The sequence below is a fragment of the Chloroflexus sp. genome (assembly GCF_034435895.1).
Taxonomy (GTDB): domain Bacteria; phylum Chloroflexota; class Chloroflexia; order Chloroflexales; family Chloroflexaceae; genus Chloroflexus.
In genome coordinates this window covers 1-55014 of sequence record NZ_DAOTWH010000236.1, presented here as the reverse complement: position 1 = coordinate 55014, position 55014 = coordinate 1, and the positions used below count along the sequence as shown (strand labels likewise).

Annotated in this window: 44 protein-coding genes and 1 tRNA gene; 15 read left to right on the top strand and 30 right to left on the bottom strand. The window is 60.4% G+C overall.

The genetic code is table 11. The annotated features are described in order from the left end of the window. Together U9R81_RS13840 and bchL are read left to right on the top strand one after the other, a co-directional pair. The coding region (locus tag U9R81_RS13840; RefSeq protein ID WP_322496023.1) for a Coenzyme F420 hydrogenase/dehydrogenase, beta subunit C-terminal domain at window positions 1-1018 on the top strand (1018 nt) is incomplete at its 5' end. A 165-nt stretch (window positions 1019-1183) separates the two neighbouring features. Further along, a complete protein-coding gene (gene bchL / locus U9R81_RS13835) occupies window positions 1184-2002 on the top strand; it encodes a ferredoxin:protochlorophyllide reductase (ATP-dependent) iron-sulfur ATP-binding protein (protein WP_066789072.1) in 819 nt (272 codons plus the stop codon). Window positions 2003-2091: 89 nt separating this feature from the next. On the opposite strand, the gene pgl is transcribed toward bchL, so the two are convergent. From pgl to U9R81_RS13800, 7 genes are all read right to left on the bottom strand, one after another. Continuing rightward, entirely contained in the window at window positions 2092-2832 is a 741-nt protein-coding gene (pgl, locus tag U9R81_RS13830; protein WP_322496022.1) for a 6-phosphogluconolactonase, read from the bottom strand. A 471-nt stretch (window positions 2833-3303) separates the two neighbouring features. Then, complete coding sequence (locus tag U9R81_RS13825; protein ID WP_322496021.1) at window positions 3304-4293, bottom strand: aminoglycoside phosphotransferase family protein; 990 nt, start codon at window positions 4291-4293, stop codon at window positions 3304-3306. Next, entirely contained in the window at window positions 4290-7661 is a 3372-nt protein-coding gene (locus tag U9R81_RS13820) for a flippase activity-associated protein Agl23 (RefSeq protein ID WP_322496020.1), read from the bottom strand. The genes U9R81_RS13825 and U9R81_RS13820 overlap by 4 nt, the downstream gene beginning before the upstream one ends. A 133-nt stretch (window positions 7662-7794) precedes the next feature. Then, window positions 7795-10239, bottom strand: a complete 2445-nt coding sequence (locus U9R81_RS13815; protein ID WP_322496019.1) for a flippase activity-associated protein Agl23 — start codon at window positions 10237-10239, stop codon at window positions 7795-7797. 286 nt (window positions 10240-10525) lie between these two features. Beyond that, a complete protein-coding gene (locus U9R81_RS13810; protein WP_322496018.1) occupies window positions 10526-10813 on the bottom strand; it encodes a hypothetical protein in 288 nt (95 codons plus the stop codon). Between the two features lie 153 nt (window positions 10814-10966). Further along, the gene (locus U9R81_RS13805; protein WP_322496017.1) at window positions 10967-12205 is read right to left on the bottom strand and encodes an MFS transporter; all 1239 of its coding nucleotides are present in this window, start codon (window positions 12203-12205) and stop codon (window positions 10967-10969) included. A 91-nt stretch (window positions 12206-12296) separates the two neighbouring features. After that, a tRNA-Val gene (locus U9R81_RS13800) sits at window positions 12297-12373 on the bottom strand. A 202-nt stretch (window positions 12374-12575) separates the two neighbouring features. Between U9R81_RS13800 and ppk1 the strand changes: the two genes are divergently transcribed. Continuing rightward, window positions 12576-14678, top strand: a complete 2103-nt coding sequence (ppk1, locus tag U9R81_RS13795; protein ID WP_322496016.1) for a polyphosphate kinase 1 — start codon at window positions 12576-12578, stop codon at window positions 14676-14678. Window positions 14679-14688: 10 nt separating this feature from the next. Here ppk1 and U9R81_RS13790 read toward each other — a convergent pair whose 3' ends face one another. Continuing rightward, the gene (locus tag U9R81_RS13790) at window positions 14689-15855 is read right to left on the bottom strand and encodes a DUF3095 domain-containing protein (protein WP_322496015.1); all 1167 of its coding nucleotides are present in this window, start codon (window positions 15853-15855) and stop codon (window positions 14689-14691) included. A gap of 153 nt (window positions 15856-16008) precedes the next feature. Between U9R81_RS13790 and U9R81_RS13785 the strand changes: the two genes are divergently transcribed. Next, on the top strand, window positions 16009-17391 hold the full coding sequence (locus U9R81_RS13785; protein WP_322496014.1) for a peptidase MA family metallohydrolase: 1383 nt from the start codon (window positions 16009-16011) through the stop codon (window positions 17389-17391). Window positions 17392-17429: 38 nt separating this feature from the next. Here U9R81_RS13785 and glyA read toward each other — a convergent pair whose 3' ends face one another. Together glyA and U9R81_RS13775 are read right to left on the bottom strand one after the other, a co-directional pair. Continuing rightward, window positions 17430-18686, bottom strand: a complete 1257-nt coding sequence (gene glyA, locus U9R81_RS13780; RefSeq protein ID WP_322496013.1) for a serine hydroxymethyltransferase — start codon at window positions 18684-18686, stop codon at window positions 17430-17432. Window positions 18687-18788: 102 nt separating this feature from the next. Then, a complete protein-coding gene (locus U9R81_RS13775) occupies window positions 18789-19520 on the bottom strand; it encodes a metal-dependent hydrolase (protein WP_322496012.1) in 732 nt (243 codons plus the stop codon). Window positions 19521-19573: 53 nt separating this feature from the next. Here U9R81_RS13775 and trxA point away from each other — a divergent pair, with 53 nt between their 5' ends. After that, entirely contained in the window at window positions 19574-20074 is a 501-nt protein-coding gene (trxA, locus tag U9R81_RS13770) for a thioredoxin (RefSeq protein WP_416180966.1), read from the top strand. 41 nt (window positions 20075-20115) lie between these two features. Further along, window positions 20116-20394: a metal-sensitive transcriptional regulator gene (locus U9R81_RS13765; protein ID WP_066788655.1), complete on the top strand. Its 279-nt coding sequence runs from the start codon at window positions 20116-20118 to the stop codon at window positions 20392-20394. Window positions 20395-20440: 46 nt separating this feature from the next. Here the strand turns inward: U9R81_RS13765 and U9R81_RS13760 are convergent, their stop codons facing one another. From U9R81_RS13760 to U9R81_RS13745, 4 genes are all read right to left on the bottom strand, one after another. Continuing rightward, complete coding sequence (locus U9R81_RS13760) at window positions 20441-20758, bottom strand: winged helix-turn-helix domain-containing protein (protein WP_322496011.1); 318 nt, start codon at window positions 20756-20758, stop codon at window positions 20441-20443. A 107-nt stretch (window positions 20759-20865) separates the two neighbouring features. Beyond that, window positions 20866-22173: a DUF5010 domain-containing protein gene (locus U9R81_RS13755; RefSeq protein WP_322496010.1), complete on the bottom strand. Its 1308-nt coding sequence runs from the start codon at window positions 22171-22173 to the stop codon at window positions 20866-20868. A gap of 102 nt (window positions 22174-22275) precedes the next feature. Continuing rightward, window positions 22276-24435: a sodium:solute symporter family protein gene (locus U9R81_RS13750; protein ID WP_322496009.1), complete on the bottom strand. Its 2160-nt coding sequence runs from the start codon at window positions 24433-24435 to the stop codon at window positions 22276-22278. A gap of 39 nt (window positions 24436-24474) precedes the next feature. After that, a complete protein-coding gene (locus U9R81_RS13745; RefSeq protein WP_322496008.1) occupies window positions 24475-24756 on the bottom strand; it encodes a DUF4212 domain-containing protein in 282 nt (93 codons plus the stop codon). 461 nt (window positions 24757-25217) lie between these two features. Here U9R81_RS13745 and U9R81_RS13740 point away from each other — a divergent pair, with 461 nt between their 5' ends. The 4 genes from U9R81_RS13740 (at window position 25218) to U9R81_RS13725 (ending at window position 29571) form a co-directional block, all read left to right on the top strand. After that, the gene (locus U9R81_RS13740) at window positions 25218-26195 is read left to right on the top strand and encodes a deoxyhypusine synthase family protein (RefSeq protein WP_322496007.1); all 978 of its coding nucleotides are present in this window, start codon (window positions 25218-25220) and stop codon (window positions 26193-26195) included. A gap of 132 nt (window positions 26196-26327) precedes the next feature. Then, on the top strand, window positions 26328-27134 hold the full coding sequence (locus U9R81_RS13735; RefSeq protein ID WP_322496006.1) for an alpha/beta hydrolase: 807 nt from the start codon (window positions 26328-26330) through the stop codon (window positions 27132-27134). A 12-nt stretch (window positions 27135-27146) separates the two neighbouring features. Continuing rightward, window positions 27147-27962: a hydroxypyruvate isomerase family protein gene (locus U9R81_RS13730; RefSeq protein WP_322496005.1), complete on the top strand. Its 816-nt coding sequence runs from the start codon at window positions 27147-27149 to the stop codon at window positions 27960-27962. Window positions 27963-28041: 79 nt separating this feature from the next. After that, window positions 28042-29571 (top strand): potassium/proton antiporter, encoded by a 1530-nt coding sequence (locus tag U9R81_RS13725; protein WP_322496004.1) that lies wholly within the window; start codon window positions 28042-28044, stop codon window positions 29569-29571. Between the two features lie 42 nt (window positions 29572-29613). On the opposite strand, the gene phoU is transcribed toward U9R81_RS13725, so the two are convergent. After that, window positions 29614-30264 (bottom strand): phosphate signaling complex protein PhoU, encoded by a 651-nt coding sequence (phoU, locus tag U9R81_RS13720; RefSeq protein WP_322496003.1) that lies wholly within the window; start codon window positions 30262-30264, stop codon window positions 29614-29616. Between the two features lie 239 nt (window positions 30265-30503). Here phoU and eno point away from each other — a divergent pair, with 239 nt between their 5' ends. Further along, window positions 30504-31784: a phosphopyruvate hydratase gene (gene eno, locus U9R81_RS13715; protein WP_322496002.1), complete on the top strand. Its 1281-nt coding sequence runs from the start codon at window positions 30504-30506 to the stop codon at window positions 31782-31784. 45 nt (window positions 31785-31829) lie between these two features. On the opposite strand, the gene U9R81_RS13710 is transcribed toward eno, so the two are convergent. The 13 genes from U9R81_RS13710 to U9R81_RS13650 form a co-directional block, all read right to left on the bottom strand. Continuing rightward, window positions 31830-33116: a citrate synthase gene (locus U9R81_RS13710; RefSeq protein ID WP_322496001.1), complete on the bottom strand. Its 1287-nt coding sequence runs from the start codon at window positions 33114-33116 to the stop codon at window positions 31830-31832. Between the two features lie 189 nt (window positions 33117-33305). Then, on the bottom strand, window positions 33306-34478 hold the full coding sequence (locus U9R81_RS13705) for a hypothetical protein (RefSeq protein ID WP_322496000.1): 1173 nt from the start codon (window positions 34476-34478) through the stop codon (window positions 33306-33308). Between the two features lie 9 nt (window positions 34479-34487). Next, a complete protein-coding gene (locus U9R81_RS13700) occupies window positions 34488-34961 on the bottom strand; it encodes a hypothetical protein (protein ID WP_322495999.1) in 474 nt (157 codons plus the stop codon). Beyond that, the gene (locus U9R81_RS13695) at window positions 34962-35966 is read right to left on the bottom strand and encodes a hypothetical protein (protein WP_322495998.1); all 1005 of its coding nucleotides are present in this window, start codon (window positions 35964-35966) and stop codon (window positions 34962-34964) included. It abuts the gene before it with no gap. Window positions 35967-36107: 141 nt separating this feature from the next. Beyond that, a complete protein-coding gene (locus U9R81_RS13690) occupies window positions 36108-36275 on the bottom strand; it encodes a hypothetical protein (RefSeq protein ID WP_322495997.1) in 168 nt (55 codons plus the stop codon). A 101-nt stretch (window positions 36276-36376) separates the two neighbouring features. Next, window positions 36377-37561 carry an MFS transporter gene (locus tag U9R81_RS13685; RefSeq protein ID WP_322495996.1) on the bottom strand — a complete coding sequence of 395 codons (1185 nt, stop codon included), beginning with the start codon at window positions 37559-37561 and terminating at the stop codon, window positions 36377-36379. A gap of 10 nt (window positions 37562-37571) precedes the next feature. Then, window positions 37572-38525: a formimidoylglutamase gene (locus U9R81_RS13680; RefSeq protein ID WP_322495995.1), complete on the bottom strand. Its 954-nt coding sequence runs from the start codon at window positions 38523-38525 to the stop codon at window positions 37572-37574. Next, window positions 38522-38767 (bottom strand): hypothetical protein, encoded by a 246-nt coding sequence (locus U9R81_RS13675; protein ID WP_322495994.1) that lies wholly within the window; start codon window positions 38765-38767, stop codon window positions 38522-38524. Before U9R81_RS13675 ends, U9R81_RS13680 begins: the two co-directional genes overlap by 4 nt. A gap of 28 nt (window positions 38768-38795) precedes the next feature. Further along, a complete protein-coding gene (locus U9R81_RS13670) occupies window positions 38796-39317 on the bottom strand; it encodes an FHA domain-containing protein (protein WP_322495993.1) in 522 nt (173 codons plus the stop codon). 17 nt (window positions 39318-39334) lie between these two features. Continuing rightward, window positions 39335-40591, bottom strand: a complete 1257-nt coding sequence (locus U9R81_RS13665; RefSeq protein WP_322495992.1) for a VWA domain-containing protein — start codon at window positions 40589-40591, stop codon at window positions 39335-39337. Beyond that, on the bottom strand, window positions 40588-41544 hold the full coding sequence (locus U9R81_RS13660; protein ID WP_322495991.1) for a PP2C family serine/threonine-protein phosphatase: 957 nt from the start codon (window positions 41542-41544) through the stop codon (window positions 40588-40590). The genes U9R81_RS13665 and U9R81_RS13660 overlap by 4 nt, the downstream gene beginning before the upstream one ends. 27 nt (window positions 41545-41571) lie before the next feature. After that, on the bottom strand, window positions 41572-43638 hold the full coding sequence (locus tag U9R81_RS13655) for a PQQ-binding-like beta-propeller repeat protein (protein WP_322495990.1): 2067 nt from the start codon (window positions 43636-43638) through the stop codon (window positions 41572-41574). Window positions 43639-43889: 251 nt separating this feature from the next. After that, window positions 43890-45377 (bottom strand): FGGY family carbohydrate kinase, encoded by a 1488-nt coding sequence (locus U9R81_RS13650; RefSeq protein WP_322495989.1) that lies wholly within the window; start codon window positions 45375-45377, stop codon window positions 43890-43892. Window positions 45378-45656: 279 nt separating this feature from the next. Between U9R81_RS13650 and tgt the strand changes: the two genes are divergently transcribed. Next, a complete protein-coding gene (gene tgt, locus U9R81_RS13645; RefSeq protein WP_322495988.1) occupies window positions 45657-46868 on the top strand; it encodes a tRNA guanosine(34) transglycosylase Tgt in 1212 nt (403 codons plus the stop codon). Window positions 46869-46894: 26 nt separating this feature from the next. Here the strand turns inward: tgt and U9R81_RS13640 are convergent, their stop codons facing one another. Next, window positions 46895-47503: a CvpA family protein gene (locus U9R81_RS13640; RefSeq protein ID WP_322495987.1), complete on the bottom strand. Its 609-nt coding sequence runs from the start codon at window positions 47501-47503 to the stop codon at window positions 46895-46897. 303 nt (window positions 47504-47806) lie between these two features. On the opposite strand from U9R81_RS13640, the gene gap reads away from it, so the two are divergent. Continuing rightward, window positions 47807-48832, top strand: a complete 1026-nt coding sequence (gene gap / locus U9R81_RS13635) for a type I glyceraldehyde-3-phosphate dehydrogenase (protein ID WP_322495986.1) — start codon at window positions 47807-47809, stop codon at window positions 48830-48832. A gap of 69 nt (window positions 48833-48901) precedes the next feature. On the opposite strand, the gene U9R81_RS13630 is transcribed toward gap, so the two are convergent. Beyond that, window positions 48902-52507, bottom strand: a complete 3606-nt coding sequence (locus U9R81_RS13630; RefSeq protein WP_322495985.1) for an SCO7613 C-terminal domain-containing membrane protein — start codon at window positions 52505-52507, stop codon at window positions 48902-48904. 581 nt (window positions 52508-53088) lie between these two features. On the opposite strand from U9R81_RS13630, the gene U9R81_RS13625 reads away from it, so the two are divergent. Both U9R81_RS13625 and U9R81_RS13620 read left to right on the top strand, forming a co-directional pair. Then, window positions 53089-53235, top strand: coding sequence for a hypothetical protein (locus U9R81_RS13625; RefSeq protein WP_322495984.1), 147 nt, complete (start codon window positions 53089-53091; stop codon window positions 53233-53235). Window positions 53236-53437: 202 nt separating this feature from the next. Beyond that, window positions 53438-55014: thiamine pyrophosphate-dependent enzyme (locus U9R81_RS13620; RefSeq protein WP_322495983.1), on the top strand; the 1577-nt coding region annotated here is incomplete at its 3' end.

The window sequence follows — 55014 nt, the reverse complement described above, 5'->3', positions numbered from 1 at the left end:
CGTCTTTCGTATGAACCCGCCAATACCCGATGCTCAGTGGAGCGGCGCGGTCACCAGTCTCGGCGCGTTGCTGCTCGAACGCGGGTTGGTCGAGGGGGTGATCACCACCGCCGCCGCTCCCGGCACCCGCTTCGCGCCGCTGCCCATTCTGGCCCGCACCCCCGACGAGGTGCGCGCAAGCCGTGGCAATAAGCCGTGTCTCGCGCCGACCCTCGATATCCTGACCCAAGTGCGGCAATCCGGCCTGCGCCGGATCGCCTACATCGGCACCGGCTGCCAAGTCCATGCCCTGCGCGCCATTGAAGATCAGCTCGGTCTCGAACGGCTCTACGTGATCGGAATTCCCTGCACCGACAACACGACCTATCCCGACTTGCAACGCTTTTTGCAAGTCGTTTCGCGCTCGCCGGAAACGGTCGTTCACCACGAGTTTATGCAGGATTTCCGCATCTGGCTCAAGCACGAAGACGGCTCGATCGAGAAGGTCAACTTTGTCGATCTCGATGTCAGCAAGCTCGGTGGCGAGCTTGGCGTCTTCCCGCCGGCCTGCCTGAGCTGTTTCGACTACCAGAACGGCTTGTCAGACCTGACCATCGGGTACATGGGGGCGCCGCTGCCGCCGACCGAACGCTGGCAGTGGACGCTCATCCGCACCGAGCGCGGGGCCGAGATCTACGAGTTGCTGCGGCCTTACGTCGAAGAGCGCGAGCCGATCAGCGGCGGCGATCGCACTCGCGGTATGCCGGCCTATATCCAAATGCTGCGCAAACCGCCGCGACGCGCGCCGTGGCCGATCCGCCAGTTGGTCGCCTTTATCCAGCGCCGTAGCGGGCCGAAAGGCCTCGAATTCGCCCGTTCGGTGATCGAGATGAAACTGCTGCGCAATCTGCAATTCGTGCGCGAACGGCATGGCCGGCTCGAACGCCGCATTGTGCCCGGTTATGTCTACCGCGCGCTGGCTCGCTACGCCGATGTCTACCGGCGTGAGTTTGGCCGTGAGTTAGCGCCACCTGCGTAGGCGCTAAGTTGGTAAATGGAACCTCGCATAGGCGCGTAAGGACAGCACTGGCAGAAAAATTGGAATGAAGCAGCCGTCTGCTGTGCATGCACGCCGCTGCGAATGAGATGAAACGGTTTTCGGTATGAGATGCCGGCATCGCCGGCCTACGAGAAGGAGTTGTCCATGTCCCTCATCCTCGCGATCTACGGCAAGGGTGGGATCGGCAAGTCGACCACCTCGGCCAACCTGTCGGCGGCAATGGCGCTCAAAGGCGCCAAAGTGCTTCAGATCGGCTGCGATCCCAAGCACGACAGCACCTTTCCGCTCACCGGCCACCTCCAGCCGACGGTGATCGATGTGCTGGACAGCGTGAACTTCCATCTTGAAGATGTCAGCAAAGAGGATGTGATTCACACCGGGTTTGCGGGCGTTGATACGCTCGAGTCGGGCGGCCCTCCCGCCGGCAGCGGCTGCGGTGGCTATGTCGTCGGCGAAACGGTGAAGCTGCTGAAGGAGTTTGGTCTTTACGACAAGTACGATGTGATTGTCTTCGACGTGCTCGGCGACGTGGTCTGCGGCGGCTTTTCGGCCCCGCTCAACTATGCCGACTATGGCCTGATCATTGCTTGCAACGACTTCGACAGCATCTTTGCCGCCAACCGGCTCTGCCTCGCCATCGCGCAGAAGTCGCAGCGCCACAAGGTCAAGCTGGCCGGCATCGTCGCTAACCGGGTCGATTACGAGTTCGGTGGCACTACCTTGCTCGATCAGTTCGCCGAAAAAGTCGGCACCAAGGTGATTGGGCGCGTGCCCTACCACGACCTCATTCGCCGCTCGCGTCTTGCCGGCAAGACCCTGTTTGAGATGGAGGGGCCGGGCAAAGAGGAATGCACTCGCCCCTTCGAGGAGATGGCTGAGTATCTGCTCGCCCAACCCGAAGCCACTATTCCTAACCCCTACCACGACCGCGCCATCTTCGAGGCGATCGGCGGCTGGCGGTGATGAGCAAAGCTACGGTGAACGCATCAACGCATACGTTTTATGTGCTGATGCGTTCACCGCTTGCTCGTGAGCCGCACTACCGTGCGGCTTTACCCCTGCGGATTGGCCGCTCGATCAAGTAGCCAATAAATCTTTCCCCCCACCGGCTGGATCAAGCGGGTTGGTTGGTCGAGCCGATCACCCGTTTCCGCCAACGCTGCCGCCACTGCCGCCGCTTTGTCGGCCCCGCTGACCACGAAGATCACGGCGCGCGCTGCATTCAGCGCAGCCGGCGTCAGGCTCAGGCGCAGCGACGGCGGTTTAGGGGCATCACGCACCACCACCACCAGCCGATCCGCCGGTGCGGTTAAGGCTGGGTGGCGCGGGAAGAGCGAGGCGGTGTGGCCGTCCGGCCCTATGCCGAGCAGCACCACATCGAATGCGCCTCCATGCACAGCTAAGAGCGCCGCTGCCTGCTGCTGGTAAATCGCCGCTGCCTGTTCGGGATCGCGGTAGTAGGTTGGCGCCGGAAAGACTTGATCGGCCTGCACCGGCACATGATCGAGCAGTGTTTGGCGGGTAGCGCGGTAGGTGTTCTCGGCATCGTCAAACGGCACGTACCGCTCGTCGGCAAACAGCACACTCAACCCACCCCAGTCAATCTGGTCGCGCCACGGCGGATTCGCTAACAGCGGGTACAAGCGCGTGGTCAAGCTCCCTCCCGACAGCGCCACGAGCGCCCTCCCCCGCTCGTGGATCGCTGCCGCCAACTGTGTGGCCACCAGCGCCGCTGCTGCCCGATACAGATCATCGGCGCTGTCGTAGACCTCAATGGTGCGCTGTGGCGTCATAGGGTCACTCCTTCGCTGCAGCCTTGCGGGGTTGATGGCTTGGAGATGAGCCATTTTACCCTCACCCCCAGCCCCTCTCCCGCGCTAGCGCGGGAGAGGGGCGCTGCTACATTCCGTACCAGTCGTGCCGGATCCTCCCATCGCGCAGATCCCGCTCGCCCGCCGATCTTGAGGAGCGGACAGAACGTTTGCTCGAGCACAACTGTCGATCATTGTGCGATGCCGTAAAACCCCGTGCGGCGCTCCCCATCACCCCTCCCCCAACGGGAGAGGGGCAAGGGGTGGGGGCATCAGCCCGCGCAGCGGGCTTCGTACCCGTAGTCCGACCCTTCAGGGCCGGGTTCCAGACAGATGTTCTGTCCGCCCTTGAACCCACCATCAGGCGGGAACGAGAGCGCTACGCGGATCCTTTCTTATGGAGTGCGGCAGTCAAACTGCCGCACTCCATAAACTGTTTGTGGCTTTTCGTGGCTATGATCCCACTACCACTAGCTCAGCCAGCATCTGCCGCGCCGCTTCTGCGTCAGCCTCGTGCGGCAACCCGCGCACGTACCGGTCGCAGGCGCTCCACGCGCAGGCGAGCAGGCGCAACATCTGCAACCGCTCGCTCTCAGCTTGGCTCAAGGCGCCGGCGCCGCAATAGCCCTCGTACAAGCCCTCACGCCATGCCGCCGGCAGGTGCGCCCGCAAGCCAAACGCCAGATCGAAAAGACCGTCGCCGCTGATGAACCAACCCGGCTCTTCCAACGCCTCTAAGTGGACGTGCTGGCCTCCTACCGTGCAACGCACCGCCTGCGGGCCGAAGTTACCGTGGATCAATACTGGCGTTGGGCAAGCGAGCCGCGGATCAGCGAGCGCCGTCTGCAATGCCTGCGCTTCTGCCTCGCTAAAGACCAACTGCGGCGCCGGCGGGCTGGCCAGCCGCTGACCAATCGCTTTCAAGACGTGTTGCCAGTTTTGCCGCGGCCACCTCCCGCTAATGGTTGGCCGGCCCGCTCCCGGCATGCGCTGCCGGTGGAGCCGCCGCAAGGCTCGCCCCGCTTGGCGAGCAATGCTGTGGAGCAGGTGTTCATCAGTCAGTTCAGCCGCCGTCTGGCCGGCAATAAAACTCTCGACCGTATACGCAAACGGCACGAAGGTTTTGCTCAAGTCGCGATGAATGATACGCGCTCCCGGCACGCCTTCCAGCGCCACTCCCCGCACGAACGCCACATGCGCCGCCAGATCATCTTCTGGCGCGACCCGCAAGATGACGTGCTCGGTGGGCAAGGTTAGGCGCACCAGAATATGTCGCTTGGTCTGCCGGTAAAGCGTTGCGGCTTGCGGGCGCAGGTTTAACGCCCGCACCACCATGCCGGTATAGTCACCCAACCGGCTCAGACTGCGCTGCCACGCTTCACTCAGCTCGGTCGCCGCCGGCGAGATGAAGTGATTGAGATGGCGAAAGTCAGTGACGATCATGGCGTTGCCGGCGCTAAGGCCGGTAAGCTAAAGCGAGCCGCTCGCCCGCCGATCCGATCCACCATCCAGACGCTGCCGTCTGTCGCTACCGCCAACCCGCTAGGGCTGGCAATCGGCACGCCATCCTTGCCCACCCCCGTCCAGCGCAACAGCGCCTCGCCGCTAACGCTCGCCGTCAGCACGTGCTGGCGCGAGGGCACCGCCACATAGACCGTCCCGTCAGGGCTTACCGCCAGCATGGGGTCGTCGTAGGTATTGGCTTGCCAACCAGCCACCGGCCACGTCGCTAGCGGGATGGGATCGATCCGGCCATCGGCGGCGCGAGTAAAGACCTGCACCCGCCCGTTCCACGTATCGGCCACGTAGAGATTGCCGGCCGTATCGAACGCAAGGCTGGTCGGTTCGTTGAATTGGCCGGGGGCGCTGCCTGCGCCGCCGAATTGGTACAGGAAGTTGCCGTTGCTGTCGGTGACGACGATCCGTTTGTTGCCGGTATCAGCGATATAGACAGTACCCTCAGCGTCAACCGCCACCCCGCGCGGCCCGAAGAAGCCGAGCGGCACGGCAGCGTTGCGGGCCGGATCGCCTTCGGTAATCGTCGCTCGCCGCCCGTCGCCAAGATCGAGATCGCCGCTGCCCCAGCTCGCCACCGGACGCAACCCGGCGTCGTATTTCACAATCCGCGCATTCCACGTATCAGCAACGTAGAGGTTGCCTTGCGCGTCGCAAGCCAACCCACGCGGTTCGTAGAACTGATCGATCCCGCTGCCTTGCGTACCAAAATTGCGCAACAACCTGCCATCCGGCCCGAAGACCTCGATCCGGTGGTTGAGCGTATCAGCCACGTAGATATTGCCTTGCCGGTCGAGCGCAATCCCGGTCGCACCGCCGTTGCCGCTCGACAACCTGATCTCGTTGAGCGCGGCGAGCCGCAACATAGGCGCGGCGGTCACAGTTGTGGTCGGCTGCCCCACCCCGCCAGCCAGATCGCGCCGCAGCCACACCTCCACTTCGCGCGCACCGGGTACCAGCGGCTCCGGCAATTGGCGGAAGAGCAGGTAACGGCCCAGCGCTGGCCAGTTCTCGCGCCGGAACGGCCACAACAGCGCATCAAACGGCCCGTTCAATTCGCTGCTGAGATCGCGTCCGCAATCCTCTTGCGCCGCTGCCGCCGACCACGTGCTGTAGTAAAACCGCTTATAACCGGGGCTGCGCGGCGCGCATTTGCTGCCTTCGGGGAACCACCAATTGAACACACCCGCTTTACCGTAGGGTTGCACATACGACTCGCGCAACAGGTCGCGCAGCCGGTCGGTGACATACGGACGGTAGAGCATGACCATCGGCGCCAGATCACGGTTGCCGTCCGGCATCGTCACCGTGAGTTGTTCGACCGACGGCACGCGCCCTAGTTCACTGCCGTTGACCCAAACGATATTTTTGAAATCGCGCAAATACCACTGCAGCGGCCATGCCAGCGATCCCTCGGCGGTGCGGTCGCCGCCATCAAGAATGAGCGGCATCGTCAAACCGCCGGTCGTGTCTTGCGAGCTGCGGTTGCCGCGGGTCAGATTGATCGCCACCTCGCGGATGTCGGCAGCGTACCGCGGCACATCGGGCGCGGTCTGCGTGTAGATCAACGGCTCAATCGGCACGTCGGGGTGGTCATAGACCACCAACCACGAAGCGCGGATCATATACGCCGACAGTAAGGTTGCGACCGTCAGCCCTAACGCTGCTAGTACCGGCTTGACCCCCAACCGCCCAATCAAGGTGAGCAGCGCATAGATTAAGCCAGATACGATCAGCAGCGGAATAATCACTTGCAGAAATGCGTTTTGCCCGCCGCTGCCCAACCGCCAGAAGGTCACACCGATCGCTGCCGCCAACAAGATCACAATCAGCGGGATGAGCCAGATGTGCATCGGCGACCGTTCGCGCCGGATCAGATCGATCATCTGCCCAATCACCCATGCCGCCAGCAGATTCCCCGGCAACGCCATATGAACGACCAGCCACGGCATCTTTTCGCCGGCCCACGAAAAGATGATGATCGCGGTAAAGAACCAAAACACCACCAGCAAGGGGTAGAGCGGCCACGGCGCGAAGGCGACGAGGCGCGCGGTTTCATCAACATCCGCCGCCTCCTGCTCGGCCTCCTTCACCGCCGGTCGCGCCGCGCGCCGGCCCGCTAACCACCGCCGGACAACCGCCACGATCATAGCGACCACCACGCCGATCCCGCTCAGCACTGCCAGCGGTTCGTACAGCGGCAGCAACATCAGGTAGTAATACCACGGCTGATCGCCGCGGGCATACTCTTGCTGGCTGCCCAGCCAGTAGATTAAACCGGCGGTGATGCCATCAATGGCGCCGGGCAGATAGGTGAAGAAACTGGTGTAGAGGACGAGATAGATGCCGGCCCAAATCGCCAGCGCCTTCCACAGCGCCGGACGATCCTTTTGCCAAAGCAGACGGAGGCGCGTGGTCAAGATCGGTTCCGGCGGCCACAGGAGCTGGCAGAGCCATGCCAAGACCAAGGCCGAAGCGACCAGAAAGGCCTTTTCACCAATATACAACCCGCGCCCGAACGGCAGCGGCGGGTTGATAAGCATCAGCACCACACAGAGGCCGATCACCGCCAGCAGCACAATGTTGAGATAACGGGCAAACCGGCTTTCGGCCAGCAACCGCATCAGCACAAAGATGCCAAAAATAAACAGCAAGATATAGTACAGCTCGTGGGTGGCAATCGCCAGCGCCAACCCCGCCGCGGTCAAGTACAGCCACTGCCGTTTACCGGTATCGATCCAGCGCAGCGCGCCGATCACCATCCACACTTCCCACAGCACCATCAAGCCGTCATGGCGAGCAAACCGGGTGTAGTAGAGCAGCGTCGGCGAGAAACCGAGCAAGAGCGCCGCAATCAAAGCCCCAGCCCGGCCAAGGTATGGCCGCAGCCACCACGCCGACGCCACCAACCCAATCCCGGCCAGCGCCATCGGCAAGCGCGCCTGCGCATCGCCGTCGCCAAACAGAAAATAGGCCAGCGCAGTGAGGAAGTAGAGTGACGGGCCGTGGTAGACTGGATCGTAGCAGTAGGTCTCGTGAAACACACCGCCACGGGGATTGCCATTCTCGTTAAGGCCGCTCCAGCACGAGAACGCCCCCGCGCCGCTGTAAAGCCGCCAGCTCGACCACGCATGGATCGACTCATCGTGGTGGAGCGCCATGCGCTCCAGCCCCCACAGATGGGCGATCACGCTGGCCAATATGATCAACGCATAGAGCGCCGTCTCCCACCGCAGCCAGTCGGCCCGCAAGCGTCGATCGAGCAACGTTTCGGTTGTCAGTGTCTGTGTCGCCATAAAACGAATATAAGCGCCGTTAACTCGTTCATATCATCGGAGCGCGGGCTGCTCGCCCGTCTACCTATCCAGCTCTCTCCGGTACGGGTACAGCGCCGCTGTGCCCTAGGAATAGGGCATAGCAGCCCTTCCCCTACCGCTCCGGCATCCGCAGCGATCCGCCCAACCCCACCCCAATCTGCCGCGCCAACTCCGGGCGCACCGCAATCACAAAATCAGTCGAACCCAACCCTGCCGGCGGCTGGCGAAACATCAAGTAACGCCATAATTGCGCTGACGTATCGTAATCAAACGGATTCCGCAACAGCCGGTCGAGCAGCGAGCTGCCATTTAACCGGTACGCTTGGTCTTCGGGAAACCACCAGCGCAGCGGGTAACGCTGAATCACAAAGCCTTCCAAGTACGCCCGATTTTCGGGATAGCGATCGAGGTTCTCTTGCAAAAGCAACACCGCTTGCACCTCTTCCGCCGGCGGCCCGTTCAAGCGGCCTCCCGGCACAGCAATCGCTCCCGGCCAATCACGCAAATACCAAAGCCACACCGTCTCGTTATCGTACATCACCGGCAAGCGCGTGCCACCGCCGCGCCGCATCGACGCTTCTTCCAACCGTCGGATCACCCGCATCACATCAGGCGACGTCTGGGTATAGACCATCATCTCGCGGGCCACGTCGCCGGTCTGATAGGCCAGCCGCACACTGCCGCGCACCGTATATAGTCCAATCGCCACTGACAGACAGATCGCCGCCAGCGCCGCCGTCACCGTCCAGCTCCAGCGCAACCCGGCCCCGATCACCAGCAAGGTAAACAGAGTCAGCGTGAACAGCACCGCCATCCACGGCTGGATCGGCGAGGCCGGGCCGGCAGCCACTGTGATCAAGAGCAGCAGAAAACCCAGACTGATGATCAAGCCGAACAGCAAGCCAAAACTGAGCAACGATCCCTTGGGCAAGCCCAACGCTCCCGGACGCCATTCATCCAGCCAGCGCCAGCCACCGGCAGGCATAGGCACCAGATCACCGGCGCCTGCCGTGTCTACCGGCGCCGCCGCCTCGGTTGCTGCCGGTGTCGCTGCCTCCTCCCATGCCACTTGCCAACGCGCTGCCTGCGCTTGCGCCAGCGCCACCAGTTTCGCCACCGTCCACGCAAACAACAAGGTCAGCGGCAGCGTGATATGAATTGTGAGCCATGGCATCTTCTCACCGGCCCATGTGTAGATGCCAAACGCAGCCACCGACCACCACGCCATCAAACCGGCCGCAAACGCTTCTGGCCAGCGCCGACGCACCGCTTGGATCGCCAGCGGCAAACCGGTAGCCGCACCCAACAGCAACAACGGCTCGTAAGTGGCGAGGATCACGGCATAGTAATGGCCGGGTTGGCTGCCACGCTGCACATTATGTTGCGCCAACCAATAGAGCAACGAGCCGGCCACCCCCGAAATCAAGCCGAGCAGGTTGGTGAACATAGCCGTAAACAGCAGCGCGTAGATCGCGCCGGCGATAGCCAACGCCACTTGCCAACGCCGATCCGCCACCAGACTCGCCGCCACCGTCGCCGCCGGATCGCCGCGTGCTAGCGCTTGTTCCCACGGCGTCGCGCCGTTCGCGTCACGCCGGCGCCAGATCAGCCAGATCAGCAACGCCAACCCGCCGGTAAGCACGATGAACGCGCTGATAATGGCCGGATGGTTCACAAACCGGCCAATATCGGCCAGATAGCGCGCGCCGTTTTCCCACACCGAACGCCCGCCATCGCTATCCAACCGGTTACGCACCAACAGCGCATAGCCGTTATCTTCCGTTTCCAGCGGCGGCCAGCCAAACAGCGGCCCCGGCTGATCAACCACGATCGCACCGTTGGCGTCTCGCTGCGCATAGTGCCCGCCATCCACCACCGCCGTGCCGGGCAGCACAAAGATCAGCAACGCCAACGACAGCCCCAACCCGCCAATAATCGCCAACCCCGGCCGGAACACGCGCCAGCAGAAGATCGCCGCTAGCGGCGCCGCCATGATCAAGATGTAGAGGTAGGTCGTCTCTTGATTGGACAGCATCAACGCCAACGCCGCCGCACCCAGATAGAGCCAGCGCGGGCGCGGATCGGCGGCGTAGCGAACGATCGCCACCAACACCAGTATCTCAAAGAGCACCGAGTAAATGTCGTGGCGAAAAAAGCGCCCCACATAGAGCGCCACCGGTGAGATCAGCAGGTAGATGCTCGCGATCAGCGCCGCCAGTCGCCCAATCACCGGTCGCAGCAAGATCGGGCTGAGGGTAAGGGCAATACTAAACAAAGCCGCACTCAATCGCGCGGTTGTATCATTATCGCCAAATAGAAAAAACGTCAACGCGCCAAGATGGTACAGGAGCGGCCCATGCAAGAGCGGGTCGTGCATATAGCCGCGCCCGCTGAAGAGATACCACGAATACGCGGCGTGCAGCGTCTCATCGTGGTGAAAGGCGCGATCACCCAAAGCCCACAACCGGCTCACAATCGCGAGCACCGCGATCACCGCATAGGCTACCTGTTCAACTGTAGGAGTCCAGCGCCGTGCAACGGCTTCAGGCATCGACATAGTTTTCAGCGCGCCGTGATCTGTTTATCCTAAATCGCAGGCATTGTACACGAACGCTAGGCGCAGGGCAAGCGTTTCAATAGCGGTTTCTCATTGAGGCCAACATTGTACAGGCACCTATGTCATTGCGCGGGGGCGCTATTCCGCATGTCATTGCGCGGGCGCAACGCGCCCGAAGCAAGCTCCCCCTTTAGCGGAACCTATGGCTCAACTGACTCTTCCCGCCTCAGCCGGAGATTGCTTCGCCGCGCTGCGCGCGCCTCGCAATGACAACCGAAGAATTGACTCAATATGGAAAAAAGTCCTCTGGCATCACCTGCACATCCTTCAAGATCGCGATCACCCGCTGATCATCGCGCCGCACATGGCTGATCTGCCCGCTCACGTAGCGTTCTTGTTCACGCCAATAGACCGTATCGCCTTGCCGCAAATCGATCAACGCCGGACGCAAATACCCGCCAGCGCAGTCAATCACAATCCGCTGCTGACTCAGCTCATCAACCGGCAAATCGGTATACCGCCGGCCATACCCGCGCCGGATGACGGAAATGGTGCGAAGTGATGGTTGTGCCATAGTGATGTTACAGGTTTATCAATATTTAGTCGCTATCTCAGTGGATCTATGTGTGATACAAGATGCAAAGCATCAAGGATGTCGGAAGGTAACGAACCGCAACCATCATCAAGCCATCAACTCTCGCACTCTATCTGCCTTCCCCACACCCCACTACTTTCCCACGCGCAGCCACGCAAACAATGCCACCCCTAGCAACCGGATCACGCTGGCCACCACCAACATCGGCACGATCCCAATCACATCAGCGAATAGCGTCGCCACCAGCGGCATCACAAACAGCGCAAGGTTTTGCAAGGTTTGAAACAGCCCAACATACGTCGCCTGCCGCTCAGCGGGAATTGTGCTCAACACCAAATCAAAATTGACCAGATCGTTGCCGGCGACACAGAATGTTACCAGTCCAGCCAGCACAGCCAGCAACCACGGCGCATCAGTCAGCGCTACCCCAAACGGGTACAGTGCCATACCGAGGCTGCTCGCCAGCAAGACGCCGTTATTGCCCAGCCGTGGCGCTGCCGCCGACCAAACCGCATACGCGACCAACAACACCCCATTGCCGACCATGCTGATCAAGCCGATCCAGCTATCGTTGAGACCAGTCTCGCGCACGTAGTAGAGCGGCAGCAGCGGGATCGCCATCGCCACGCCGCTGCGGAACACAAACGCGCTCCACGCATAGTGCATAAACGCTGGCGGCGCTTGTTTCAGCGCCACCAACAACGAATTGTCACCGCGCTGCGTCGCTGTGGGGGCGTGTTCGGGCAACGCAATCGCCCGCGAAAAGAAAAAGCTTAACAGTCCGCCGGCGACCGAGCCGATAAACACCACTTGATAGTTGAGTGGAAAGGGCATCTGATCCAGCACGCCGCCGATCAGCGCCACTGTCACCGCCGTCGCCAAGCCCAGCAGCGACCAGCGCATGCTCATGAGCGCATAGCGGCGCTGCGGCCCAGCCACCCCGCCCATAACGATCGTGAATGCGACATTGACAAAGGTTGAGGGGATCGTCACCAGCGCCCAGATGATGATAATCATCCACGGCACTGCTGCTAGCGGCAGCGCGAACGGCAAGAGGCCAAATACCACATACGATGCCAGCACCCAGAACCGCATGCCCGAATACCAGACCACAACGTTGCGCTGCCGTTCGAGGAACCGTCCGATCGGCAAGGCAAACAGCGCGCCGGCCAGCGCCGGCAGCGATGTAATCAGACCAACCAGCAAGCTCGATGCGCCCAACCGGGCTAAAAAGATGGGCAAAAACACGCCCACGCCAGTGACGATCCCAACCCCAATCCCATCGATCAGCACGTTGCGGATATTGCGTTCAGTGACATCGGTTGGGCATACCAGCGCGCGCAACTCGGCGCGCGAGATGAGCGGTCGCATGCTGCTGCCTTTGATCGGCTCACAAGTCGCGGCGAGCGATCCTCGATCGGCGTGAAAATCAGTGCGCGGCCACGTGGCCGCGCAGGTGGGGTGGTGGGCGATACTGGACTCGAACCAGTGACCTCATCGGTGTGAACGATGCGCTCTAACCAACTGAGCTAATCGCCCGCGTTCTGGCAAAGAGTATAGCACATCTGGCTAGTTTGTGCAAATCGTTCATCCCGGCTATACTATGTTCATACAGAGCTGTTGCCATTCAGCGAACGATCATCTGCCATTTGCTTCATCATCAGCCCGATGTCACGCTTCACCTGCGCCAGTGTAAGCGTATGTGCAGCCAACGGGTTTCTTATCGTTTATGGTCACGCCTATGACGGTTCAACCAGCACCGTTGCCCGATATGCAGCCAGTCATTGAGTCACGCTATTTCAATCGTGAATTAAGCCTGATCGAGTTTAACCGCCGTGTGCTCGAAGAGGCGATGGATCCGCGCAACCCGCTGCTCGAGCGGGTGAAGTTTCTGGCGATTTTTGCCTCGAACCTCGACGAGTTTTTTATGATCCGGGTCAGTGGCATCAAGCAACAGATCCGCGCCGGCGTTCAGAAACGCTCCCCTGACGGCCAAACGCCCAGCGAGCAGTTGAGCGCGATTCGCCGCACCCTGTTGCCTATTCTTGAACAAGAGCGCGATCTGCTGCTGAACGATCTGCTCCCTGCGCTGCACGAACAGGGTATTTCGATCCTGAATACTGTCGCTCTCAACGAAGCACAACGGGTATGGATCGCCGATTATTTCCACCGCCAGATCTTCCCAGTGCTAACGCCGTTGGCGTTCGACTCGAGCCGGCCTTTCCCGTTCATTTCCAACCTGAGCCTCAATCTGGCAGTGGTGATCCGCGATCAGGCGAAAGGCGAGCTCTTTGCCCGCATCAAGGTGCCCGAAGTCTTGCCGCGCCTGATCCCGCTGCCTGCCGAACTCTGCCCGCCCAAAAGCGATATTCCGCCCGGTCGCTGCCATTGCTTCATCTGGCTTGAACAGGTGATCGCCGATCATCTCGAACAGCTCTTCCCCGGCATGAATGTGGTTGAGGTCTATCCCTTCCGCGTCACCCGCAATGCCGATGTCGAGATTGAAGAAGACGAGGCCGATGACTTGTTGGCGACGATCGAGCAGGGGTTGCGCCAACGGCGTTTCGGCGAGGTGGTGCGGCTAGCCATTGACAATGGGATGCCCGAACGGATTTGCCAGTTGCTGGCAGCAAACCTCAAAGTCGGCCCCGAAGATATCTATTCGGTGCGTGGGCCGCTTGGGTTGAGCGATTTGATGCAATTGACGCGCCTCGACCGCCCCGATCTGAAGGATCCGCCGTATGTGCCGCGGCTGCCGGCAGTATTAAAGAATGGGAATAGCATCTTCGATGCAATCCGGCAGGGGGATATTTTACTCCACCATCCGTACCACTCGTTTGCACCGATTATCGATTTTATTCAGGCTGCCGCCGAAGACCCTCAGGTGCTGGCAATCAAGCAGACGCTCTACCGCGTGGGGCGCAATTCGCCTATCGTGCAGGCGCTCATGTATGCCCGCGAGCAGGGTAAGCAAGTGACGGTGGTAGTTGAACTCAAAGCCCGCTTCGACGAAGAGAACAATATTACGTGGGCGCGAGCAATGGAACGGGCCGGCGTGCATGTCGTCTATGGCTTGGTTGGCCTCAAAGTCCATGCCAAACTAGCAATGGTTGTGCGCCAAGAGAGCGACGGCATCCGGTGTTATGTCCATCTCGGCACTGGCAACTACAACGCAGTGACGGCGCGGGTTTACACCGACCTCGGTCTTCTCACCTGCCGGCCCGAAATCGCCGCCGATGTGGTTGATTTGTTCAATTATTTGACGGCATACAGTCGGCAGAAGGAGTATCGCACCCTCTTGGTCGCGCCGGTCAATCTGCGCCGGCGCATGACCGAACTGATCGAAGAGGAGATCGCGCTTCACCGCTTGCACAGCAATGGCCGGATTATCTTTAAGATGAACGCACTGGTTGATCGCAAGATTATCGATGCCCTTTATGCTGCCTCGCAGGCCGGCGTCCAGATCGATCTGATTGTGCGCGGGATGTGCTCGCTCCGCCCGCAAGTACCCGGTCTATCCGACAACATTCGCGTGCGGTCGATTGTCGGCCCCTATCTCGAACATAGCCGGATCTATTACTTCTACCACGGCGGCAAACCCAAGATTTATATCGGCAGCGCCGATATGATGGAACGCAACCTTGATCGCCGCGTCGAGGAACTCTTCCCGCTGACCGATCCGGCGGCAATGCACTATGTCACCGAGACGTTGTTGACGACCTATCTTACCGATAACCTCCGCGCCCGCGAGCTGCAGCCTGATGGCCGTTATGTGCGGGTGACACCCAATGGCCACGAGGTAATCGATAGCCAAGATCCGGCCCGGATTATTACCGGCTGCTGACTAGCGCCATCTACCGCAGCCGCTGTTTGAGGTCAAACGCAGCGAGGGTAAAACCGCCGTCAGCGCCGTCAACAAAGTGAATCTGGCGCCCTATCCGCTCGAAGACCACGCAGGTGAGCATCACCTCTGGCGAGCGGTGCGCGCCAAACACCAGCTCACCCGCTGCGGCGCGCGCTTCAAGCCACGCCAGCAGTTGGTTGTGTCGCTCATCGTTGCCCGAAATGATCATGCGCAGCACATCATCGTATTTGCGATAGTCGGCTGCCGTCACCACATGCTGCCGGTAGCGATCCCACCACGGATCTTCGCCACGCCATTGTTGCAGCCGCCGATAGCCGCGCACGCCTAAATTGAGACTATAAATCCGCGCCCAGTACGCTAATTGCGCTATCAGGCCCAAGCCGCCGCGCAGTCGCGCCTCTGGCCAGAGCGCAGCCGGCTTGGCGCTGGCTTGCATCCGTGAATAGTGCAACGGATGGTACGCCTGATCGCCGCCATAGATCTGCTCAATCGCGTCGATCACCATCCGGTACACGGCCATAGTAGAAACCGGATCGGCCTGCGGTAAGACCTGCACAATTAGGCACAAGGCTGCTCCATGGGCCGGCGGGATGGTGTTCCAACGGCACTCGAGCCCGCTTAGGTTCGCTTCGTCAGGATTACCGGGAGCGACCATCACCGCTGCCGCTGCCTCTTCATCTTTCACCAACCGCTCGGCATAGCTCATCCCGCCGCCGCTGAACACTGCCTGCGCCACCTGTTGGTTCAGCGCCAACCGCCCGACTAACACCTGATAGCCGGCTTGCGTAATTGCGTTGGCCGGCACAGCCCCCACCCGCAGCTCAAGATTAAACGCCTGCCGGGCCAAGCCACTGACCGCGCTCAGCGCCCGTAACGTCGCATCAACTAGCTCCGGCGGCACTGCCAACGAGGCGCCATCGCCGCCAAAGACAAACGGAATTTCGACCCCGGCGGCCACATTCAGCGCCGCAGTAATGGTGGCGGCGCCAACCATATTCACCTCTTTATACCGTCCTTCGGCCACCGCGCGCGTCGATCCGCGCACATCGCATACGATCACCGTCCAATCATCCGGCAGCGGCTGATAAGCGTTCAAATCAGCAATATCACTGAACTTGGTCAAGAGTGGCAGTTGCGCGAAAAAGGATGTTGTCATAGACGTTGAGCTCGCATGTCAATCCAGTTCATCACCTTGGCGCGATTGTCGGCGGCAGTGAGGCAGAAGCTCACCGCCGCCGGAGCTGTCCTAGCATATCCCCTCTGACCATGGTACACTACCATTGTCATGGATCGCCTTACTGCAAAGATTATGATCAGATTACGGCTCTGGCTAATCACGCTGGCAGCGCTATGCGCATGGCTGGCCGGCGGCGTGACGCTGGCTCAGCCAATGTGGATCGAGCAAAGCACGGCCTATTTCCGCCTCGTTTACGCGCCTGCAGATGAGGCAATCGCTGGCGAATACGCGCTTATTATCGATACATTGTATAACGAATTAAGCACCACGTTCGCCTTTCAACCAACCACGCCGCTAACCTTACGCCTCTACCCCACCAGCGAGTCCTACTTCACCGCCAATCCTGCCGCGCGCAATGTCCCCGGCGTGATCGCCCACGCCGATTTTCGCCGCCGCGAAGTGGTAGTGATTGTCGAGCGGGCGCGCCGCCAGAGTAAGACTGCTCAGATTAACAACTTACGCCACGAGTTGACCCATATCTTTGCCGCCGAGCTTAGCAATGGCCGGTTGAATGTCGGTTTGCAAGAGGGGATTGCGCAATATATGGAATTGCCGGGGCCGGATCGCGACGATAAAATCGCTATGCTGCGCGATCTTACCCAGCGCGGGGCGTTGTGGTCATGGGCCATGTTAGATGATCGCAACGCGATCTATGGCCAACCCGAATTGAGTTACCCGCAAACGTGGTCAATCGTTACCTTTTTGATCGAGCGTGACGGCTTTGAGCAGTTTCGCCGATTGCTCACCGCATTGCCCCAAAGCAGCGGCTACCGTTCGGCGATGGCGGCGATCTATGGCGTCTCGGCCACCACCCTTGAAAGCGAATGGCGAGCATGGCTGCCCGCCTTCTTGCAGCTCGAACCGGCTGCTCTTCCGCCGGCAGTGATCGATCTCGCACCGGCCCAAGCCTTGCTCGCCGCCGGCGATTATGATCGCGCCTTGCGCGAACTTGAACGACTTGGCGCAATTGCCGATGCCGAGGCGCAAAACCGTATCGCTGCGCTGCAAGCGCGGGCCCAGATCGGGCAGCGGGCCAATCAATTAACTGAAGCCGCCCGCACCGCGTTGCTCACCGGCGAATATGAACAGGCCGCGCGGCTGATCGGGCAAGCCGAGCAAGCCTACCGCGAGATCAATGACAACCGCCAAGTGACCGTGCTCGCTGAGTATCGGGCGCGGGTAGCGCGCGGGTTGCAAGCTGGTGAAACGCTACGCTGGGCTGATGCGCAAGCCCGCCGGTTTGACATCTTCGGCGCGCAGGCAAACGCTGAAGCGGCTGCGCGTGAGTTTGCCGCTTTGGGTGATGAGGTGCGGCGTGATAACGCTTTAGCGCTGCGCCGGAGCCTTGCCGAACAGCAGCGCACCCTCGCCGCTGCCCTGCTCTTCTTTGGCGCGGCTGGACTGGCGATCCGGTTGATCGGGCGTCAATTGTGGCCAGCGTCGGAAGCATGGTAATGGGCCGCACGGCCGTGCGGCCCGCCAACCATTGGCCGTTACCGCACCTGCACCATATCAGCCGGCACCGGGAAATGGTGGCACATGTCAGCCACCTCGGACGCAATGCGCGCCAACCGCCCGTCGTCGTCGGGGTACATCAGCACCTCGCCGATCCACGCCGCAATCTGCGCCATCTCACGCTCGCGCATACCGCGCGTCGTCACCGCTGGCGTTCCGATCCGGATGCCGCTCGTCTTCATCGGTGGCTGCGGATCGTCGGGGATAGCATTCTTATTGACGATAATCGCCGCTTTATCCAACGCCCGCTGCGCCTGCGCCCCGGTCAAGCCGGTGCTCCGCAAATCGACCAGCATCAGGTGGTTATCGGTGCCGCCACTGACCAGTGTCAGCCCTTGCCCGCGCAACCCTTCCGCCAAGGCCCGCGCATTGAGCCGGATCTGAGCGGCGTACTGCTTGAATTCAGGCCGGAGCGCCTCGCCGAAAGCAACCGCTTTGCCGGCAATCACGTGCATCAACGGCCCGCCCTGCGTCCCCGGAAAGACGCTGGAATTAATCTGCTTAGCCAACTCTTCCCCCATCAAGATGAGACCGCCGCGGGGGCCGCGCAATGTCTTGTGCGTCGTGGTGGTGATGATATGCGCATGCCCCACCGGCGACGGATGCTCGCCAGCCGCCACCAACCCAGCGATATGGGCAATATCAGCCATCAGCAACGCGCCGACCTCATCGGCGATCTGGCGCATGCGGGCAAAATCAATGATGCGCGGGTAGGCGCTCGCACCCGACGTAATCAGCTTAGGCCGGATTGCGCGCGCTTTGGCGGCTAAATCGTCGTAGTCGATCTGGCCGCTCTGCAGATCGACGCCGTAGAACTGCACGTTATACCACTTGCCAGAAAAATTGACTGGACTGCCGTGGGTGAGGTGACCGCCGTGGTCAAGTCGCATGCCGAGAATAGTATCACCGGGTTGCAACAGAGCGGTGAACACCGCGATATTGGCTTGCGCGCCGCTGTGCGGCTGGACATTGGCGTGCGTCGTGCCAAACAACTGGCAGGCGCGGTCAATCGCTAACTGCTCGATTGCGTCAACAAACTCACAGCCGCCGTAGTAGCGCCGTCCGGGCAAACCTTCGGCATACTTGTTAGTCAACACCGACCCTTGCGCCTCCATCACCGCAAGGCTGGTATAGTTCTCGCTGGCGATCAGCTCAAGACCCTGCCGCTGGCGTTGCGCTTCGCGCTCGATCAAGTCAGCAATGATTGGATCGGTTGCGCGCAAATGTTCGAGCATCGTTTCTTCTCCCTGTCGTAGTGCTGTTCAAAAGCGAAAAAGCCGTTCTGTTCGCTGGCGCAAACCGGCAACCAGAACAAACGTACCATCATCGCTGCTTGCTTAGCTCACCGACTCACCGGGCTTTAACACGATGATCTCGGTGGTTACCCCAAACTCACGGCAATGCTCAGCCAACGCTTCCGGCGTGCCGGCGAGGATCGGGAACGTGCCGTAATGTTCGGGAATCGCATACTTGGCGCCGATCAGCTTCAGCGCATACGCCGCTTGGCGCGGATCCATCGTAAAGTGATCGCCAATCGGCAGGATGACCAGATCGGGGCGATACAGATCGCCGATGATCTGCATATCCATAGTCACGCAGGTATCGCCGGTATGATAGACGGTAAAGCCGTTGCTGAAGCGCAAGACATAACCGGCGGCCGTGCCCAGATTGATAATTTGGCCGTTTTCGTAGATGGTGCTGGAATGATGGGCCGTTGTCATCGTCGCGCGCACATCGGCCACCGTCACTGTGCCGCCCTTATTGAACCCAACCAATTGCGCCGCCGGGATGCCTTCACCTTCAAAGTACGGCACCATATCGTATTGGCATACCACCGTTGCCCCGGTTTCGCGCGCCAAATCGACGACATCGCCGATGTGATCGAAGTGGCCATGGGTGATAAAGATCGCTGCCAAGTTCTCGCGCACCCGCGCCTTTAACGGCTCTGGACAGATCGGGTTGCCGTCAACCCACGCATCGATCAAGATATTACGGCCCTCCGGCGTCGTCAGATGGAAGGTGCCATGACCAATAAATGTAATGGTGACATCACGCCCTAGCGTTGCCAAGGTTGCCTCCTTCCGGTCACAAATCACGAACTTCTTACGGGCCGATACCATCTATGGAAACCCGGCTTGGTGCTGATCGCGCCTTCAGTATAACACAGAGCATCATCCTCTTGACAACTGGCCCAGCCTCGGGTATAGTATACCCCCGGGGAGTATATTGTTACCGCTCGCACTGCGGCGAATCAGCTGCCGCTCACGAATCATTGAGGAGGATAGAACCAATGGCTAAGCCCATCGTAGTAAACGATTCCGATTTTGCCGAGAAGGTCTTGCAATCGAGCACGCCAGTCGTGGTCGATTTTTGGGCGCCGTGGTGCGGGCCGTGCCGTGTCATCGCCCCCATTCTTGACAAGCTGGCCAACGAGTACGAAGGCCGGCTCACCATCGCCAAGGTCAACACCGACGATAACGTCCGCTATGCTTCCCAGCTCGGCATTCAGGGCATTCCGACGCTGGTCATCTTTAAGAATGGCAAGGAAGTCGGGCGGTTGATTGGCGCGCGCCCGGAAGCGATGTATCGCGAGATCTTCGATAAAGTGCTGGCAATGGCGTGAACACTCCGCTGCCAACGCCCGACCCGGCAAATGAACAGCCTATGAACGCCGGTGGTCATCCATTAGCGCCTGAACGGCGCGACGAGCTAGTGCGCCGGTTACGGCGCATCGAAGGCCAAGTGCGCGGCATTCAGCGCATGGTGGAAGAGGGCCGTGACTGCCGCGATATTGTCCACCAGATCGCTGCCATCCGGCAAGCATTGGCTAGCGCCAATAGCGTTGTGCTCGAATGCTATGCGCAAAATTGCCTGAGCGATAGTGAGCGTTGCCGCGCCGAAACGATCAACGAGCTGATCGAGCTGTTTAAAGACGTGTGTTAGCCCGCTATGCGCCGGGAGTGAGCTGCTCGCTCACTTCCGGCGGATGCTATTCAGAACCGATTGCGGTTGCTACTTCACCGGTTTCCGTCGCATTCCCATTGAGCAAGATAGCCAGTAAATCGCGCACTGTCAACCCTTTCTGGGCCGGATGGCGCAACGGGCGATCGGCATAGATGGTGTACGCGTTATGCCGGCCCTCGCGCACATGTGAAATATAGCCAGCCTCATGCAGATCGTGCAAAATGCGCTGCACGGCCCGCTCGGTAATCCCAACCGTCTGAGCAATGTCGTGCGCTGTCACCCGCGAGTTGCGGGCAATGCAGAGCAAGACCTGCGCATGGTTGGTCAAGAATGTCCAACTCATACGATCGACTTTCTAGACGTATACCGCAAATACTCGTTTCATAATATTGTACCAGCGTTATTGATTACAAGCGAGGGGAAGGATACACACCCCAGTAGTGAGCGACTTCACGGCGCTGGGCCAAAGGTTGCTCGCCATTCGCGAATGATTTGCAGGTAGAAATCAGGCGGCAAGGGGCGACTATCACGGTCGGTGTACGCCGCCGGCGCCACGGCGGTATTTTCCGGCCACTCATTCCACGTCTCAATCAGCACCAGATCGGTATCGGGCGGGATAGCCGCGAGACTGGCCCGCAGAAAGGCGCCGGGAGCAACTGGCCCGCCGCCGGGAGGTTCATCACGTGGCTGCACCCGCGGGTCGCTTACCCCCGGAATGCGCGAGTTATCAAACCCCGGCCCGGCGCTGCTCACCTTAAACCCGCGCAATTCACCGGTATACGGCCCTACTAGCGCCGTCCCCCAGCGATAGACGCCATCCGCCGCTTCGACGCTGCTCGGCAAGCCTGCCGGCGGGGCGAGCGCCTGCGGGTTGAACCACGTCTCTTCGAGGATCAGCCACGGTTCGACGCCAAAATCGGCGCGAAAGGCATCTTTGACCGCTCGCCACAGCGCGCCGCTCAGTTCGAGATTATCGCAACACAGGGCCGTATAGGTGACGATAATCGGGCGACCATTGATCGTGGCCCACATCTCGCGCGGCACCCGCTGAAAGAAATCGCGAATGTGCAGGTTGTAGAAGAAATAGCCGCTCCGCGGGTCACCGAGGGGCAAGCGAGGCACGTTCGGGCCAAACCGGTAGCCATTGCCCATAAACTCTTGATACATGCCTTGCTGGGCCGTGGTATCGAGAAACATCCCGATCTGCAAGGGCTGCGCTAAGACACCGTTCGCTTGCACCAGCAAGTTGATCCGATCCTGTTGAAACCACGGATGCGGATGATTGCCCCAACTCACCGGAAAGACGATATCTATCCCGGTGGCGGCCATTGTGCGCAATTCGCGCTCGTACCAGTCATAGTTATACGAAGAATAGCTGAGGCCATCGCGCGGATCGGGATCATCGGGCAGCGGCGTCAACCAACCGGGAGGGACTGCGCGCAGTTGGTTAGGGTTGCATTCCTGTTGCGGGCAGTTGTACCAATAGAAAAAGAAGGTACCAATCGGCGGCCCGCGCCGCACCGGCGTTGCGGGAACTATGGTCGCCGCTGGCTGGCTTGGCCCGGCTCCACTTGGCAGTGAAGGCACTGGGGTTGCCATCGGCGCCGGTAGTGTTGGTCCGACATCACTTGGCGATGAAGAGACTGGCGTTGCCGGCGTAGGCTCAGCAGGCGGCAGGCTACAGGCAGCTACGGCAACGATCAGCGCAACCGCGATAAATAATCGTATGCGCACCAGTAGAGTCTTGATCGTATCCATACATAGGCAGTATAACACGATCAAGCGCCATCCGGCGGCTTAGCCAAAGACAACCACGGCGCGAGCAACCTGCCCGTGCCGTGGTTGCCGGTGAACGCCAACCTACTTCGCTGCCGCCACCTTATCAACCATCTTGGTCATCGTCTCGTCGTCGGTGATCGGATTGCGCAGGTTCTCAACCAGCTCCTGCGTCTCCTTCGAGGGTTCCTTGGTCAGCAAGCTAACGACCACAATCAAGATGATCGCCACCGGCAGACCAAAGATGCCCGAACCGAGGTGCGAGATGCCAAGGACGTTGAAGGCGGGATTGGTATAGTTGTTGAACATGTAGAAGAGGGTCACTGCCAAACCGCCGATCATACCGGCAATTGCGCCGGGGCCATTAGCCCGCTTCCAGAAGATGCCGAGCAGCACCACCGGGAAGAAGGTTGCGGCGGCCATCGAGAACGCCCACGCCACCATCTGCGCAATCAGCGCGAGGCGTGGGATAGCGAGCAAGGCAGCGATCACGGCGGCCACCACGATCATCGACTTGCCCAGCACGATGCGGGTGCTGAGGCTAGCCTTCGGATTGATCGTGCGGAAGTAGATATCGTGCGCAATCGCCGAGGCAATCACCACCAGCAGACCGTCAGCAGTGCTGAGCGCCGCTGCCATACCGCCCGCCGCAATCAGGGCGCCAATAGTATACGGCAGACCGGCAATATCCGGCGTCGAGAGCACCACGAGGTCGCCGTCGATGCCATCAGCGGTAGCGCGGCCCAACTCATTGAGCTGCAAAACGCCATCAACTCGCGCTTTGGTCAAAGTGGCGGCTGCACCCGAAATTTCACCGGCGCGCGCCTTGCCTTCGCCAAGGTCCTCCCATGGGCCAAGGTCAATCTTGCCGTTGCCATTCGCATCCTCAATGGTGATAGTCTTCGCGTTGATCAGGTTCTTCACCCAACCCGGCTCCTTGCCGATCTCAACGCCATCAACCGCCTTGAGGTCGCGGATCACGATCAAACCATTGCTCGCCCACGTCTTCGTCCAGCCCGGCAGTTCGCTGATCTGCTTGCCGACCACATTCTCAAGGATCTGCCAGCGCGAGAAAGCGGCGTAGGCCGGCGCGGTGAAGTAGAGCAAGAAGATGAAGAACAGCGACCAACCGACGCTCATGCGGCTCTCGCGCACGCTCGGCACGGTGTAGAAACGGATGAGGATGTGGGGCAGACCGGCGGTGCCCAGCATCAGACACGCCATAAGGGCAAGGAAGTTCCACGGGGTGCCGCGCCAGTCACCCAATTCCGGCTTATTGGCATCAGGGATCGGTTGCGCTGCCGGCGGGGTCAGGCTCCAGCCAAACTGGTTGTTGATCTGCCGCACCGCGTCAATGGCCGCTGCATTGCTCAGACCCTCGTTGAAGGGCGGGATGTAACCAGTGGTAATAAACTTACCCGGAACCACCGGCGACTCGCTCGTCTTCGACAGGCCCTGTTCTTTCTCAAGCACCTGAATGCGCTGGAGAGCCTGCCCGTAGCTCAACTGCGGCAACGGGAAACCGGTCAGTTGGATGGAAAGCGCGGTGACCGGGATCAAGTAGGCAATAATCAGGATGATATACTGCGCCACCTGCGTCCACGTCACAGCCTTCATCCCGCCAAGGAACGAACAGACCAGCACACCCGACAGGCCAAGGATCACGCCGATCGTGTAATCAACGCCGACGAAGCGCTGCATGATCAGGCCGACGCCAACCACCTGCGCAGTCACGTAGGTCAGCGACACGATAATCGCGCAGATCGCGGCCACCACGCGGGCGGTATTGCCACCGAAACGTGCGCCAACAAAGTCGGGAATGGTGTACTGGCCAAACTTGCGCAGGTACGGCGCAAAGAGCAGCGCCAGCAACACGTAGCCGCCCGTCCAGCCCATGATGTAGGCCAGACCATCGTAACCGAGCAACCAGAGCGTGCCAGCCATCGAGATAAATGATGCTGCACTCATCCAGTCGGCGCCGGTGGCCATGCCGTTAAACACCGCTGGCACATTGCGACCGGCGACATAATACTCATCGAGCGCCTTGGTGCGCGACAAAATGCCGATCGTCGCGTAAAGCGCCATCGTTAACAACAGGAAGATCCAACCGATGACTTGCGTGGGTAGACCGGCAAAGATCTCAAGCATCAGCATGATAAGACTGAAGCCAACCAGACCAAGCGTGAAGTAACCATAATAGCGCGCCAACCGGTTGCGGAAGACGCTCTGGGCCGAAGCAGACATGCGCGTTTCTCCTCTGCGACTACAGAAACTGATGCTGGACTAGCGATCGCGATCACTCAAACCGTACTTCGCATCCAACTTGTTCATGGCGTTGGCGTAATAGAAAATTTCCACCACGAACACGATCAACGATCCTTGGCTACCCATGTAGTAGCCGAGAGGAAAACCGGCAATCACGATGTTGTTCAGAGCTTCGACGAAGAGCACCGGCACATACGAAACCGCAAACCAGATCACGATCAAAATCGAGATCAGGCGCAGGTTCTCTTGCCAATACCGCCGATTCCGCTCCGCAACCGGGAGCTTGGACAGATCCGACATAGGACCTCCTTCACTTGCGCTGCACTGCTCCTTACAAGCGATGCATCCCTGCTGTCGCTGCAATCAATGCGCCGAATCTCACGAACATGGTGAAACGCGCCACGAACACGGTCGGCAACTCAAACGGCACAATGACCCGCACGCAACATGCCAGTTATGCATCTCATATCGCGGTGGGATGATTGTAGCAACCCTTTTTCAGCGCAGGTTAAGTTTTGTGTAAAGTTTTGGTAAATTCTTCCCCTGTTTCGTGTGGCTTCCTTCACGATCCCGCGTTGCATGCCAGCGTGCTATAATCGGTGGCGACAGAACGCTGTGCTGCATTAGAGCACAGCGCCTCGTACGGGCGCCGCGCCGCTGCGCCCCAACGACACGAGGTACGGACGCCGCGCTGCTGCGCCTCCCCACAACAAGATGTATGGGCACAGCGACGCTGTGCCCCACGATGAAAGGAACCATGTATGACGAACGGAGCTATCACCCAATTTATCCGTTATCATTTTCGCCATTTCAACGCGGCGGCACTCGTTGATGCCGCCGAGGGCTACCGCGCGCATCTCGCCAAAGGCGGCCAGATGATGATCACACTGGCCGGCGCAATGAGCACCTCCGAACTCGGCCTTTCGCTGGCCGAGATGATCCGGCAAGAGAAGGTGCATGCCATCTCATGCACCGGCGCTAATCTGGAAGAAGATATCTTTAACCTGATCGCGCACGATTTTTACGAGCGAGTGCCGCACTACCGCGACCTCAGCCCCCAGCAAGAGCAAGAGCTGTTCGAACGCCACATGAACCGGGTGACCGACACCTGCATCCCGGAAGAAGAGGCAATGCGCCGGCTCGAGAAGGCCTTGCTCGATGAGTGGATAAACGCTGACCGGGCCGGCGAGCGCTACTTCCCGCACGAGTTTATCTACCGCATTTTGCGGTCGGGCAAACTCGAACAGTATTATCAGATCGATCCGCGCGATTCGTGGGTCTACGCCGCGATGGAGCGCAATCTGCCGATTTATGTGCCGGGGTGGGAAGATTCGACCACCGGCAATATGTACGCGGCCCACTGCATCACCGGCGAGATCAAGAACGTACATACCGTGCGCACCGGCATCGAGTATATGATCGATCTGGCCGATTGGTATACACGCACCTCAGCCGAAGCTTCGATCGGTTTCTTCCAGATCGGCGGCGGTATCGCCGGCGACTTCCCGATCTGCGTCGTGCCGATGTTGCACCAAGATTTGGGCCGCGAAGGGGTGCCGGTGTGGGGCTATTTCTGCCAGATTAGCGACTCGACCACTAGCTATGGCTCGTATTCGGGCGCGGTACCCAACGAGAAGATTACGTGGGGCAAGCTGGCGGTTGATACTCCCAAATTTATTATCGAGTCTGATGCGACCATTGTGGCGCCGTTAATCTTTGCGATCGTGCTCGGTTGGTGAGACCGTCGGATAGGAGCGTCGCATAGCGGCGTGGCGTTCCCGCCACACTGCTGTGTGGCGCTACATCGGGAGAATGGCACGATGGCTACGCTGCAATCTTCTGCATCTGCACCTGCAAAGAGGCGTTCGTTCGTGCTGACCGCGTTGCAATACCTGATTGTGACGGTGGTAGTGCTCTATGGAACCCTGTGCATCGGGATATATCTAGTGCAAGAACGGTTGCTCTTTTTTCCTGAACGGTTGCCTCCTGGCTCCCGCTACACCTTTGACCTGCCGCACGAAGAGCTGTTTATTCCGGTTGACGGCGCTGAATTGCACACCCTATGGTTTCGCACCGCTGATCCGCGGGGTGTCGTGCTCTATTTTCACGGTAATGGCGGCAACGTCCAAATTGCCGAGGTGGTGGCGCCTCATTTGATCGAGCGCGGCTACGATGTGGTGATGGCCGATTACCGCGGCTATGGCCTCAGCACCGGCGCAATTAGCAGCGAAGCACAACTGCTCGCCGATGCGGAAGCAGTCTATGCATGGGTGATGGAACGCTACCCTGAACCGCAAATCGTGCTCTATGGCAGCTCGCTGGGCAGCGGTTTCGCTTCATGGTTGGCGGTCAATCACCAACCACGCCTGCTCATTCTGGAAAGCCCATATTACAGTATCGAAACAATTGCCCGCCGCCGCTTTCCATGGGCGCCGAGTTTTTTGCTCAAGTACCCATTGCGCTCGTATAGCTGGATTGGTCAAGTGCGTTGCCCAGTTGTGATCTTCCACGGCACGAATGATCACGTCATACCGTTTGCCGACGGCGAACGGCTGGCGGCTGAAGTGACCGCGCCACTCTCGTTCTACCGGCTGGAAGGCGGCGGCCACGTCGACTCGATCTCTTTCCGGGTTTATTACGAGGCCATTGACCAAGCGCTGGGCAGTAGCCGGCAATAGCGAGGATACGCGATGCTGCGTTTTGCGCTGAATATTTCACTCACCTTGCGCGAACAACCATGGCGTGAGCGGTTTGAGACCGCAGTCCGATTGGGATTTGGCACCGTCGAATGCTGGTGGCCGGATGGGGTCGATCTTGCCGCGCTGGCTCGTCACATTCGCGATGCTGGGTTGCAGATCGCGCTGGTGAACTTTCCCGCCGGTAATCTTGCGCAGGGTGAGCGCGGCTGGCTGAATCACCCGGAACGCCAACACGAATGGCGGGCGGCTGTGCCACAAGCGTTGGACTTCGCCCACCAGATTGGGTGCCCGCGCATGAATGCGCTGGTGGGCAAGTTGTTGCCCGATGAATCACGCGAGAGCCAACTGGCGCGGGTGCGTGACAATTTGGCGTGGGTATGCGAGCAGGCCGCCGCTGCTGGAATTGAGGTGGTGGTCGAGTCGCTCAATGCGTGGGAGAATGCCGGCTACCTGTTGACTACCACTGCCGAGACGCTAGCGCTGCTTGATAGCGTGGGAGCGCCGAACCGACGCTACCAATACGATGTCTACCACATGCAGTTGATGGAGGGCAACATCACCCGCACCATTTGCCAGCACATCAACCGGATCGGGCACATACAGGTGGCTGATGCGCCTGACCGCCACCAACCCGGCACCGGCGAATTGCGCTTCCCCTTCATCTTTCGCGCCATTGCGGAGAGCGGGTACACCGGCTTCATCGGATTAGAATTTGTGCCGTACGGTGACATAGCGGCATGTTTCAATTGGCTGCCGGCCAACCGGCGCGAACCGATTGACCCGGCAAGGCTGCAATGGGCGGAATAGGGTAAACTTCACCGGCTAGCCGCGCTCGCAACCGCTATACATGTTATGCTATTCATGCATTGTATAGCGGAGCGCAGCCATGACAACCGAACCATTGTTACTTATTACCGGCTTGTTACTGGCGATTAGCGTCGCCGCCACCCGCGCCTCGAACCGGTTTGGCGTGCCGGCGCTCATCCTCTTTATGGCCATTGGCATGCTGGCTGGTTCTGACGGGCCGGGTGGCATCGCCTTCACCGACGCCGCCGCAGCCCAACTGATCGGCGTCATCGCCCTAGTTTACATTCTCTTTTCCGGCGGTCTCGATACTGACTGGCCCATTATCAAGCCGGTGCTCACTGAGGGATTGATCCTCGCCAATGTTGGCGTATTGGTCAGCACGATCATTGCCGCGGCGGGGGCACGGCTCATTCTTGGCTTCGACTGGCCGTTAGCATTGTTATTAGGGGCGATTGTCTCCTCAACCGACGCGGCGGCAGTCTTTAGCGTGATGCGCACGCGCGGCATTCATCTCAAGCACCGTCTCGAACCGCTGATTGAACTTGAATCGGGCAGTAACGATCCGATTGCGGTCTTTCTGACGATCGGGCTGACGCAATTGCTCATCAACCCGCAAGCCACCATCATCAGCCTTGTACCGGCCTTTATCTTCCAAATGGTGCTGGGCGCAGCCGGCGGCTATGCGTTTGGCCGCTTAATGATCTGGGTCGTTAACCGCATCCGGCTGCAACAAGAGGGGCTGTACGTCGTGTTGACGATTGCGCTGACGCTGCTGACCTACGGCTTTACCGCGCTCATCGGCGGCAACGGCTTTTTGGCGGTCTATTTGGCCGGGATTGTGCTCGGCAACGCCAACATCGTGCATAAACGCTCGATCTTGCGCTTCCACGACGGCGTCGCGTGGCTCAGCCAGATTGCGATGTTCCTCATTCTCGGGCTGCTTGTGTTCCCGTCGCAACTGCCGGCAGTGGCCGGACAAGGCTTGGCCATGGCGCTGTGGCTCGTCTTTGTGGCCCGGCCATTGTCGGTCATGATCGCCATTGGTTGGAAACGGCGCTCGCTGGCGCAACTCTTGATGATCTCGTGGGCCGGATTGCGCGGCGCGGTGCCGATCGTGCTGGCCACGTTCCCGCTCTTGGCCGGCGTCCCTGATGCGCCGCTCTTGTTTAACCTTGTCTTCTTTATCGTACTGGTATCAGTATTGGTGCAAGGGGTTTCAATTAGCTGGGTCGCGCGCCGGCTGGGTGTGATGAGCACCCAACCGGAACAGGTGGACAGCCATCTGTTTGTGCCTGATGTGAGCGGCGCCAGCCAGATTCTGGAAGCGCACATTCCGTCTGATTCGGCGCTAGTGGGCAAATCACTGATCGATGCCGATCTGCCACGCGGGTTGTTGGTCGTGCAGATTCAACGTGAAGACGGCTACATTATCCCGAACGGCAGCACCGTTTTTGCACCGGGAGACCGGCTGGTCTTGCTGGTCGCGCCAGCGGCGTTACCGGCAATTACCGACCTCTGCGCGAGTTGCAGTCTCAAGCCGATTGGGCCGATCCAGATCGGCGCGCAGGGGCAAGTACAGGCGCGGGAGACAAACGTCAATGCGAATTAAAGAAGGGGCATAGCGCTGCTATGCCCGTACCGGAAAGAGCGGTTAATCGTTTAATTCGACCTGATCGCCGCTGGAGATAAAGATGATCTTCTCGGCCATATTCAAGGCCCGGTCGGAAACCCGCTCGAAGTTGTGAGCGATAAAGAGCAGATCGGCGGTTTCGGGAGGGGAGAGTTTAGCGACCAAGGTACGCTTCAACTGCTTGTACTCGTGGTCGATCTCGTCCTCTTGGGCGATAATGTCTTTGATCGCATCAGCGCCGCCGTTGGCGAGCGCAGCAAGCGTTCGATCAAGATTGGCCTGCGCCGTCTTGCCCAACACCACGAGCTCTGCCGGCGCTGCTAGCGGCCCCCGATTGGGGTCAGGACTACCAATCACCATCTTGGCCGTGCTCTTGGCATAATCAGCGATTCGTTCCAGCTCATAGCTCATCGCGATGGCGGCCACAATCCGGCGCAGATCGCGCGCTACCGGCTGTTGGGTCGCGATCAGGTTGATCGCTTGCTGCTCGATAGAGTCTTTGGCCGCGTTGAGAGCGGCATCGCCGGCCACCACCGCCTTGGCCAACTCAGCATCTCCCCGTTCCAGCGCCGAAATGGCCCGCTCAAGCGCCACACTGACGGCGCGCCCCATGTCCACCACCTGCTTGCGCAGGGCATCCAATTCGTGATCAAAGTGCTCACGCGGTCGCATGAAGGTTGCTCCTTCCCCATGTGCAACTCCGGTACTTCTAGGATACACGCTTTGCGGCCATCACGCTAGTAGGGACAACGAATGGATAACGAATAAACGAATGGGAAACGAATGGGGGTTGCGTGGCGGCGGCAAGTAACCGCTACCGCATGAAGCGTTGCATCCGTGCTATACTGAGCGCGGCTAGCAGCAGCTTGCTGCTAGGCTCGTGGTTTCGGGCTTTGTTACCCGGAGGAACTATGTCAACTCTTATCGAAGCGATCATTGCCCGCGAGGTGCTTGACTCGCGCGGCAACCCGACGATCGAGGTCGATGTTCGGCTGGAGAGTGGCGATGTAGGGCGGGCGATTGTGCCGAGCGGCGCATCAACCGGCGCGCACGAGGCGCTTGAGCTGCGCGATGGCGATAAGTCGCGCTACAACGGGAAGGGTGTGCTCAAGGCGGCACAGGCGGTGAATCAAGACATTGCCGAGGCGCTGATCGGCTTTGATGCCGCCGATCAGATTGCGCTCGATAACGAGCTGATCGCGCTCGACGGCACGCCTAACAAGAGCAAGCTGGGGGCGAACGCGATTTTGGGGGTGTCGCTGGCGGCTGCCAAGGCTGCCGCCGCCGCGTTTGGCATGCCGCTCTACCGCTACCTCGGCGGTGTGTATGCCCACGTGCTGCCGGTGCCGATGATGAATATTATGAACGGCGGCCAGCACGCCACCAATAGCACCGACTTTCAGGAGTTTATGATCATGCCAGTCGGGGCGGAAAGCTTCCGCGAGGGCTTGCGCTGGGGCGTCGAGATTTACCATGCGCTCAAGAAGGTCATCCATGATCGCGGTTTTAGCACAACAGTGGGTGATGAGGGCGGCTTTGCGCCAAGCTTGCCAACCAACGACGCCCCACTGCAATTGATTATGGAAGCGATCGAAAAGGCCGGCTACCGTCCCGGCGAGCAGATTTTCATCGCGCTTGATCCGGCCACGACTGAGATCTACGAAGACGGCAAGTATCACCTCAAGCGCGAGGACCGCTCGTTGACCAGCGCCGAGATGGTTGATTACTGGGTTGATCTGGCCAATCGCTACCCCATCATCTCGCTCGAAGACGGCTTGGCCGAAGATGACTGGGAGGGTTGGGCGCTGTTGCGGGCTAAGCTGGGCGATAAGGTTCAACTCGTTGGCGATGACTTCCTTGTCACCAATGTGCAACGATTGCAGCGCGCCATCAATGCTCGCGCCGCCAATTCGATCTTGATCAAGCTCAACCAGATCGGTTCACTAACCGAGACGCTGAGCGCGATCCAGTTGGCGCAGCGCAGCGGATGGACGGCGGTGGTCTCGCACCGGTCGGGCGAGAGCGAAGACGTGACGATCGCCGATTTGGCGGTGGCGACGAATGCCGGCCAGATCAAGACCGGCGCACCGGCCCGCACCGACCGTATCGCGAAGTACAACCAGTTGCTGCGGATCGAGGAGGAGTTGGGCAGTGCGGCGAAGTACGCCGGACGGAGTGCGTTTAAGGTGTAAGCAGGGGTACGCAGGGGCAGAGCGGTGCTCTGCCCCTGCGACGGTTTACCGCTGGTCGACGGGGATGTAATCGCGCCGCTGTGAGCCAACATACACCTGCCGCGGGCGAGTGATCTTCTGCTCGGGGTCTTCGAGCATCTCAAGCCACTGCGCCAACCAGCCTGACGCGCGCGGAATGGCGAACAGGAAGGGGAAATACTCGATTGGGAAGCGCAGGGCCTGATAGATCAACCCGCTGTAGAAGTCCACATTCGGGTAGAGCTTGCGCGCGATGAAGTAATCGTCCTCTAACGCCGTCCGCTCCAGCTCCATCGCCACATCGAGCAGCGGGTTGGCCGCCGTCGCCGCAAAGACTTCGTGCGCGATCTTGCGAATGATTTTGGCCCGTGGGTCGTAGTTCTTGTAGATGCGGTGGCCAAAACCCATCAGACGCATCTCACCCTTCTTCACCCGCTCGATAAATCCCGGCACATTCTTGGGGTGGCCAATCTGCTGCAACATCCGCAGCACTGCCTCGTTGGCGCCGCCGTGGAGCGGGCCGTACAGCGCCGCCGCCGCCGCCGCCAGCGCATTGTAGGGATCAGCGTGGCTCGACCCGACGCTGCGCATCACCGATGTCGAGCAGTTCTGTTCGTGATCGGCGTGCAGAATAAAGAGCACGTCCAGCGCTTTGGCCAGCACCGGGTTGACCTCGTAATCGCGCTGGTTCATGTAATCCATCATATAGAGCAGGTTGGCGGTATAGCTGAGCGAGCTGTCGGGCAAGTTGAAGGGCCGGCCAATCCGGTGGCGGTAGGCGAAGGCGGCAATGGTCGGGATCTGGCCGATAATGCGCCAAATCTGCTTCTCGCGCACCGCCGGATCGTGAATGTTCTTGGCTTCGGGGTAGAGAGTTGACATCGCCGCGACCGAGCTGATCAAGATACCCATCGGGTGCGCATCGTAGCGGAAGGCTTGGATCAGCTCAACGAGGCTGTTGTGCAGAAAGAGGTGCCGGCTGATGCGGTACTCCCACCATGCCAATCGCTCTTTTGAGGGCAATTCACCGTAGAGCAGCAGATACGCCACCTCAAGGTACGAGCTTTGTTCCGCTAGTTGCTCGATTGGGTAGCCGCGATACTCCAAAATCCCTTTATCGCCGTCAATGTAGGTGATGCTGCTCTTGCACGAAGCGGTGTTAAGGTAGGCCGGATCGTACGACATCAAACCGAAATCATCATCATCAGTCTTGATCTGGCGCAAGTCGGTCGCGCGAATGGTGCCATGCTCAATCGGGATTTCGTACGTTTTACCGGTGCGATTGTCGGTAACGGTGAGGGTGTTCTTGCTCATAGCCGTGCTCTTTCGTTATACTACGACTGCATCGCCATTGATACTTTTGGCCGTCCACACTGATGCCGGAAGCTCGATTGCGACGGCAACGCATTTATATGGCGTTGTGGTTCGGTGCTATTGTACCAAAAGTTGTTACAGATTGCACAGGCTTGCCGAAAAGCGCCCGCAACCGGTCTAACCGGGTTGTTAGGCGTCATCCGGCGCGATAATTTCAATTGGAATGCGCCAGACCGGTTCGCTGGCATCGCGCAATGGCACCAGCTCGAGCGAGGGCCAGCGGTAGCTGCCCACGACCAGCCAGTAGCGGCCCGGCGGCAGATCGGCGGGAATAGCCAACCGGCGATCATCAATGATCACTTCGCCGGCTTGCCACAGGCTGGTTGGGCGTCCGCCAGCCGCCGGCGGGCCGTCAGCGTCAGTAATGAGTTCATCGCGATCGTTGCGCAGATGGAGCATGATGCTCCGTTCATCGAGATTGCCGCGCAACGCCTGCCACCACAGGGTGATGGCCAATGTATTGCCAGCAACGACTCGATCGGCAAGCAGATCATAGCCGCGCAACAGCATATCGTCGCCAAATTGGGCCGCGAGCGATTGCAGCGGGCGGTCAATGCGCGCGGTCATGAGCGGGTATTGGGCCACCCAATCGAGGGTAATGCCGCCGGCGCGATCGATCGTGAAGGCGAAGAGGTCAACCGGCGTGAGCAGCGCGCGCTGGTCGGCGCCGACCCAAAGGCGGGCAGTGTACGATCCGGGTAAAGCTGCGCCTTGCTGAACGCCCAACGGCAATGGCTCACCGGCAGCGCCAAAGGCGACCGGCGCACCGGTCGCGAGATCAATCGCCACCGTTGCCGATTGGGTTGTCGCCGCCGGCCAAAAGCGCAGGCCGTAGCGGCCAAAGAACGTTCCCTGCCGCCGATCCCACAGTTCAAGCGCCACTACTAACGGCCCGCTGTCGGGATTGAGTACATCAATGGTGGTTGAGATCCGCAACCCATCAGCTACGCTGGCCGTGCTGAGCGCAACGCTATGGGGTATGACTCTGGCGCTGGCAGGCGGGGACGCCAGCAGACTCACGGCCCACAACCGGACGGGAGTAGCGCCGGCTTGGATGGCGAGGGTGTGCGGCGTGGTCAGCGGCCCAATCGTGATTGCGCCGAGACCTGCCGGCGCCACGTAACGCCGGCCATCAATGATCAGCGCAGCCGGGGTGAGGGTGACGGTTTGGCGCTGAATCCAGCGCGTTGCCTGCTCTTGGTTGGGCGATGGGGTGGCGGGAGACAGCCGGTTGGCGCTCACCGGAATAGTGACGGATTGCGCCCCATCCACCACCTGCGCCAACCGCAGATGGGCGAGCAACCCTTCTGGTCACCGGTAGAGACGGTACGATCCGCCGCTCCAGATCGGCGGATCGGCGTACCCCCACGGGGTGGGGTCTGCGTCGCGTTGCAAGAGGGCGTAATCGGCGACGGCATCGGGTTCACCCGCGCTCGATGAGGCGTAGCCGGTGCGCACATCGCCCCAGACTACGGCGTGATCGAGCAGATAGGCTGCCAGACCGCTGGTGACGCCTTGCACACGCGGGTCGCCAGTGAGCCAGACAGTGCTGCCGGCAGGCACCAAGCGGCGCAATTCGCGCAGCGCCGGCAATTCGTTGGCAAATAGGCCGGGTTGGCCCCAATGATCGGCCACTACTCTGCCGCCGGTGAACGCCACAGCGCCACCGATCACGCCAGTTACGCTAACAGCCACTAACCGGCGCAGCCATTGCGGACGCGCGCGCAGATGATCGAGCGCCGCCTGCAACCCGCTAGCCGCCAACGCGCCAGCCAACCAACCCATCTACGCCGCCGCCCTGAGGTAGCCATAGTGGTATTCCGCACCGAAGCGCAAGTAGAGCAGAAACCCGCCTGCACCGGCCAGCAGGCCAAGCCAGCGACCGCGCTGCGGCCCGGCTAGCAGGCCATAGCTGGCGAAACCGGCCAACGACATTGCCGCCAGCCACAGCAGTGGGGAAAGCGGTTCAGGCGCTTCGCGCAGACGGAAGAGCGTGAGACCCACAATATCGCTCAGCGGCACGAAGCGAAACAAGCCGAGGGTAGTCAGTGTCAGGCTGTAGCGATAGTTAAAGCCGGCAAAATAGTCGGGAATAGTCGGAGCGGCCAGCACGATGGTGAGCAGGACAAGGATCAGCGCCCGCTGGATTAGCGGCCAGCGGGGGCGCGTTTGCCAGAGGGTGACAACCCCGATCCCAACGGCCATCAGCCCGATCGGGCCAAGGGCCGGGTAATAGGCAACAGGAATGGCGGCCAGACCGATGGCGGCGGCGATCAAAGCATTGAACGGCTGGCCGGGAGCTGGCTGCACCGCGGCCAGCCCAAGAATCAGCGCCAGCGGGATGAGCGGCCACGCCGCCAGTTGCATGCCAAAATTGAAAAAACTTGTCCAGAGCAACAGGCCGTTGAGCGCCGCCAGCAGCGCGCCGAAAGCGGCTGGGCCGCGCCGCAGATCAAACAGCGCCTGCAAGAGGACATAGGTTCCGATCACGCCGAGGGCGCGCAGCCATGCCAGCAGCGGGGCAAAGCTCAGCAGCGGTTCGCCAGCGCTAAGCAGATCAACGCTCCCTTGCCAGATGCTAAAGCCGAGCGTCAACCCAATGCTAGGTGGATCGGCATTGATGTTGCGCAGCGGGTTGGCGGGGGCGGTCGCAATCGCGCTGACCGGGCCGCGGGTGAGATAGCGCGCGACCGGACAGGAATTTTCGACATCCCAGCCGCCGCCGATGGGAGCAACATACCCATAGCTGAAGAGCGGCGCTACGCCGATGGCGACCCCGATCAGCGCCACCAGCAGCGCCGGCCAATGCTGGCGCAGCGCTGCGGCGAGGTCAGGCGGCCCGTATCGTCACCATACTATTCCATTGAGCAGCCCGCCGAGCGGGAGCAGCAACCCTAACGCCCAACCTAACCCACCCACTAGCCGCACCACCTAATAGCCAACAAGGATGGTCAGGGCATAGCCTAGCAAGGGCGCAAGCAAAGCGCGCCACGGTTGCAAGGCGGCAGGCAGCAACAACCGCGCCAAGCCCCAGCCATTCCAGAGGGCAAGGGCGCTAGCGACGAACAGGGTCAACCCAACGTGCAGCAGCTCATTCATAGCGGGATACGGTAGGGCCACACGGCTCGATGGCCCCACCGCCGTTGCAAACTGGTCACTGAATTGTATCACAGCGCGGCAATGGCGCTGCCGCAGGGGGATTAGCGCTGCACCGCGGCCCCCGGTTGGCGTACCATTACCCACAACACCACCATCGCGGCCAGATTCAAACTGACCGCCACCCCGATCAAGAGCGGCAGCGAGACATCGTACAACACGCCGAGCACGGCGCTGCCGGCAAACCAGCTCAAGCCAAACCCGGCGTTAAACAGACCATACGCCGCGCCACGGCGCTCAACCGACGCTAATTGGGTCACTGCCGCGCGCAAAATCGATTCTTGCGCGCCAAGGGCGATACCCCACACCATCACGCCGAGCACTGCCGCAATCAGACTGCCACTGAAGAGCAACGGCGTGCTGAAGGTCGCCAGAGCCGTCACACCAATCAAGGTTTGCAAACCGATCCGGTCGTAGAGGAAGCCAAAGCCCAAGGCCGCCACTGCATCAACCACCATGGCCAGCGCATAGAGAGCCGGGATCGCGGCAGCCGGCAATAGCTGAGTGCGCTGGAAATGGAAAGCGGCCAACGCAAAATCAACGCTCGCGGCGGCAAACAAACCCACGCTGATCAGATAGAGCCAGAAACAACGGTTGAAGCCGGTGGTAGTGAGCGACGGCGTTTTGCCAGCCAAATCAGCCGGTTGGGGAAATAACGCTCGCGCTGTGAACAAGACGGCCAGACAGAGCAGACCAGGCACAATCAGGATGCCAAACGCAACTTGAAAACCCCAGCCGGCAGCCAGCACAGCGGCCAAGAGCAACGGCGCCGCCACTGCTCCCACCTGATCGAGCGCCTCGTGCAAGCCAAACCCCTTGCCGGAACCAACTCGATCGGCGGCATACGAGATCAGCGTATCTTTGGCCGGACTGCGCAACGCCTTGCTAAACCGCTCGACCATCAACAGGCCGACAGCCAGCGGCCATGCATTGGCCAAGGCCAACATCGGCACGGCAATGATAGTGAGTGTATAGCCAAAGATCGTCATCAGCCAATACCGGCGGGTGCGATCGCTAAGATAACCAAACACCAAGCGCAAACCATAGCCGATCAACTCGCCAACGCCAGCGGTGATGCCCACGACCGCGCCGCTTGCGCCGAGCAACGCCAGATACTGACCGCTCAAACTCCGCCCGCCTTCATAGACCATATCGGCCAGCAGGCTCACCACCCCCATGAGCAGAATAAACTGCACCGCCCGCCGGCTGGTAACAGAGAGGGATTGCATCGCTGACCCCTTAATACTCAGACATGCGTCCGGCGACCGCCGCCAGCGCATACCATAGTGCGACCGCCGCCAGCCGCGCTGTGCGGTCATCAATATCGTACCGCGGATTCAGTTCGCTGAACTCGATCAAACGGATACGATGTTCAGCGCCGGCCAGCATTGCCAACGACACCAACTCCTCGCCGCGCATGCCGAGCGGGTTAGGGGCGCTCACACCGGGAGCTTCGGCAGATTGTACCACGTCCAGATCGAACCCCCAGCCGATACTGGCCGCATCGCTCGCCGCCAACAGCGCCTGCACCGTCGCCGCAACACCGGCGCGGCGCGCTTCGCTCAGCTCGACGATTGTGGCGCCGCGTTCTTGCAGATAGGCGGTATACACCGGCGAATTGGCATAGGGTTGCGTGCCGATCACCCAATACCGGCGCGGATCGATCAAACCGGTTTCGATCAATTGGCGGTAGGGGGTGCCGCTATTGGCGGGATGATCGGCGCGCACATCGTAGTGGGCATCAATATTGATCGCTAGGACAGGCGCCGGCGCGACGGCAGCCAGCGCCGCCAGATCAGGGAAGCTGATGTCATTGCCGCCGCCGAGGCTGATCAACAACTTCCCATCAGCGATAATCTGGGCGGCGATCGCGCGGTGGCGATCGTGGATCGCCTCTAGATCGCCATCAACCGGCACATCACCGAGATCACAGATGGGCAGATTGGCGATCCCAGCCACACCCAGCCGGTAGAGACACCGCCGGATCGCAGCCGGCCCTTGGGCTGCACCGGCCCGGCCCCGATTGCGTTGCACGCCAAGGTCTTGCGGGCAACCGAGGATCACCACCGCGGCAGAATCATAACCGGCGCTGCCGGGGATCACCACTTCACCCAGCCGCCGGTCGTTGGGATCAGCACGGCGATAGAACAGCTCGCTTGCGGGTGGAATGAGCTGTTGGAAGAGCGGCTTCACTGGCGGAAGAAATCGATCACTTGGCTGCGTTCTTCTTCGCTCGGCATCAGCTCGATGAACGTGATCCGATGCCACGGGAAGATCACCGCTTGCACGCTGGCGGCCAGATACGGCACCGGCTTGCCATCACGCTTGCGCATATTGGTAACTTTAATGAAAAGATCGCCGGGCTGCGGTTCTTGATCAATATCGGCCAGCAGCGGATCTTCGCCGGTAAGATGAAGAATGACCGTTTTCGGCATAGAGAAGCCTCCGCGAATGTATCAAACCTTATGAACTCACTTCAAACCGCACCAACAGCATCCCAAACTGCACCTCATCGCCGTGCTGCAGCGGCATCGGCTGGCCGGGAGGCAGGCGCTGGCGGTTGAGAAACGTCCCGTTTGCGCTGCCGAGATCCTCAAGCCCATAACGATTATTTGAACACACGATCCGGGCATGGCGGCGCGAGACACCGGCATCATACCCGCCATCGAGACTGAAATCAACATCGGGGAAAAAGCCGCGCTGCTGGTCTTTGCGCCCGATCAGCAATTCGGGCGCCGCTGGCAACTCAATCCGCCGGCCCGAACTCAGCACGACCAGCGCAAGCGCCGGCCCGACCGCTGGGTTCGCCGGCGCCGGCAAAATCGTCGCCCCATCCTCAACTAGTTCGGCTGCTTCAGCGGCTGCCCGGTTGAGCGAAGCGGTGGTTTGGCGTTGGGATTTGGTATTGATGAGGCTAGCACCGCAGACGGTGCAGAAGATAGTGCCATCGAGCTGTTGGGCTTGGCAGTAGCTGCAGATGATCATGGGTCTTCTACTCCGGCCTACGATGACTCTTCGCGCCCGATCAAACTGCGCGTCCCGTACTTAATCCGCTTCCGTCCTTCAGCGCTAGCCTGTCCTGACCGGAGCAAGCGGGTCGCCTCTTCTTGCACGGTGCGGGCCAATTCGACTTGGCCAGCCTCGAAAAGGCGGGTACCGGCCATTTGCAAAAGCCGGGTCGCCTCTTCTAGTTTTCCTTCTTCGGCGGCTTGCCATGCGCTAGCCTGCAACCGGTAAGCAACCAGCCGTTCGAGCCAGTGTTTCACTGTCGGATCAACACTATCGCCAACCTCATCAGGGTCGCGAAACGCGACCGGCAGCGTCTGCTCGTGGCTCTGGGTTGCGCTATCGCTACCTGGCGTGCGGTAACGCAGCGTGAGGCGCAGCAAGGTATGCCGGCCAACCGGCAACGGCGGCACCACCATCTCGATCAATAACGCTTGCGTATCGTTCTCTGGCCAATCGCCGAGCGCCGCCGTCCAGACAAAATCCGCTTCTTCGATCACCGGCAGCGGGCCGATAAAGGGGCGCACCCGATCGAGCGAGCGCACCAACGCCTGCGGCGGCAAGGCCAGCCGTACCTGCACATCTTGCGCAAACAGGTTATGCATGCGCTCAACTTCAGCGGTAAAGATCTTGGTGATCTCGTTGGCGGAAGTGATATAGTGCGTGCGACTATTCTCGCGAGCGGCAATCGTCTCGAGCAAATCTTCATTCCACTCACTGCCGATGCCCAACGCCGTAATCCCAATCCCGCGCGTTTGGGCGCGGCGCGCGATCTCGACACAGCGCCCTTCATCGCCATAGGTGCGGCCATCGGTCAGTAAGAGCAAGCGATGAACGGCGCGCGGCATCATAGCCCGTTGCAATTCTTGCACTCCCAGCGCCAAGCCAGTTGCCATCTCGGTGCCGCCGGCAGCCTCAATCGCGCTGATGTGGCGCTTAATTTCCTGCCGCGCCCGCGCCAGTTGGGCCGGCACCACCACCTCGGCGCGATCATTAAACGTTACCAGCGCAAAGCTTTCGTTATCGCCAAGCAGGTCGAGAATCTGCATCGCCGCCTGCTTGACCTGCTGCAACCGTTCGCCGCGCATCGAGGAGCTGCGGTCAATGACCAAACAGAGGTTGAGCGGCAAGCGTGGCATCTTGGTTGCACCGCTTTGGGCCGCCAACTCAATCAGCGCATAGAGCAACTGCGGCTCGGCGCTAGCCGGCAAGACACTACGGCTTGGCGTGATGCGCAGATCAACCTTGCTCATCGCTGGCCCTCATCGAGCGGCAACGACACCACAACCACCGAGATATTGTCATCGCCGCCGGCCAAGTTCGCCAGCGCGATCAGCTCACGGCAGACATCGTGCGGCCATGGGCTATGCTGCAACGCCCGTTCAATCGCCTTTTCTTCCACCATGCTCCACAGGCCATCGCTGCATAAGACAATATGGGAGCAATTATTGAGCTGATGATAGACAAAATCAACCGCCACCTGCGGCTGCTGGCCAACCGTGCGGTAGAGCTGGTTGCGCAGCGGATGCTCCCGCGCTTCATCGGGATCGAGCTGACCGAGCGCAATCAACCGTCCCACCGTCGAATGGTCGGTCGTGAGTTGGCGCAACCCGCCCGGCTCATACACATAGCAGCGCGAATCGCCGACGTGGGCGACATAGAGGCCGTGGCCAATCACTAAAGCCGCGGTGCAGGTCGTGCCCATATCGGAACCGAGCACCTGCGCTTCGCGCCAAATCGCAGCATTTGCCTCTTGCACCGCTTCGATCATCAGCGGTTGCAACGCCTCAAGCAAGCCATCTTCGATCACCGGCAAGACAAGGCGTTCCAGCACACTGGTCAGCACCGTCTGCACGGCCAACCGGCTGGCTACTTCACCACCCTGATGGCCACCCATACCATCAGCCACGATAAACAGTCCCACCGGCACATCACTGCCCTCGCGCGGCAAGGTCATGATCATCGCCAAGGCACAATCTTGATTCGTTTCCCGCACCCGGCCAATATCGCGCAACGCGGCAGCAGCAAAGCCCTGCGCCGAGCGATGCAGTGTCAAGGCCGGTTGGTAATCCTGCCCAATCTGGCGAGTGCCGTCTTCTTCAGGCGGCGTCAGCCCCATCGGCGCCAACCGTTCGGGCGGTGATCCCGACGGATGCAACGGTTGCGTGGGAGAGTTATCGTGAGCTGGCACGGTTTCGTCCGGCATAGCGGCACCATTCCCTTACCCTGCAAATCACGCTTTGAGCGCATAGAGATGATGATCCATCGAGCCAATATAGACTACGCCATTGACAATCATCGGCGATGAGACGATGGGGCCATCGGTGAGGTATTTCCAGATCAACTGGCCGCTACCGGCATCGAGACAGTAGATGGCCTGATCGACGGCGCCAAAATAGAGCCGGCCACCTTCCACCCGCGGAGATGAGGTGATTTGGCTGCCAACCTCATACTTCCAAACCAAACGCCCGTTCTTGGTATCGAGGGCGTACATATTGCCATCGACGCCGCCGACAAACACCCGCGTGCCGACCACGAACGGCGAGGAGTTGATGTAATGGCCGGTGCGAAAGCGCCACGCCGGCCAGCCGCCTTCGGCATCGAGCGCATAGAGATTTTGGTCAAGCGAACCGACAAAGACCAAGCCATCGCTACAGGTTGGCGACGAACGCACCGGCTGTTGGGTGCGCTGCTTCCACTTCACGGCGCCGGTGCGCACATCGAGGCAATAGACATTGCCATCATCGCCGCCGATAAAGATCGACAAACCGTTAATGCAGGCCGACGAACGGATCGGATTCCACGTGCGATACTTCCAGATCAAGGTGCCGCGAAGACCATCAATGGCATACACATGTTGATCATCAGAACCGACAAAGATCACGCGGTCTTCAATGCGTGGCGACGAGCGGATCGGCTTTTCGGTGCGGAATGTCCAGCGCAGGTTGCCGCGCCGTAGATCGAACGCATAGAGCGAGCCATCTTCCGAACCGATATAGACCATATCTTGCCACACGACCGGCGACGAGCTGATGCCGCCTTGCGTGGCATACTTCCAGCGAAACTCGCCGCGGGCAGCATCAACGGCATAGATATTGGTATCGTAACAGCCGACAAAGACCAAACCGCCGCTGACGAACGGCGACGATCGCACCTCGTCTTCGCACTTAAACCGCCAGACCAGCTCGGTAGTTTGCGCGCTTTTCCCTTTGCCGACGACCGGAGCAGCGACTGCCGGCTTCCCGCCAACCGTCTCGGCCAAGGAGGGTACGGTGAGCAACGCCTGCCGGAACTCTTCGGCGCTCTGCCAACGGGCCGCCATATCATATTCGAGCGCTCGCATCACCACGGCTTCCATTTCTGGCGAAACCGCGGGGTTAATCTGGCGGATGGGACGTTCTTGGAACGTAAACGGCGTTTCGAGGCGCGGATCGGTATTGGTGAGCAGATGGTGCAACGTTGCGCCGAGCGCATAAATATCGCCGACCGGTTCGGCCACGCCACGGTACTGTTCGGGCGGCGAGTAGCCTTCGGTGCCGATCATGGTACCCTTGCGATCGCTGCGGTTGAGGTTACGGGCAATGCCAAAGTCAATGAGCACAATCCGATCATCGCCGACCACCATCACGTTCGATGGTTTCATATCGCGAAAGACGATCGGTTCCGGCTTATGATTGTGCAAATACGACAGCACATCGCAAATTTGCAATGCCCACCGCGCCACTCGCGCTTCGTCAAGCGGCTTGCCGCTTTCTTCCAACACCGTCTCAAGGTCTTTACCGGGGATAAATTCGAGGACGAGGTAGACTTTGCCGTGCTCTTCAAAAAAGTCGTAGACTTTGGGAATAGCGGGATGTTGCAGAGTAGCTAACAATCCAGCTTCGCGCTGAAAGTTCTTGAGATTGAGCAGGCGTGTTTGTGAGTCGGGCGCGCTCTGCGCCATTTCTTTGATCGCGCAATAGCGCACCACATCTTTGAACCGCAAGTCGCGACCACGGTAGACAACGCTCATACCGCCAATACCGATTGACCCCTCGACATGGTAACGGCCTTGGAGAACGGTGCCGGCGCTGAGCATGACCGGAGCGACTGGCGCTGGCTGGCCAGCGGGCCGCGCCACCATCTGGCGCATGCCTTCGTCCGTTTCACCGGCAGGCCGCGCCGCCATCTGGCGCGTGCCTTCGTCAGGCGCAGAAGATGGGGTAGATGGGCCGATCTGGCGCGTGCCATCATCAGCAGCGCCGCTTTCGGGAGGTTGTGCGTTGACAGATTTAGTGCCAACCCGTTTGATCAAGCCCATGAGTCACCTCGTCCATTGGTTATGCCAGCGATAGTGGGACATATTGGCAAGTTTGTTCCTCTATTATAGAAGGTGTTGTTCGCTTCGGCAACCGGATCAAGGCGCCATAATGGCTATTACGAATATTCTTGTTTTATGACTGATTTTTGATGGAAGCGAGAAGGATGGATACCAACCGCACGGCTAGGCCAATAGTGTGAGCCGCGTGGCTGCCAGAGAGCCGCCCGGCCGTGCGGCTGTACAGAGATGGCTCAGCGCGCCGGTTGCCACCCTTGCACGCGGGCAATCGCCATCCGCCACCGTCCGGCGTGAGCATTTCGTTCGGCGGCGGTTGTGCGCGGTACAAACCGCGTCGCCGTAGCATCGACCAATGCCGGCAAGGACTGCGGCGACCACACGCTGGCCCCGATCCCGGCCAGTAGCGCCACGCCGCGGGCCGTGGTTTCGGTATCGCGGGCGCGCACCAATGTCACCCCGCTCAGATCGGCTTGAATTTGGCAAGCCAGATCGCTGGCGGCCAAGCCGCCACCCACCCGCAGTTCAGTGATGGTGATCCCGGCCTCAGCCTGCATTGTCGCCAGAATATCGGCTAATTGGAAGCCGATCGCCTCGTAGAAGGCACGGGCGATATGGCCGACCTGCACCCCCAACGCCAAGCCAAAGAGCGCGCCGCGCGCGCTGCGATCTTCGCTCGGCACCCCCAACCCGTTGAGGGCAGGCACAAAGACCACGCTGCCGCTGTCGGGCACCGTCGCCGCGTGCCGGTCGAGATCGGCGACGTGCCGCACCAAACCGATCTCGCGCAGCCAATTGGCCGCCGCGCCGGTGGTCGTCATATCGGCTTCGAGGGCATAAGTTGGCGCACCGCCAATCTCCCACGCCAAATAGGTCTTACAAATGCCTTGCAGCGGCGCATACGGGCCAACCACCGCATTCACAAATGAGGCAGTGCCGTGGGTTGCCACGGCTTGGCCGGGGGAACGGCAATCGTAGCCAAACAACGCCGATTGCTGATCAGTGATCATCGCCAGCACCGGCACTGCTGCGCCATCGATATGCAACTCGCCGAAGTGGTGAACCGTCGGGCGGGGGATGGGCAGGGCCGCACGCGGAATCTGGAGCGCCTCGATCCATTCATCCCATAGCGCGCGCCGACGCGGATCATAGACGGTCATCGCCTGCAATAGCGAGTGGTCGAGCGCGTGTTCTGCCGGGCAGCCAAGCGCCTGCACGATCCAGCCGGCGGCCAGCGACACCCGCAGCACACCTTGCTCGGCAGCGCGGCGAAACGCAGCATCGTGCTGCATCCGCCATGCCATGTGCATCGCGCTAGCGTAGGGGCCGGGAAACTGGCCCAACCGTTCACGCCGCTGCGGCCCCAACGGCGTATCAGCCAACGCCGCCACTAACGGCGCGGTGCGCAAATCTTGCCACGTGATCGCATTGCCAATCGGGCGACCGGTGCGGGCATGCCACGCAAAGACGGTATCGCGCTGCGAGGTGATCCCGCAGGCGATCAGGTCGCTGCCACGAACACCGGCGCGGGCAAGTGCCTCGTTGATCGCCTCGGCCACACTGCGCGCAATCGCACGCGGTCGCTGCTCAACCCATCCCGGCTGGGGGTAAACCCGCCCCACGGCGCGGTAGCCATACCCCCGTACTTGGCCTTCATCATCGTAAATCACGGCGCGGCTGCCACTGCCGCCTTGATCGATGGCGAGAATGTAGCGTCTGGTCACAGGGTTGCCTCGTCACGGGTTAGGCGAATGGAGAGATTATACCATGTTGTTGCAGGCAATCGGGATCCACACAGAGGCCGGTGCAATCGGTTATAATACGGCTACGAGGAGCCGCACGGCTGTGCGGCTCTACGGTTGTGCAGGGATCAGATTGGACACCGCACAACCGTACGGCTAAACCAGTGGGTGGTTGTCACATAGGGAGCCGCACAGCCGTGCGGTTAGACATCGGTTGTCGTAGCGGGAACCGCACAGCCGTGCGGCTCTACGGTAGGAATCATGTCGCATTTTACGATTACTGCTCGCGATCCATACAGCCGCGCCCGTGCTGGCGTGTTGCAAACCGCTCACGGCGCGGTTGCGACGCCGGTCTTTATGCCGGTCGGCACACGCGCCACGGTCAAATCGCTCAGTCCGCACGAACTGCGCGACCACGGTGCGTCCATCATTCTCGGCAATACCTACCATCTCTACCTGCAGCCGGGCCACGAGCTGATCGCGCGCCACGGCGGCCTGCACGGCTTTATGAGCTGGGATGGCCCCATCCTGACTGACAGCGGCGGGTTTCAGGTCTTTTCGCTGGTCTACGGCGGGATCGCTGATGAGGTCAAGGGCCGGCGACCGGCTCACCCATCCCGCTTGAGTGATATGGTGACAGTGACCGAAGAGGCGGTCATCTTCAAATCATACCTCGACGGCTCGCGCCACGTCTTTACGCCGGAACGGAGCATCGAGGCGCAGCACCATCTCGGCGCCGACGTGATTGTCTGCTTCGATGAACTGCCGCCGTTCCGGGCCGGTTACGATTATACCGCGCAAAGCATGGCCCGCACCCACCGCTGGGCCGAACGCTGCCTCACAGCGCACCAGCAACGGAACCGCGCTGCGTTGCCCAACCCCGATCAACTACTGTTTGGGATCGTACATGGCGGCATCTTCCCCGACCTGCGGCGGGCAAGCGCCGAAGTGATTGGCAGGATGGGTTTTGATGGCCTCTGCATTGGGGGATCGTTGGGGGCCAACAAAGAGCAGATGTACGAGGTCGTGGATATGACCGTGCCCTATCTGCCCGACGGTATGGCGCGCCACCTGTTGGGAGTCGGCGATGTCGATGATCTGTTGGAAGGCGTGGCGCGGGGCATTGACATGTTCGATTGCGTCAGCCCAACCCGGCTGGGGCGGCACGGCGCGGCGCTGGTGCGCAACCGCGCGCGGAACTGGCGGCTCAACGTGACCAATGCCTCGTTACGCGACGATCCGGGGCCATTGCAAGCTGACTGCACCTGCTACACCTGCCGCCACTTCTCGCGCGCCTACATCCACCATCTCTACCGCTCGAAAGAGCTGCTCGGCATTAGGCTGGTCAGCCTGCACAACGTCGCATTCCTGCTCAACCTGATGGCCGAAGTGCGCGCGGCGCTGGCAGCCGGCAGGTTTGGCGAATTGTACGAAGAATGGTTAGGCAAACCGCTGATCAGCGTGACACCATAACACAGGCAGCGCGGCAGCGCCAACCGTTACCGCTGCCGCCGTTCAATCGCGTGATTAATATGTTCGAGCAAGCGCAAATTGACCTCTTGCGCAGAAAGCGGTGTATCATCGTACAACTCGCGCTCGGTGCGAAACCGGTGCATCACTCGCATCACCAGCACCAATCCGCCGAGCAATGTGAGCACTAACAACCCCCAAGGCAACCCTCTGATCACCAGTGGCGCCAGCGTCGCCGTTGCCAATTGGGCAGTGATTGCCGTTTCTGACCACGCAACGCCAGCGTAACGCACGAGATAGGTAATCACCAGCGCTGCATTGACGAGGCCGATACCAGCGCCGATCAGGCGATGCGACCATTCTTGCGCATCTTCGATCCCAGCCTCGATGATGATATCGATGCCGTAGCCGATGATCATCGCCAGTATGAGCAACCCGCTCAAGGCGACAAAGAACGGCCAGCCGCTCGCCAGACCAATGCGCGCCAACAGATTGATCACGCCATCTCGCCAGAGATCGACCAACACTGCGCCGATTAGCGTGCCCATCAACGCGAATCCGCTCGGCCATGCGCCACGACGCAACCCAACAATTGTGAAGAGGATTAAAATGGCCGCTACGCCTGCATCAATGATCATGCCCCACTCCTTACTGGTGATACTGAATTACTACGTATTGTAGCAGAAATATCAAGCAATGGCACAGCGAACTAGCAGTGAAGGCCATGTGCCAGATAACGCCGCATAACCATTTTTGCGCTCCCACCTTGCTATGGCAGGCGATGCGTAGGCATTTCTCCACCTGACGGGCAGGAATTGGCATGCGAGCCGCTGCACAAAGATGCTATAATGACCGCGTCAGACAATGGTTGTCTGTCGTACCATTGCTGCTCACGGTATCTCTTACCGGAGCGCAATCGTTTGAGTGCTAAGGAGGCTTGCATGGTTCGCGTCGCTATCAACGGTTTCGGCCGGATCGGGCGCCAGAGCTTCAAGGCGATGCTGGAGTACTATCCCGAAGAATTTGAGATTGTCGCGATTAATGACCTCACCGACGCCAAGACGCTGGCGCATCTCTTGCGGTACGATTCAACCTACGGCGCCTTCGATGGCGAGGTGACAGTGACCGAGAAGGCGATTGTCGTTGAGCAGGATGATGTGCGCTACGAGTTGCTGACGCTCGCCGAGCGTGATCCGGCGGCGTTGCCGTGGAAGGAGCTTGGGGTCGATATTGTGATCGAGTCGACCGGTCGCTTTACCGATGCCGAGAAGGCCAAGGCCCATCTCGCGGCGGGGGCCAAGAAGGTGATTATTACCGCGCCGGCCAAAGGTGAAGATATCACCATCTGCTTGGGCGTCAACGACGCGAAGTACGATCACGAGAAGCACCACATTATCTCGAACGCCTCCTGCACGACTAATTGCCTCGCGCCGGTCGCCAAGGTGCTCAACGACCGTTTTGGCATCGAGCGCGGGTTGATGACGACGATCCACTCGTATACGATGGATCAAAACTTGCAGGATAACGTCCACAAGGATCTGCGCCGAGCGCGGGCAGCAGCGATCAACATGGTACCCACCACTACCGGCGCCGCCAAGGCCGTGGCATTGGTCATTCCTGAGCTGAAGGGCAAATTCCACGGCTATGCCGTGCGCGTGCCGACGCCGACCGTCTCGATGGTCGATTTCTCGGTCTTGCTCAGCACCAAGACCTCGGTCGAAGAGATTAACCAAGCCTTCATCGAGGCGAGCGAGAGCGAGGAGCTGGAGGGCATCCTCGGCGTCAGCCACGATGAGCTGGTCAGCACCGACTTTATCGGCACCACTTACAGCAGTGTGGTTGACCTGCCGCTGACGATGAGCATGGGTGACGATTTCTTCAAGATCGTCGCGTGGTACGACAACGAGTGGGGCTATTCGGTGCGCGTCGCCGATCTGACGGCATTGGTGGCCGACCGGTTTGAATAATCGGATGGGCGGTAGTAGGGGCAGGCTGGAAACCTGCCCCTACGGATACAGGCGGGGTTAAAACCCGCCCTACCGCCACTGTTGCAATCGCGCCGCCCAATCGCGCCCCGCCCGGCGCAATTGCTCTTGTTGCCGTTCCAACACAACGTAGGCCAGCAACATCAACAACCCCAATAATCCCAACAAGAGCCACTGATTGAGCAGGCGCGCCGCATTGGCCGCTAGCCACAACACACCCAACACAAAACTGGCAATCCCCCCGACAAACGGCACTCGCAAGCGCGCCAGCGCGCCATAGGCGGCTACTAGCAGCGACTCGCCGCCGACCAGCAAGATATAGCTGATATTGTCGGACGACCCAGCCGCATGGAGAAAGGTGGTGCCGAGCAATACCACTACACCGCTGGTATCGATCAAGCGAGCCAGTTGATCGTGGCGTTGGAAGTAACGGATCCCGTTCGCCAGCGCGAGGAGATAGACGCCGACGGGTATCACGTAGAACTGCATCTCGCGCAGATCCCAGACGAGGAATTGGCCGAGGCTGGCGGCGACAAAGGCCGCGCCGGCCAGATAGGCGTACTCGCTGCGCCGTTCGCGCACCGTCGCCGTGACCAAGACCACGCCAGCATTCATTAGCGCAACCACGAGCGCGCGCAATTCTAGCATTGTGATCGTAACGGCAATCACTGCCGCCAGCAACGGCAACCAGAGCGTAGCACGCTGCCAGATCGATCCCAACGCCAACCGGCGCACGGCCCAGCCGGCCACTATAACCGGCGCCAGCGCCAACACCAACCACGCCGCCTGCCACGGCCCGGCCAACCCCATCTGCGCGATCCAGCCGGCAAGGCTGCCGATCAAGGCGGCAACGCTCAATACAGCGCCAAGCTCGCTCTGTTCGGACAAAGCGATTACAGCGATAATGATGGCACAGAACAATAACGGCAGCGCGAGGCTGCTTAAGCTGCCGTTCACGAGCATCGCCAGCGCGATGAAGGCGGTTATGCCACCAATACCGTAACTATCTACTCCGAGCACGCGCACCGTTGCATCCACTCGCCACCGGCGCCCGCCGGCACCGCCAAGGCCGAGGATAGCTACCGTGAGCAGCAACGTCCAGCCGATCACCGGCGCATTATGGGGGAAGAGCCAGTTGGCGAGGCCGCCCACCGTGACCACCAATTGCACGACAGCGAGACTCATGATCCGCCAGCGCCGGTAGGCTACCGCGCCAACGGTGAGAATCACCGTCGCACCACCGGCGGCCAAGGGCAGATTAGCGGTATGCTCCGGCGCCACAATGGCCATCAAGAGCGCCGGCAAAGGCAACAATAGCGCCGTCGCTAAGGCCAACTGCGCATACGGACGGCCAAACCGTGGCCAGCGGCGCAGGGCTAGCGCCATCACGCCAGCGCCGGCGCTGAGCGGCAACGCCAGCACTGCAAGCGCATCCAGCTCGCCTTCCCAACGCAGAAACTCGCCGGCCACTGCCAGCAACCAAGCCAAAGCGAGCATAGACGCCGCCGGGTAGCCAAGCTGCCAGCGTTGCCAGATCAAACTCAGCGCCAGCCACACTGCGCTCGCAATGAGCGCGGCGCTCAGAGCGGCCAGACTCGGCTCAAAGAGGGCGCTAATCAGCAATAATGTGCTGCCGCCGCCGAGAACGCCGCCCCAAAAGAGGGCCGGCAACGTCCAATATCTAAACGCGCCGCGCCGGAGCAGACTGCCGCCAAGGCCATAGCCGCTCGCCACCACCGTACCGGCAAGGAGGTAGTGGTCAAAGGTGTTCAGCCAGCCTACCCGTTCAAGGCCACTCGCCACCACCGCCAACGCCGCGGTCAGACTCGCCAGCGCCCACACACTGGCGCGCGCGCGGAACGTATTCCAGCCGTAGAGCGCAGTCGCTAGCGCCAACGCCGGTATGCGCAAGTCCGGATCAAGCCATGCGGTGATGAAGGTCCCCAACGCGATCAACGCCGCCCCCATCCAACGCAACACTGGCGGTACATAGCTGATACGCCTGCTAAACGGCGCTGCATGCAAGACAAAGCCAACGCCGCCGATGAGCAGCGTGACCAGCCCGCGCTGGCCCCACGTCTCAACCAACGACGCCGCCCATGCGGTCAGCAAGCCCATTGCCAGCCCCAACACCACACTGCCGGCCAGCGCGCGGTTGGGTTGCAACACCGCCAGCCGCCCGCGTTCGAGCAGCCCGATCACCACCCCACCGGCCAGCAGCAGCAACGGATAGCTCTGGCCGATGGCCGTTCGATCGAGCGCACTCAACAGCACAACCACCAGCAACAGCGGCGCGATAGCCAACAACGGCGTCGCATACGCCTGCCCTCGCCGCTCAACCAGCGCCGCCATCCCCACATACCCCAACAAGAGGGCGGCAAAGCTCAGATTCACCCAGCGCAGGCCAAGATCGGGCAGAGCCGACCCGATCAACGCCGCCACCGGCAACGTCAGCGCCATCGCCCACATCCAGCGCGGTTGCCGTTCGAGCCACGCCGCAACCATGCTGAACGCGCTGCCCAAGCCAAACGCGATCATCGCTGGCAAGGCCTCGGTCGGCGTTGGCAAGGTGGCGAAAAGACTGAGGCTGACCGACAACGATAGCGACGAGCCGGCCCACTGGATAATGCGCGGCCCTAAGGCAAGCGGGGCCGCGCTGCTGCGGGCCAACCAGCGGGCAACCAACAGCGCAATAAACCACAACCCAAACGCCCACACTGACTGCCAGCGGGTAGCGACCTCCCATTGCCAAAACGCGCTACCTAATACGCCAACCGCGGCAGCACTGGCCGCCACGCTATAGAACACGCGGCGGGTGGCATACGCGCCGCCGATGTAGATCAGCATACTCAAGCTGCTCACCACTAGCAACGCCGTGTCGGTATCGAGATTGAGCAAGCCGGGCCGGGTCAGAGAGAAGATAACGATCGGCACCAACAGCGCCGCCACCGAACTGAGATTGCGCCCAGCGGCGGCAAAGCCTTCCCGCTGCTCGACCCAGCGCCCTAACCCCCACAACCCGCCGGTTAAGACGGCCAAGATCCCCACTTGAACGATAGGCAAGAAACTGTTCCAGTTAAAGATCACCAGTACCAAACTAGAAATAACCACCAAAAACGCGCCGATCACTAACAACATCCGGCGCGTACCAAGCGAGAGCAACGCAGCAAAAATCGCCGGAATCCGATCAGCGCGCGCTGGTTGGGGAGGGAGCAGCGGAGACGGCGGTAAGCTAGACGGCGTAACCGGTTCGGTGGTGACCGGCGGCGACGGAGCCATACGCGACGGCGTAACCGCCGATTCAGGCGCTGCCGGCATCATACTCGGCGGCACGATCGATGGCGGTGTAACCGGTGTAACCGGATGCGTGACCGGAGGCTCAGGCGATGGTTCAGGAGCATGCGGCGCTAGTGGTGCAGAGACAACATCTGCCGGCGCCGTGACGCCTTGTTTCTGCAACAGCAAGAGCACTTGCTCGGCGGTAGCGGAGTCAATTTGTTTCGTTTGCAGCCAAAAACGCACCAAATTAGCGAATTGATCCTCCGGTTTGATCTTAAAACTCTTCACCATCATTCCCATGCCAAGTCCTACGCCCCATGCGGTGAGCAATAATGGCAATAGGCAACATAAGACCAGCAAAAGCAGGCTACTCTCCATACAGCACTCCGGACGTGACAACCGGTACGATAAACTTAATCATAGCAGACGAAAAACGCTGAAATGGTAACATTTTTTGCAAAATTTTTGGGCGGGTGGATGCGTGTGCATATAGCCCCCACCCCAACCCTCCCCCGCTGGGGTTCAAGGGCGGACAGACCATCTGTCTGGCACCCGGCCCTCAAAGGCCGGGCTAGGGGTACGAAGCCCGTTGCGCGGGCTGCTGGCCCCCACCCCAACCCTCCCCCGCTGGGGGAGGGAGTAAGAGCCAGCTCCCGTGCGCTACCTGTCATTGCGCGGGCGCGCAGCGCCCGTGGCAATCTCCCCCTTCGGCGGAACCCGTGCCTAAGGGGATGGATCCCGTGCTCGTAGGGGACTGCTTTGCCTCGCGGCGAGCCGCGCAGCGCGCGGCCCCTACCGCTCGGCTCGCAATGACAGCGGGAGAGCGCGCAACCCCTGTTTCACCAAAAACTGTGCGGGTGAATCTCCCCTACGAACGGTAAACATCTCTCCCTAGCAAGTGGTTATATCAAGTGAATATCATCATCATATCTAGTAAAACATACTCAAGTGAGGAAAGCATGCAACAAAAGCGGGTCTCTTCCATTTCACAACCGGCCACCCGGTTTGAAATGCCTTACCGGCTAGCGCAGTTTTTGGCCGTACTGATCACAATTGGCGCGATGTTGGCTGTCGCAGCGGCCTGCAACGCGATCGCCGGCGTATAAGTTCGCATATCACTCGTACCTGTCTACCAACGATGCGGCATAATGCCGCATCGTCATTTTTTGCCTTGAAACGCTATGCAGCCGGCGTGGTACAATAAGGAACAGGAAAGTACCAGATGGTGCTTTGCAACCACTATTATTTGTGATTTTAATAACAAAAAAACTGGCAACCAGCCATCTGCAACCAAGGAGCGGGCGAGGCATGAACGAATGGAACGGCTTCTACGGCCCGAATGCTGGCTATCTGATCGAGTTGTACGAGCGCTACTGCGCCGACCCCAATTCGGTCGATGAGGCAACGCGGGCCTTTTTTGCCCAATGGACGCCGCCCGGCGCAAGCGCGGCCCCGACTGGTGAGACTGGACAACCGCCGCTCGAGGTGACTCGCATCGTCGGCGCGGCGCGCTTGATCCGCTATATCCGCGAATTGGGCCATCTGGCGGCCCGGATCGATCCGCTCGGCAGTGACCCACCCGGCGACCCCGGCCTCGAACTGGCTACGCACGGCGTGACGCAGGCCGATTTGGCTGCGCTGCCGGCCCATATCGTGCGCGGGCCGATTGCGTCTCAGGTGCGCAATGCCGCAGAAGGCGTCAAGCGGTTGCGGCAGGCCTATTCGGGATCGATCGGGTATGAGACCGATCAGATTCAGGATTACCGCGAGCGGGCATGGATCCGCGAAGCCGCTGAGGATCGCCGTTTCTTTGGCGGGCTTGACGCCGAGCGCCAGCGTGAATTGCTCGACCGTCTGACTGAGGTTGAGACCTTCGAGCGGTTTTTGCACAAGACCTTCCCCGGCCAGAAGCGGTTTTCGATCGAGGGGTGCGATATGCTCATCCCGATGATCGATGCAATTATCCGCAATGCGGCGGTGGCTGGGACGAAAGAGGTCGTGATCGGCATGGCCCACCGTGGCCGGCTCAATGTGCTGGCTCACATCCTTGGCAAACCTTATTCGATGATCTTGACCGAGTTTCACTCGCCCGACTATACCAAAGATACGTATGAAGGCTGGACCGGCGACGTGAAGTACCATCTCGGCGCGCGCAAAGCCTATCGCGAGAGCGGGATCGCCGAGATGCCGATTACGCTGGTTCCCAACCCCAGCCACCTTGAGTTTATCAATCCGGTGGTCGAAGGCCGCGCTCGCGCCGCACAAGAGCGCCGCAACCGGCCCGGCTTCCCCGAGGAAGATGAGAAGGAGTCGTTGGCGATCTTGATCCACGGTGACGCTGCGTTCCCCGGCCAAGGGATTGTCGCCGAAACGCTTAACCTCTCGCGCTTGAAGGGGTATCACACCGGCGGTACCATTCATATCATTATTAACAATCAAATCGGCTTTACCACCGATAGCAACGACTCGCGCTCGACCCTCTACGCCAGCGATCTGGCGCGCGGTCTTGAAATTCCGGTAGTGCATGTCAATGCCGATGATGTCGAAGCATGCGTCGCCGCTGCTCGCATGGCCTCGGCCTACCGGGAGAAGTTCCAGAAGGATTTCTTAATCGACCTTGTCGGCTACCGGCGGTGGGGGCATAACGAAGGCGATGAACCGGAGTTTACCCAACCCAAGATGTACGAGCGGATCCGCAACCATCCGACGGTGCGCGAAATTTGGGCCCGCGAGCTCGAGCGGCGCGGGATTCTGACCCGCGAAGAGGCGCAGGCGCGGGTTGATGCGGTGATGAACAAGTTGCAGCAGGCGTTTGAGAAGGTGCGCGAACGGCAACGGCTCGCCGCGATGTTGCCGCCGGCGCCGCCGCCTGCCAACCCGCTGCC

Excerpts from the sequence above, each read along its gene's own strand:
- U9R81_RS13700 (WP_322495999.1), bottom strand. The coding sequence starts at position 34,961 with ATGGGTTGGTTGGCTGGCGCGTTGGCGGCTAGCGGGTTGCAGGCGGCG.
- U9R81_RS13755 (WP_322496010.1), bottom strand. The coding sequence starts at position 22,173 with ATGGATACGATCAAGACTCTACTGGTGCGCATACGATTATTTATCGCG.
- U9R81_RS13815 (WP_322496019.1), bottom strand. The coding sequence starts at position 10,239 with ATGTCGATGCCTGAAGCCGTTGCACGGCGCTGGACTCCTACAGTTGAA.
- U9R81_RS13690 (WP_322495997.1), bottom strand. The coding sequence starts at position 36,275 with ATGAATGAGCTGCTGCACGTTGGGTTGACCCTGTTCGTCGCTAGCGCC.
- U9R81_RS13675 (WP_322495994.1), bottom strand. The coding sequence starts at position 38,767 with ATGCCGAAAACGGTCATTCTTCATCTTACCGGCGAAGATCCGCTGCTG.
- U9R81_RS13670 (WP_322495993.1), bottom strand. The coding sequence starts at position 39,317 with ATGATCATCTGCAGCTACTGCCAAGCCCAACAGCTCGATGGCACTATC.
- eno (WP_322496002.1), top strand. The coding sequence starts at position 30,504 with ATGTCAACTCTTATCGAAGCGATCATTGCCCGCGAGGTGCTTGACTCG.
- U9R81_RS13765 (WP_066788655.1), top strand. The coding sequence starts at position 20,116 with ATGAACGCCGGTGGTCATCCATTAGCGCCTGAACGGCGCGACGAGCTA.
- U9R81_RS13655 (WP_322495990.1), bottom strand. The coding sequence starts at position 43,638 with ATGGGCTTGATCAAACGGGTTGGCACTAAATCTGTCAACGCACAACCT.
- U9R81_RS13665 (WP_322495992.1), bottom strand. The coding sequence starts at position 40,591 with ATGAGCAAGGTTGATCTGCGCATCACGCCAAGCCGTAGTGTCTTGCCG.
- U9R81_RS13685 (WP_322495996.1), bottom strand. The coding sequence starts at position 37,561 with ATGCAATCCCTCTCTGTTACCAGCCGGCGGGCGGTGCAGTTTATTCTG.
- U9R81_RS13730 (WP_322496005.1), top strand. The coding sequence starts at position 27,147 with ATGCTGCGTTTTGCGCTGAATATTTCACTCACCTTGCGCGAACAACCA.
- U9R81_RS13750 (WP_322496009.1), bottom strand. The coding sequence starts at position 24,435 with ATGTCTGCTTCGGCCCAGAGCGTCTTCCGCAACCGGTTGGCGCGCTAT.
- glyA (WP_322496013.1), bottom strand. The coding sequence starts at position 18,686 with ATGCTCGAACATTTGCGCGCAACCGATCCAATCATTGCTGACTTGATC.
- U9R81_RS13785 (WP_322496014.1), top strand. The coding sequence starts at position 16,009 with ATGATCAGATTACGGCTCTGGCTAATCACGCTGGCAGCGCTATGCGCA.
- ppk1 (WP_322496016.1), top strand. The coding sequence starts at position 12,576 with ATGACGGTTCAACCAGCACCGTTGCCCGATATGCAGCCAGTCATTGAG.
- U9R81_RS13805 (WP_322496017.1), bottom strand. The coding sequence starts at position 12,205 with ATGCGACCGCTCATCTCGCGCGCCGAGTTGCGCGCGCTGGTATGCCCA.
- U9R81_RS13625 (WP_322495984.1), top strand. The coding sequence starts at position 53,089 with ATGCAACAAAAGCGGGTCTCTTCCATTTCACAACCGGCCACCCGGTTT.
- gap (WP_322495986.1), top strand. The coding sequence starts at position 47,807 with ATGGTTCGCGTCGCTATCAACGGTTTCGGCCGGATCGGGCGCCAGAGC.
- U9R81_RS13725 (WP_322496004.1), top strand. The coding sequence starts at position 28,042 with ATGACAACCGAACCATTGTTACTTATTACCGGCTTGTTACTGGCGATT.
- U9R81_RS13825 (WP_322496021.1), bottom strand. The coding sequence starts at position 4,293 with ATGATCGTCACTGACTTTCGCCATCTCAATCACTTCATCTCGCCGGCG.
- U9R81_RS13745 (WP_322496008.1), bottom strand. The coding sequence starts at position 24,756 with ATGTCGGATCTGTCCAAGCTCCCGGTTGCGGAGCGGAATCGGCGGTAT.
- U9R81_RS13760 (WP_322496011.1), bottom strand. The coding sequence starts at position 20,758 with ATGAGTTGGACATTCTTGACCAACCATGCGCAGGTCTTGCTCTGCATT.
- U9R81_RS13740 (WP_322496007.1), top strand. The coding sequence starts at position 25,218 with ATGACGAACGGAGCTATCACCCAATTTATCCGTTATCATTTTCGCCAT.
- U9R81_RS13630 (WP_322495985.1), bottom strand. The coding sequence starts at position 52,507 with ATGGAGAGTAGCCTGCTTTTGCTGGTCTTATGTTGCCTATTGCCATTA.
- U9R81_RS13710 (WP_322496001.1), bottom strand. The coding sequence starts at position 33,116 with ATGAGCAAGAACACCCTCACCGTTACCGACAATCGCACCGGTAAAACG.
- U9R81_RS13790 (WP_322496015.1), bottom strand. The coding sequence starts at position 15,855 with ATGACAACATCCTTTTTCGCGCAACTGCCACTCTTGACCAAGTTCAGT.
- pgl (WP_322496022.1), bottom strand. The coding sequence starts at position 2,832 with ATGACGCCACAGCGCACCATTGAGGTCTACGACAGCGCCGATGATCTG.
- U9R81_RS13810 (WP_322496018.1), bottom strand. The coding sequence starts at position 10,813 with ATGGCACAACCATCACTTCGCACCATTTCCGTCATCCGGCGCGGGTAT.
- tgt (WP_322495988.1), top strand. The coding sequence starts at position 45,657 with ATGTCGCATTTTACGATTACTGCTCGCGATCCATACAGCCGCGCCCGT.
- U9R81_RS13640 (WP_322495987.1), bottom strand. The coding sequence starts at position 47,503 with ATGATCATTGATGCAGGCGTAGCGGCCATTTTAATCCTCTTCACAATT.
- U9R81_RS13660 (WP_322495991.1), bottom strand. The coding sequence starts at position 41,544 with ATGCCGGACGAAACCGTGCCAGCTCACGATAACTCTCCCACGCAACCG.
- phoU (WP_322496003.1), bottom strand. The coding sequence starts at position 30,264 with ATGCGACCGCGTGAGCACTTTGATCACGAATTGGATGCCCTGCGCAAG.
- trxA (WP_416180966.1), top strand. The coding sequence starts at position 19,574 with ATGGAAACCCGGCTTGGTGCTGATCGCGCCTTCAGTATAACACAGAGC.
- U9R81_RS13820 (WP_322496020.1), bottom strand. The coding sequence starts at position 7,661 with ATGGCGACACAGACACTGACAACCGAAACGTTGCTCGATCGACGCTTG.
- bchL (WP_066789072.1), top strand. The coding sequence starts at position 1,184 with ATGTCCCTCATCCTCGCGATCTACGGCAAGGGTGGGATCGGCAAGTCG.